The organism is Kitasatospora sp. NPDC005748 (assembly GCF_040630735.1).
GTDB lineage: Bacteria > Actinomycetota > Actinomycetes > Streptomycetales > Streptomycetaceae > Kitasatospora.
The window spans coordinates 226270-282799 of the sequence record NZ_JBEXYD010000003.1 but is presented as its reverse complement, the minus strand read 5'-3'; the positions used below and the strand labels follow the sequence as shown (position 1 = coordinate 282799).

The 56530-nt window shown below is 73.7% G+C and carries 50 protein-coding genes and 1 riboswitch (1 of these 51 cut by a window edge); of the genes, 33 read left to right on the top strand and 17 right to left on the bottom strand.

The genetic code is table 11. From position 1 onward, the window contains the following. The first annotated feature begins 147 nt into the window (after positions 1–147). The 3 genes from ABZ495_RS04385 to ABZ495_RS04375 all read left to right on the top strand — a co-directional run bounded on the left by ABZ495_RS04385 (position 148) and on the right by ABZ495_RS04375 (position 2500). Positions 148–486, top strand: a complete 339-nt coding sequence (locus ABZ495_RS04385; protein ID WP_359834354.1) for a DUF5304 family protein — start codon at positions 148–150, stop codon at positions 484–486. A 192-nt stretch (positions 487–678) separates the two neighbouring features. Beyond that, a complete protein-coding gene (locus ABZ495_RS04380; protein WP_359802613.1) occupies positions 679–1623 on the top strand; it encodes an ROK family glucokinase in 945 nt (314 codons plus the stop codon). A gap of 133 nt (positions 1624–1756) precedes the next feature. Then, a complete protein-coding gene (locus ABZ495_RS04375) occupies positions 1757–2500 on the top strand; it encodes an endonuclease/exonuclease/phosphatase family protein (RefSeq protein ID WP_359802610.1) in 744 nt (247 codons plus the stop codon). A gap of 48 nt (positions 2501–2548) precedes the next feature. Here ABZ495_RS04375 and ABZ495_RS04370 read toward each other — a convergent pair whose 3' ends face one another. Beyond that, positions 2549–3295, bottom strand: coding sequence for a hypothetical protein (locus ABZ495_RS04370; RefSeq protein ID WP_359834352.1), 747 nt, complete (start codon positions 3293–3295; stop codon positions 2549–2551). 10 nt (positions 3296–3305) lie between these two features. Then, entirely contained in the window at positions 3306–4100 is a 795-nt protein-coding gene (locus ABZ495_RS04365; RefSeq protein ID WP_352287078.1) for an alpha/beta fold hydrolase, read from the bottom strand. Positions 4101–4292: 192 nt separating this feature from the next. On the opposite strand from ABZ495_RS04365, the gene ABZ495_RS04360 reads away from it, so the two are divergent. From ABZ495_RS04360 to ABZ495_RS04350, 3 genes are read left to right on the top strand one after another with little or no spacing between them, the layout of a single operon-like run. Then, positions 4293–5111 carry a lysophospholipid acyltransferase family protein gene (locus tag ABZ495_RS04360; RefSeq protein WP_359802604.1) on the top strand — a complete coding sequence of 273 codons (819 nt, stop codon included), beginning with the start codon at positions 4293–4295 and terminating at the stop codon, positions 5109–5111. A gap of 41 nt (positions 5112–5152) precedes the next feature. Further along, complete coding sequence (locus tag ABZ495_RS04355) at positions 5153–6343, top strand: DUF5931 domain-containing protein (RefSeq protein WP_329487286.1); 1191 nt, start codon at positions 5153–5155, stop codon at positions 6341–6343. Positions 6344–6350: 7 nt separating this feature from the next. After that, positions 6351–7019: a response regulator transcription factor gene (locus tag ABZ495_RS04350; RefSeq protein ID WP_352287240.1), complete on the top strand. Its 669-nt coding sequence runs from the start codon at positions 6351–6353 to the stop codon at positions 7017–7019. A 51-nt stretch (positions 7020–7070) separates the two neighbouring features. Here the strand turns inward: ABZ495_RS04350 and ABZ495_RS04345 are convergent, their stop codons facing one another. Then, the gene (locus ABZ495_RS04345) at positions 7071–9005 is read right to left on the bottom strand and encodes an anthranilate synthase family protein (protein WP_359834350.1); all 1935 of its coding nucleotides are present in this window, start codon (positions 9003–9005) and stop codon (positions 7071–7073) included. Positions 9006–9307: 302 nt separating this feature from the next. Here ABZ495_RS04345 and ABZ495_RS04340 point away from each other — a divergent pair, with 302 nt between their 5' ends. Further along, entirely contained in the window at positions 9308–10645 is a 1338-nt protein-coding gene (locus ABZ495_RS04340; RefSeq protein ID WP_329487284.1) for a class II 3-deoxy-7-phosphoheptulonate synthase, read from the top strand. A 187-nt stretch (positions 10646–10832) separates the two neighbouring features. Then, positions 10833–11114, top strand: coding sequence for a (2Fe-2S)-binding protein (locus tag ABZ495_RS04335; RefSeq protein WP_359834348.1), 282 nt, complete (start codon positions 10833–10835; stop codon positions 11112–11114). A gap of 16 nt (positions 11115–11130) precedes the next feature. Here the strand turns inward: ABZ495_RS04335 and bfr are convergent, their stop codons facing one another. Next, positions 11131–11610, bottom strand: a complete 480-nt coding sequence (gene bfr / locus ABZ495_RS04330; protein ID WP_329487282.1) for a bacterioferritin — start codon at positions 11608–11610, stop codon at positions 11131–11133. Between the two features lie 218 nt (positions 11611–11828). Between bfr and ABZ495_RS04325 the strand changes: the two genes are divergently transcribed. Then, the gene (locus ABZ495_RS04325; protein ID WP_359834345.1) at positions 11829–12458 is read left to right on the top strand and encodes a molybdopterin-dependent oxidoreductase; all 630 of its coding nucleotides are present in this window, start codon (positions 11829–11831) and stop codon (positions 12456–12458) included. Between the two features lie 7 nt (positions 12459–12465). Here ABZ495_RS04325 and ABZ495_RS04320 read toward each other — a convergent pair whose 3' ends face one another. The 5 genes from ABZ495_RS04320 to thiO form a co-directional block, all read right to left on the bottom strand. Beyond that, positions 12466–13836, bottom strand: coding sequence for an FAD-binding oxidoreductase (locus tag ABZ495_RS04320; RefSeq protein WP_359834343.1), 1371 nt, complete (start codon positions 13834–13836; stop codon positions 12466–12468). Between the two features lie 141 nt (positions 13837–13977). Next, a complete protein-coding gene (gene pknB / locus ABZ495_RS04315; protein ID WP_359834398.1) occupies positions 13978–15747 on the bottom strand; it encodes a Stk1 family PASTA domain-containing Ser/Thr kinase in 1770 nt (589 codons plus the stop codon). 89 nt (positions 15748–15836) lie between these two features. Continuing rightward, positions 15837–16634: a thiazole synthase gene (locus tag ABZ495_RS04310; protein WP_352287088.1), complete on the bottom strand. Its 798-nt coding sequence runs from the start codon at positions 16632–16634 to the stop codon at positions 15837–15839. A gap of 2 nt (positions 16635–16636) precedes the next feature. Further along, entirely contained in the window at positions 16637–16846 is a 210-nt protein-coding gene (gene thiS / locus ABZ495_RS04305) for a sulfur carrier protein ThiS (RefSeq protein WP_329487278.1), read from the bottom strand. Next, entirely contained in the window at positions 16843–18003 is a 1161-nt protein-coding gene (thiO, locus tag ABZ495_RS04300) for a glycine oxidase ThiO (protein ID WP_352287089.1), read from the bottom strand. Before thiO ends, thiS begins: the two co-directional genes overlap by 4 nt. A gap of 3 nt (positions 18004–18006) precedes the next feature. Next, a riboswitch (TPP riboswitch) is annotated at positions 18007–18119 on the bottom strand. Positions 18120–18217: 98 nt separating this feature from the next. Here thiO and ABZ495_RS04295 point away from each other — a divergent pair. From ABZ495_RS04295 to thiE, 3 genes are read left to right on the top strand one after another with little or no spacing between them, the layout of a single operon-like run. Next, positions 18218–19423 carry an FAD-dependent oxidoreductase gene (locus ABZ495_RS04295; protein ID WP_359802585.1) on the top strand — a complete coding sequence of 402 codons (1206 nt, stop codon included), beginning with the start codon at positions 18218–18220 and terminating at the stop codon, positions 19421–19423. A 52-nt stretch (positions 19424–19475) separates the two neighbouring features. Next, positions 19476–19841: an Rv2175c family DNA-binding protein gene (locus tag ABZ495_RS04290; RefSeq protein ID WP_329487275.1), complete on the top strand. Its 366-nt coding sequence runs from the start codon at positions 19476–19478 to the stop codon at positions 19839–19841. Further along, a complete protein-coding gene (gene thiE, locus ABZ495_RS04285) occupies positions 19841–20491 on the top strand; it encodes a thiamine phosphate synthase (protein WP_359802582.1) in 651 nt (216 codons plus the stop codon). Before ABZ495_RS04290 ends, thiE begins: the two co-directional genes overlap by 1 nt. Positions 20492–20549: 58 nt before the next feature. Here the strand turns inward: thiE and ABZ495_RS04280 are convergent, their stop codons facing one another. Then, positions 20550–21656 carry a polyprenyl synthetase family protein gene (locus tag ABZ495_RS04280; RefSeq protein WP_359834342.1) on the bottom strand — a complete coding sequence of 369 codons (1107 nt, stop codon included), beginning with the start codon at positions 21654–21656 and terminating at the stop codon, positions 20550–20552. Between the two features lie 175 nt (positions 21657–21831). Between ABZ495_RS04280 and metF the strand changes: the two genes are divergently transcribed. Continuing rightward, positions 21832–22746 carry a methylenetetrahydrofolate reductase [NAD(P)H] gene (metF, locus tag ABZ495_RS04275; protein WP_329487272.1) on the top strand — a complete coding sequence of 305 codons (915 nt, stop codon included), beginning with the start codon at positions 21832–21834 and terminating at the stop codon, positions 22744–22746. Between the two features lie 133 nt (positions 22747–22879). Next, on the top strand, positions 22880–23779 hold the full coding sequence (locus ABZ495_RS04270) for a hypothetical protein (RefSeq protein ID WP_359834340.1): 900 nt from the start codon (positions 22880–22882) through the stop codon (positions 23777–23779). A gap of 31 nt (positions 23780–23810) precedes the next feature. Here ABZ495_RS04270 and ABZ495_RS04265 read toward each other — a convergent pair whose 3' ends face one another. After that, entirely contained in the window at positions 23811–25307 is a 1497-nt protein-coding gene (locus ABZ495_RS04265; RefSeq protein ID WP_359834339.1) for an FAD-dependent oxidoreductase, read from the bottom strand. 10 nt (positions 25308–25317) lie between these two features. Further along, positions 25318–25947, bottom strand: a complete 630-nt coding sequence (locus ABZ495_RS04260) for a DUF4126 domain-containing protein (protein WP_329487269.1) — start codon at positions 25945–25947, stop codon at positions 25318–25320. A 541-nt stretch (positions 25948–26488) separates the two neighbouring features. Between ABZ495_RS04260 and ABZ495_RS04255 the strand changes: the two genes are divergently transcribed. From ABZ495_RS04255 to ABZ495_RS04245, 3 genes are all read left to right on the top strand, one after another. After that, entirely contained in the window at positions 26489–27052 is a 564-nt protein-coding gene (locus tag ABZ495_RS04255) for an SAV_6107 family HEPN domain-containing protein (protein ID WP_359802571.1), read from the top strand. A 79-nt stretch (positions 27053–27131) separates the two neighbouring features. Then, positions 27132–27884, top strand: coding sequence for a methyltransferase domain-containing protein (locus tag ABZ495_RS04250; RefSeq protein WP_329487267.1), 753 nt, complete (start codon positions 27132–27134; stop codon positions 27882–27884). A gap of 366 nt (positions 27885–28250) precedes the next feature. Next, complete coding sequence (locus ABZ495_RS04245; protein ID WP_359802568.1) at positions 28251–28640, top strand: DUF3040 domain-containing protein; 390 nt, start codon at positions 28251–28253, stop codon at positions 28638–28640. 106 nt (positions 28641–28746) lie between these two features. Here ABZ495_RS04245 and ABZ495_RS04240 read toward each other — a convergent pair whose 3' ends face one another. The 4 genes from ABZ495_RS04240 to ABZ495_RS04225 form a co-directional block, all read right to left on the bottom strand. After that, complete coding sequence (locus ABZ495_RS04240) at positions 28747–31185, bottom strand: DUF3488 and transglutaminase-like domain-containing protein (protein ID WP_359834337.1); 2439 nt, start codon at positions 31183–31185, stop codon at positions 28747–28749. After that, the gene (locus ABZ495_RS04235) at positions 31182–32504 is read right to left on the bottom strand and encodes a DUF58 domain-containing protein (protein ID WP_352287109.1); all 1323 of its coding nucleotides are present in this window, start codon (positions 32502–32504) and stop codon (positions 31182–31184) included. Before ABZ495_RS04235 ends, ABZ495_RS04240 begins: the two co-directional genes overlap by 4 nt. Position 32505: 1 nt before the next feature. Next, positions 32506–33477 (bottom strand): MoxR family ATPase, encoded by a 972-nt coding sequence (locus ABZ495_RS04230; protein ID WP_329492080.1) that lies wholly within the window; start codon positions 33475–33477, stop codon positions 32506–32508. A 420-nt stretch (positions 33478–33897) separates the two neighbouring features. Beyond that, positions 33898–34440 (bottom strand): carbonic anhydrase, encoded by a 543-nt coding sequence (locus tag ABZ495_RS04225; RefSeq protein WP_329487263.1) that lies wholly within the window; start codon positions 34438–34440, stop codon positions 33898–33900. Positions 34441–35035: 595 nt separating this feature from the next. Between ABZ495_RS04225 and rsmH the strand changes: the two genes are divergently transcribed. The 16 genes from rsmH to ABZ495_RS04145 all read left to right on the top strand — a co-directional run bounded on the left by rsmH (position 35036) and on the right by ABZ495_RS04145 (position 53930). Next, a complete protein-coding gene (gene rsmH / locus ABZ495_RS04220; RefSeq protein WP_352287112.1) occupies positions 35036–36010 on the top strand; it encodes a 16S rRNA (cytosine(1402)-N(4))-methyltransferase RsmH in 975 nt (324 codons plus the stop codon). Between the two features lie 48 nt (positions 36011–36058). Further along, positions 36059–36652, top strand: coding sequence for a cell division protein FtsL (locus tag ABZ495_RS04215; RefSeq protein ID WP_359834335.1), 594 nt, complete (start codon positions 36059–36061; stop codon positions 36650–36652). Then, positions 36649–38946 (top strand): penicillin-binding transpeptidase domain-containing protein, encoded by a 2298-nt coding sequence (locus ABZ495_RS04210; RefSeq protein ID WP_359834334.1) that lies wholly within the window; start codon positions 36649–36651, stop codon positions 38944–38946. The genes ABZ495_RS04215 and ABZ495_RS04210 overlap by 4 nt, the downstream gene beginning before the upstream one ends. A 93-nt stretch (positions 38947–39039) precedes the next feature. After that, positions 39040–40605, top strand: a complete 1566-nt coding sequence (locus tag ABZ495_RS04205) for a UDP-N-acetylmuramoyl-L-alanyl-D-glutamate--2,6-diaminopimelate ligase (protein ID WP_359802552.1) — start codon at positions 39040–39042, stop codon at positions 40603–40605. Continuing rightward, a complete protein-coding gene (murF, locus tag ABZ495_RS04200; protein ID WP_329487258.1) occupies positions 40602–42005 on the top strand; it encodes a UDP-N-acetylmuramoyl-tripeptide--D-alanyl-D-alanine ligase in 1404 nt (467 codons plus the stop codon). Before ABZ495_RS04205 ends, murF begins: the two co-directional genes overlap by 4 nt. Beyond that, the gene (gene mraY / locus ABZ495_RS04195) at positions 42005–43066 is read left to right on the top strand and encodes a phospho-N-acetylmuramoyl-pentapeptide-transferase (RefSeq protein WP_329487257.1); all 1062 of its coding nucleotides are present in this window, start codon (positions 42005–42007) and stop codon (positions 43064–43066) included. Before murF ends, mraY begins: the two co-directional genes overlap by 1 nt. Further along, on the top strand, positions 43063–44496 hold the full coding sequence (murD, locus tag ABZ495_RS04190) for a UDP-N-acetylmuramoyl-L-alanine--D-glutamate ligase (RefSeq protein WP_359834332.1): 1434 nt from the start codon (positions 43063–43065) through the stop codon (positions 44494–44496). The genes mraY and murD overlap by 4 nt, the downstream gene beginning before the upstream one ends. Before the next feature lie 362 nt (positions 44497–44858). After that, positions 44859–46247 carry a putative lipid II flippase FtsW gene (ftsW, locus tag ABZ495_RS04185; RefSeq protein WP_352287125.1) on the top strand — a complete coding sequence of 463 codons (1389 nt, stop codon included), beginning with the start codon at positions 44859–44861 and terminating at the stop codon, positions 46245–46247. 6 nt (positions 46248–46253) lie between these two features. After that, complete coding sequence (gene murG, locus ABZ495_RS04180; RefSeq protein WP_329487255.1) at positions 46254–47360, top strand: undecaprenyldiphospho-muramoylpentapeptide beta-N-acetylglucosaminyltransferase; 1107 nt, start codon at positions 46254–46256, stop codon at positions 47358–47360. A gap of 55 nt (positions 47361–47415) precedes the next feature. Then, entirely contained in the window at positions 47416–48159 is a 744-nt protein-coding gene (locus tag ABZ495_RS04175) for an FtsQ-type POTRA domain-containing protein (protein WP_359834331.1), read from the top strand. Between the two features lie 364 nt (positions 48160–48523). Next, the gene (gene ftsZ, locus ABZ495_RS04170) at positions 48524–49735 is read left to right on the top strand and encodes a cell division protein FtsZ (protein WP_329487253.1); all 1212 of its coding nucleotides are present in this window, start codon (positions 48524–48526) and stop codon (positions 49733–49735) included. 3 nt (positions 49736–49738) lie between these two features. Continuing rightward, a complete protein-coding gene (gene pgeF, locus ABZ495_RS04165) occupies positions 49739–50473 on the top strand; it encodes a peptidoglycan editing factor PgeF (protein ID WP_329487252.1) in 735 nt (244 codons plus the stop codon). Then, entirely contained in the window at positions 50470–51258 is a 789-nt protein-coding gene (locus ABZ495_RS04160; RefSeq protein ID WP_329487251.1) for a YggS family pyridoxal phosphate-dependent enzyme, read from the top strand. The genes pgeF and ABZ495_RS04160 overlap by 4 nt, the downstream gene beginning before the upstream one ends. Before the next feature lie 303 nt (positions 51259–51561). Beyond that, positions 51562–52161 carry a cell division protein SepF gene (gene sepF / locus ABZ495_RS04155; RefSeq protein ID WP_329487250.1) on the top strand — a complete coding sequence of 200 codons (600 nt, stop codon included), beginning with the start codon at positions 51562–51564 and terminating at the stop codon, positions 52159–52161. 93 nt (positions 52162–52254) lie between these two features. Then, positions 52255–52536 carry a YggT family protein gene (locus ABZ495_RS04150; RefSeq protein ID WP_148645520.1) on the top strand — a complete coding sequence of 94 codons (282 nt, stop codon included), beginning with the start codon at positions 52255–52257 and terminating at the stop codon, positions 52534–52536. A gap of 59 nt (positions 52537–52595) precedes the next feature. Continuing rightward, on the top strand, positions 52596–53930 hold the full coding sequence (locus ABZ495_RS04145; protein ID WP_359802536.1) for a DivIVA domain-containing protein: 1335 nt from the start codon (positions 52596–52598) through the stop codon (positions 53928–53930). 221 nt (positions 53931–54151) lie between these two features. Here ABZ495_RS04145 and ileS read toward each other — a convergent pair whose 3' ends face one another. Continuing rightward, positions 54152–56530: the 3' portion of an isoleucine--tRNA ligase gene (ileS, locus tag ABZ495_RS04140; RefSeq protein ID WP_359834329.1), read on the bottom strand. 750 nt of this gene lie beyond the right edge of the window; 2379 of the gene's 3129 nt are visible here — the last part of the coding sequence; its start codon lies off the right edge, out of view; it ends in the stop codon at positions 54152–54154.

Here is a 56530-nt window from a genome sequence, read left to right as displayed (position 1 = left end):
GCCCGGTGACCGTGCGCCGGTTCGTCTCCCGCGCCGCCCGGTGACCGTGCGCCGGCCCCGATGGCGGGCCGTCGGGGCGGTCGGGCCCGTCCGGTAGCGTCGGGGTCAGGGGCCGCAGGCGCGGCCGGAGCTGAGGAGACGCCCGCGATGACCACTGCCGACGACCGCACCGAGCAGGCCGCCGAGCACCCGTTCGGCCCGGAGCTGGGCCCGCTGGTGGACGAGGTGCGCCGGTTCGCGTCCGTCGTCGGCCAGAAGGCCCAGGAGGCGAGCGCCGACACCCTGATCTCGCTGGCCGGCCTCGCCGAGCGCCTGCGCGAGAAGCAGCCCGAGGTGTACGGCCACCTGGCCGCCGCCGGCGGGGAGCTGATGGCCGCCTACCGGGCCGCCGTGGCCGGCCACGAGCACCGCTGGACCGCCGGGGACGCCGCGCGCAGCGAGCGGATCGACCTCGACACACCTGACGGGCCGTCCGACAAGCAGTGAAGCCCGGACTCCCGGGAAGTGACCGTGCGGACCCTTGCTGTGACGGAGCGGGGCGGAATGTACGACTTTTGAAGCTGCTCGGCGAGCTTGGTCGTGAATTGTCTTCGGTTAATGTAGGCGACGGTGTGTACGGGGGCAGGGTTGGACGGTACCGTTCCGTCCAGCGGGAACGAGTGAATAGCTGAGGGACACATGGCTCTGACCATCGGCGTCGACGTCGGCGGGACCAAGATCGCGGCAGGCGTGGTCAACGAGGCGGGCGAGATCCTGGCCCGGACCAGGGTGCCCACCCCGGCCGACCCGCAGTGGGCGGTCGATGCCATCGCGCAGGCCGTGCGCGAGCTCAAGGAGCAGTACCCCGACGTGGTCGCGGCCGGCGTCGGAGCCCCCGGCTTCGTCGACCGCGACCGCTCCACGGTGATCTTCGCCCCCAACATCGACTGGGAGGACGAGCCGCTGCGCGGCCGGATCGAGGAGCTCACCGGCCTGGACACCGTGGTCGAGAACGACGCCAACTGCGCCGCCTGGGCTGAGTTCCGCTTCGGCGCCGCCGCCGAGTACTCGGACATGGTGCTGATCACCGTCGGCACCGGCATCGGCGGCGGGATCGTCCTGGACGGCCGGCTGCACCGCGGCCGGTTCGGCGTGGCCGGCGAGATCGGCCACCTCAACATGGTCCCCGACGGCCTGCCCTGCGGCTGCGGCGGCAAGGGCTGCTGGGAGCAGTACGGCTCCGGCCGGGCGCTGCGCCGCTACGGCCGGGAGATGGCCGCCGCCGACCCCGTGCGCGGCCGACGGATGCTGGATCTCAACGACGGCGTCGCCGAGACCATCCGCGGCATCCACATCACCGAGGCGGCCGAGGCGGGCGACCCGCTCGCCCTGGACTGCTACAACGAGCTGGCCGACTGGCTGGGCCGCGGCATGGCCGACCTCGCCGCGCTCTTCGACCCGGCGGTCTTCGTGCTGGGCGGCGGTGTCTCCGACTCCGGCCGGCTGCTGCTCGACCCGGTCGCCAAGGCCTTCGAGCACTACCTGACCGGCGGGGTGCACCGCCCGCGCGCCGAGGTGGTGCTCGCCTCGATGGGCTCCGCCTCCGGCATCGCCGGCGCGGCGGACCTCGCCCGCACCGTCTGACCCACCCCGCACCCGCCGACGGCGGCGGCGCGACCGGAGCCCTCGTGGCCGGCCGCGCCGCCGCCGTCGTGTTCCGCCCCGGCCGCCCGGCCCCTGTCGTACGGTCGACACCGGACGAAAGGGGAGGGCCGCCTTGACCACCGGACCGACCGACCTGCCGCCGCCCGGGCCGCGGCGGCTGCGGCTGCTCAGCTACAACATCCGCTCGCTCCGCGACGACCGGCGCGCCCTCGTTCGGGTGATCCGGGCCTGTGAACCGGACGTGGTCTGCGTTCAGGAGTCGCCGCGTTACTGGCGCCCGCGGGGCCGAGCGGCCTGGCTGGCGCGGGCGACCGGCACCGAGGTGCTGGCCGGCGGCGGCCGGATCGCCGCGGGGCCGCTGCTGCTCGGCGGCCCGGGCGTGGAGCTGCTCGCGGTCCACGACCGGCTGCTGCCCAAGACCCGCGGGCTGCACGCGCGCGGCTTCGCGAGCGCGCTGGTCCGGATCGCCGGCTCGGCGCCGTTCGGCGTCACCAGCTGCCACCTGAGCCTGGACGCCGAGGAGCGCCGCGGCCAGTTCGAGCTGCTGCTGGACCAACTGAAGATCACCGAACTCGGCGTGGTGGCGGGGGACTTCAACGAACACCCGGACGGCGCCGGCTGGCAGCTGCTGGCCGGCCGGCTGCAGGACGGCCATGTCGCGGCGCCCTGGGGCGGCACCTTCACGTCCGTCCCGGAGAACCCCTACCAGCGGATCGACGCCGTCTTCGCGACCCCCGGCGTCCGGGTGCTCGCGTGCGGGGTGCCGCACGGCCTGCCCGGGGTCACCGAGGGCGATCTGCGGGCCGCCACCGACCACCTGCCGCTGCTCGCCGTCCTGGAGCTCCCGGCCGGCTGAACTCCGTGGCCGGGCCGGGGTGACCGGCCCGGCCACGGGCCGCCGGCCCTACACGACGGCGCCGCCGTGCGGGTCCTCCGGCTCGTCCTCGTCGCGCTCCTTCATTCGGACCACCAGGGTGACGAAGCCACCGAGGAACGCGGTCACGCCGACCCAGGCCGGCCAGCCGGACACCTCGCGCCAGACCACCGCGTCGAACAGCAGCAGGGCCGGGCCGCCGAGCACGGCGAGCCAGGCGAACTTGGCGGTGACGTCGGCGGCGGGCAGCGGCGGCGGCTCCGGCGGGACGAAGTGGCCCTCGTCCGTCTCCTCGGTCAGCTCGAAGTCGCGCGGGCCCGATCCGGCGGCCGGCATCACCGGGCGGGTGGAGCGGGGCCGCGGCTGCGGTGCCAGATCGGCGAGGTCGTCCGGGTCGGTGCCCTCCTTGAACCCGCCCTTGAGCTCGCCGCGCGCCCGGAGGTCCTCGACCTCCGGCCAGTCCGGGTTGTTGAGGTCGACGGGGTCGTCGAACTGGGCGACCAGCGCGGCGAAGATCTCGTCCTGCTCGGCCTGGCTGCGCTCGGGCGCCCGCCGCACCCGGGGCGCTTCGGGCGCCGGGGCGGCCTCACCCGAGGCGCCCTCGGTCTTCACGCCGTCGGTCTTCGCGCTCTCGGTCTTCGCGCTCTCGGCCTTGGCGGCCTCGGTCCTCACGCCGTCGGCCTTGGCGGCCTCGGCCTTCGAGGCGTCCGCCTCGGTGTTCTCCGCGTCCTCGCGGGGCGCCTCGTCCTCGCCGCCCGCCGTGCTGCTCTCGTGCACTTCCGGCCCTTCAGCCTTGGTGATCGTCGGATTCGATCCGGGTGACGCCCGCCGCGTGCGCGGGAGCCAGCCGTCGGATGAAGTCCTGGCCGGCCGCGAATATTTCCGCCGCGTCGTGGTCCAGCGTCGCGACGTGGTAGCTGCGCTGGCACAACCGCTCCGTCACGTCGGTCGAGGATATCCGGGCCAGCACCAGTTCCGAGTTGGCCGCCGAGACCACGTGGTCCTGCGGGCTGTGGAAGAGCAGGACCGGCTGGGTCACCTGCGGCAGCCGGCGCTGCACGTCCTTCCAGAGCCGGGCCAGCGACCAGGCGGCGTGCAGCGGCGTCCGGTCGTAGCCGACCTCGACGGAGCCCGGGCGGGCGATGTCGTTGGCGATCCCGGGCAGGCTCGGCACCACGTGGCGCAGCACCGGAAGCAGCACGCTCGCGGGGTTGTCGGAACGCACCGACGGGTTGACCAGCACCAGTCCGGAGACCACCGGGCCGTGCAGCGCGGCCAGCCGCAGCGCCAGCCCGCCGCCCATCGACAGCCCGAGGACGAAGACCCGCTCGCACTCGGCGGCCAGCGCCAGCAACTCCCGCTCGACCTCCGCGTACCAGTCCTCCCAGCGGGTCACCTGCATGTCCTGCCAGCGGCTGCCGTGGCCGGGCAGCAGCGGCAGCGAGACGGTGTACCCGGCCGCCGCCAGCTCCTCGGCCCACGGGCGCAGCGACTGCGGCGAGCCGGTGAACCCGTGGCAGAGAAGTACGCCCACCGGCCCGCCCCGGTGGCGGTACGGTTCGGCACCGGGCAGCAGCGGCATGACGGGCTCCTTCGCGGGCGGCGGCGCGTTGGGACGGGGGAGGGCGGAACGGCGGGCTGCGGAAACCGCATCGTCCCACGCGCCCGCACGCGTCGTACACCCCTGCCGGACACCCCGGCGGGGCGGGGCGGGGCGCGGGCGGTGGCCGCGGGGCATTAGGATCGACCGGTCCGCATAACAGGAGGCCCGGCGTTGTTCTACCGACTGATGAAGATGATCGTCGCGCCACTGCTTCGGATCTTCTTCCGGCCGTGGATCGAGGGTGAGGAGAACATCCCCGCCGAGGGTGCCGCGATCATCGCGAGCAACCACCTCTCCTTCTCGGACTCCTTCTTCTTCCCCGCGCTGATCAGGCGTCGGGTGACCTTCATCGCCAAGGCGGAGTACTTCAACACGCCGGGCCTGAAGGGCAAGCTGACGGCCGCCTTCTTCAAGGGCGTCGGCCAGCTGCCGGTGGACCGCTCCGGCGTGCGCGGCGCGGGCGAGGCGGCGATCCGCAGCGCGATCGCCGTGCTGGACCGCGGCGAGCTGTTCGGCGTCTACCCGGAGGGCACCCGTTCGCCCGACGGCAAGCTGTACCGCGGCAAGGTCGGCGGCCTGGCCCGCGTCGCGCTGGCCACCGGCGCGCCGGTGATCCCGGTCGCGATGATCGACACCGAGAAGGTGCAGCCGCCCGGCCAGGTCGTCCCCAACTTCGGCATCCGTCCGGGCATCCGGATCGGCCGGCCGCTGGACTTCTCCCGCTACCACGGCATGGAGAACGATCGCTTCATCCTCCGTTCGGTGACGGACGAGGTGATGTACGAGATCATGCGGCTCTCCGGCCAGGAGTACGTGGACGTCTACGCGACCGCCGCCAAGCGGCAGATCGCCGACGACAAGAAGCGTGCCGACGCCGAGCGCAAGGCCGTCCAGAAGGCCGAGCAGGCCGCCGCCAAGGCCGAGAAGGCGGAGGCGGAGAAGGCGCAGAAGGCCGCCGAGCAGGAGCAGAAGGACAGCGGGTCGGCCTAGGCCGGGAGGCCGGATCCGCCCGCAGGGGGAGGGGCACGGAGATGTCGGACGGCAACAGACCCGGAGCGGTCGGCGCGGCGGTGGCGGCCGGCGGCATGTCCGTCGAACTGCCGCTCTGGCGGGCCATCTCGTTCTTCCGGGTACTGGCGCTCTGCTACGCGGTGCTGCGCTACCTCGACTCGTACCTGGAGTTCCTGCACCCCGTCGCCGGCTGGATCTACCTCGGCGCGCTGACGCTCTGGACGCTCGCCAGCACCCGCGCCTTCGCCGGGCCGCTGCGCTGCACCTGGTACGTGCTCGGCACCGACCTCACCCTGGTCGTCACCGGCATCGTGATGAGCGGGATGACCGACGACCCGGCCCGGATCGCCCACGGCGCGCCCACGCTGCCCACCATCTGGGCGGCCGGCACCGTCCTGGGCTTCGCGGGCCGGGGCGGCTGGCGCTGGGCGGCGGCGGCCGGATCGGTGATCGGGGTGGCGAACATCCTCGGCCACGGCGGTCCGACCGGCGACAACATCCACAACATCGTGCTGCTGATGGTGGCCGGCTGCGCGATCGGCTACGTGATCGAACTGGCCCGCGCCAGCGAGGCGACGCTGACCCGGGCGCTCCAGGTCGAGGCCGCGAACCGGGAGCGCGAGCGGCTCTCCCGGGACATCCACGACGGGGTGCTCCAGGTGCTCGCCCTGGTCCAGCGCCGGGGCGGCGAGCAGGGCCCCGGCCGGGGCGCGGACTTCGCCGAACTCGGCCGGCTGGCCGGCGAGCAGGAGCGCGCGCTGCGGGCCCTGATGAGCGGCGGACCGCTGCCCGCGCAGCGCGCGCCGCTGGAGCCGCAGGACCTGCGCACCCTGCTCGGCCCCTACACGGACGAGCGGATCACCCTCTCCGCCCCCGGCACCCCGGTGCTGCTGCCCGGTCCGGCGGCCGGCGAGCTGGCGGCGGCCGTGGGCGCCGCGGTCGACAACGTCCGCCGGCACGCCGGGCCCGGGGCGCACGCCTGGATCCTGCTGGAGGACGAGCCGGAGGCCGTCACGGTCAGCGTCCGCGACGACGGTCCGGGCTTCGCGGCCGGGCGGCTCGGTGAGGCGGAACAGGCCGGCCGGCTGGGCGTCTCCCAGTCGATCCGCGGCCGGCTGCTGGACCTCGGCGGTACGGCCGAGCTGTACTCGGTGCCCGGGGAGGGCGTCGAGGTCGAACTGCGCGTCCCGAGGAGGGGTTCCGATGGCTGACCAGCCGATGACCGACCGGCCGCCGGTGCGGGTGATGGTCGTGGACGACCACCCGATGTGGCGCGACGCCGTGTCGCGCGACCTCGCCGAGGCGGGGCTGGACGTGGTGGCCACCGCCGGGGACGGCGAGGAGGCCGTCCGCCGGGCCCGTGCCTGCGCCCCGCAGGTGGTGGTGCTGGACCTCAACCTGCCCGGCCTGTCCGGCGCCGAGGCCTGCCGCCAGGTGGTCGCCCAGGATCCCTCGGTGCGCGTCCTGGTGCTCTCCGCCAGCGGTGAGCACGCGGACGTGCTGGAGGCGGTGAAGTCCGGGGCGACCGGCTACCTGGTGAAGTCGGCCGGCCGTGACGAGCTGCTGGACGCGGTGCGCCGCACCGCCGTCGGCGACGCGGTCTTCACCCCGGGCCTGGCCGGGCTGGTGCTCGGCGAGTTCCGCCGGCTGGCCGCCGAGCCGGCCGCCCCGACGGCCCCCGCCGCGCCGCAGCTGACGGCCCGGGAGACCGAGGTGCTGCGGCTGGTCGCGAAGGGCCTGTCGTACCGGCAGATCGCCGACCGGCTGGTGCTCTCCCACCGCACGGTGCAGAACCACGTCCAGAACACCCTCGGCAAGCTCCAGCTGCACAACCGGGTCGAGCTGGTCCGGTACGCGATCCAGCAGGGTCTGGACGACGAGGCCTGACGCCCCGGGGCGGGGGCGCGCCGGACGAACGGGCGCGCCCCGCCCGGGGTCTCAGCCGTGGACGGCGGCGGCCGACCGCAGCAGTTCGGCGACGATCCCGACGCCGTCCCGGGTGAGCACCGACTCCGGGTGGAACTGCAGCCCGGCGAACCCGGCGCCGCGCAGCGCGTGGACGTCGCCGGTCAGCCGGTCCCGGGAGACCTCGACGCCCTCGGCGGCGAGCCGGGCGGCGTCCTGGTCCGAGCAGCGCGCGGTGAAGGTGTTGTAGAAGCCCACCGTGCGCCGGGCGCCGAAGAGTTCGACCGTCTCCTGGGCGCCCTGGTGGGGCACGGCCTTGCGGGCCAGCGGCAGTCCGAGCCGCTCCGCGAGCAGCTGGTGGCTCAGGCAGACGGCGAGCAGGGGCGCGGTGCGGGCACCGGAGCGGACGGCGGCCAGCGCGTCGGCGACGATCGGGCGCAGGACGGCCATCTTGGGGTCGTCGGCGGCGGCCGGGTCGCCCGGGCCGGGGCCGAGCACCAGCGGGCCGGGGTGGGCGGCGACCCGCTCGCGCAGGCCGGCTTCGTCGAAGCGCGCCACGGTCACCCGGTGGCCGAGCGAGGTCAGCAGGTGGGCGAGCATCGAGGTGAAGGTGTCCTCGCCGTCCACCACCAGGGTCTCCTCGCTCCGGGTGACCGGGGCCGGCTCCTGCATCCGGAGCCAGAACGGCGCGAGGTCGGCCCGCCGGGCATCCAGCGCGGCCTGGACCCGGTGGTCCTCGGCGAGCCGCGGGCCGGACGGGTTGGGGAGCCGGGCGGGGGCCGGGCGGGCGCCGATCGCGGTGAGCACCCCGGCGGCCTTGGCGTGGGTCTCGGCGACCTCGGAGTCCGGGTCGGAGTGGCGGACCAGGGTCGCGCCGACCCGGACGACCAGCCGGCCGGTGGCCGGGTCGATGTCGGCGGTGCGGATGCAGATGGGGGAGTCCATCTGCTGGCCCCCGCTGGCCGAGCGGCCGATCAGGGCGAGCGCGCCGGCGTAGTAGCCGCGCCCGCCGCGCTCGTACCGGCTGATCACCCGGGTGGCGTTCTGGACCGGGCTGCCGGTGACGGTGGCGGCGAACATGGTCTCCTTCAGCACCTCGCGGACGTCCAGCGAGGTGCGCCCGCGCAGCTCGTACTCGGTGTGCGCGAGGTGGGACATCTCCTTGAGCCGGGGGCCGAGCACCTGGCCGCCGAGGTCGCCGACGGTGCACATCATCTTGAGTTCCTCGTCGACCACCATGGTCAGCTCCTCCAGCTCCTTGGGGTCGCGGAGGAAGGCGAGCAGCGAGTCGATGTCGGAGCCGCCCGCCGGATAGCGGTAGGTGCCGGAGATCGGGTTCATCACGACCGTGCCGCCGCTCTGGCGGACGTGCACCTCGGGGGAGGCGCCGACCAGGACCCGCTCCCCGGTGTGCACCAGGAAGGTCCAGTAGGCGCCGCGCTCCTGTTCGAGCAGCCGGCGGAAGAGCGTCAGCGCGAGCGCGGGGGAGTAGTCCTCCAGGGTGGCGGTGAAGTCCCGCCGGATGACGAAGTTGGCGCCCTCGCCCCGGCCGATCTCGTCCGCGATCACCCGGCGGACGATCCCGGCGTACTCCTGGTCGTCGATGTCGAAGGCGCCGCCGGTCAGGGCGACCGGCCGCCGGGGGAGCGCCGGGAGCAGCTCGGCCAGCGGGAGGGCGTACTGCTCGGTGACCGAGAGCGCCTGCAGCGGGGTGGCGTCGTCGACGGCCTCGAAGCCGCGCTCGCGGATCTGCCGGAACGGGACGAGGGCGAGCAGGTCGTGCACCGGGCCGTCGGCCGGGACGCCCGCGCGGACCGGCAGGTCGGCCAGCCGTTCGTAGCTGTCGACGGTGCCCAGCAGGACCTCGACGGTGTCCGGCGCGAGCCGGGGGGCGCGGCGGTGCAGCAGGGCGAACGCCGGGGCGTCGGGGCCGGTGAGGCGGGCGAGCAGGTCGGCTGCGAGGTTCACGGTGCGGCTTCCTTCCGGGAGGGCGGGTGCGGTGGTTCGGGGTTCCGCTCCCGGGAGGGCCGTCTGCGCCGAAACGCCGACGGCCGCCCCGAGGGGCGGCCGTCGTGTTCGTCTAGGAACGCGCGATCGGTGGGCCACCCGAGGGGTCGGCCCACCACCAGGAAAAGGTGTGCGGCGCGTTCATGCGTCGAGCGTAGCGGATCCGGCGGGCGCCGTGAGCCGCCTCACACGATTGTCCACCGGGTGTCTCACCCAGCGAGCGGCGGTCACAATTCGGTTGTCCCACCCCGTAGCCTTGCCGTGTGACCGTGACGAATCCCCACCCCTGGCAGTCCCTGCCCGCGGCGCAGCAGCCTGAATGGCCGGACCACGAGGCTCTGCGCAAGACCCTTGCGGAGCTCGCCTCCTATCCGCCGCTCGTCTTCGCGGGCGAGTGCGACCAGCTGCGCGCCCGGCTCGGTGCCGTGGCGCGTGGTGAGGCGTTCCTCCTGCAGGGCGGTGACTGCGCCGAGGCCTTCGACGGTGTCTCGGCCGAGCACATCCGGAACAAGCTGAAGACCCTGCTGCAGATGGCGGCCGTGCTGACGTACGCCGCCTCCGTCCCCGTGGTGAAGGTCGGCCGGATCGCCGGCCAGTACTCCAAGCCGCGCTCCAAGTCGACCGAGACCCGCGACGGCGTGACGCTGCCGGTCTACCGGGGCGACTCGGTGAACGGCTTCGACTTCACTCCCGAGTCCCGGAACCCGGACCCGGAGCGCCTGAAGCGGATGTACAACGCCTCCGCCGCGACGCTCAACCTGGTCCGCGCCTTCACCACCGGCGGGTACGCCGACCTGCGCCAGGTGCACGCCTGGAACCAGGACTTCGTGCGCAACTCGCCGGCCGGCCAGCGCTACGAGCAGCTCGCCCGCGAGATCGACAACGCGCTGGCGTTCATGAACGCCTGCGGCGTGGCGCCGGAGGAGTTCAAGACCGTCGAGTTCTACTCCTCGCACGAGGCGCTGATCCTCGACTACGAGACCGCGCTGACCCGCGTGGACTCGCGGACCGGCGAGCTGTACGACGTCTCCGGCCACATGGTCTGGATCGGCGAGCGCACCCGCCAGCTGGACCACGCGCACATCGAGTTCGCGTCCAGGATCCGCAACCCGATCGGGGTGAAGCTCGGCCCGACCACCTCGGTCGACGAGGCGCTCACCCTGATCGAGAAGCTGGACCCGGAGCGCGAGCCCGGCCGGCTCACCTTCATCACCCGGATGGGCGCGGGCAAGATCCGCGAGCACCTGCCCACCCTGGTGGAGAAGGTCACCGCCTCCGGCGCCCAGCCGGTCTGGATCTGCGACCCGATGCACGGCAACACCTTCGAGGCCTCCAGCGGCCACAAGACCCGCCGCTTCGACGACGTGCTGGACGAGGTCAAGGGCTTCTTCGAGGTGCACCGCGGCCTCGGCACCCACCCGGGCGGCATCCACGTGGAGCTGACCGGCGACGACGTCACCGAGTGCGTCGGCGGCGGCGACGAGGTCCTGGTGGACGACCTGCACCAGCGCTACGAGACGGCCTGCGACCCGCGGCTCAACCGCAGCCAGTCGCTGGACCTGGCCTTCCTGGTGGCCGAGATGTACCGCGGCGGCAACTGAGCCGTCGCCCCCGGGCGGGCCGTGCGGCCGGCCCCGATGTGACGAAAGCCCCTCCGGATTCGGGATTTCCGAACCCGGAGGGGCTTTTTCATGCCTGGATCCCCGGGTAAGGTGAGGCTTAGTGAACTAAGGCATGCCTTAGTCAAGATCGATTTTGAGCCAGTCGCCTTCGCAGGGAGAGACCGCGATGTACGTGTGCATGTGCCATGCGGTCACCGAGGCCCAGGTGAAGAAGGAGATCGACGCGGGTGCCAACACCCCGCGCCAGATAGCCCGGGGCTGCAAGGCCGGTACCGACTGCGGCTCCTGCGTCCGACGGATCCAGGCGCTGCTCGGTGAGCACGGCGCACGCCCCTGCCCGACCGCCCGGCTGGCGGCCAAGCTGGGGCTGGCCGACGACCAGGAGGCCGAACCGCGGGACGCCCAGGCGCCGGCCGTCCTGCCGGCCCGGCCGCTGCGCGCGGCCTGAGGGTACGGCCGGGGGTTCAGGACTCCGGCTGCTCGATCAGCTGGGCGAGGTAGAGCGCCTCCCCGAGCTTCTCCAGCAGTTCCAGCTGGGTGTCGAGGTAGTCGATGTGGTGCTCCTCGTCGGCCAGGATGTCCTCGAAGATGTTCGCCGAGGTGACGTCGTTCTTGGCCCGCATGACCACGATCCCGCGCTTCAGCCGGTCGATCGCCTCGACCTCGACCTGGCGGTCCGCCTCGAACATCTCCTTGACGGTCTGGCCGATCCGGACGTGGAAGAGCCGCTGGTAGTTGGGCAGCCCGTCCAGGAAGAGGATCCGGTCGGTGAGCACCTCGGCGTGCTTCATCTCGTCGAAGGACTCGTGCCGGGTGTACTTGGCGAGCTTCGTCCAGCCGTTGTTCTCCTGCATCTTCGCGTGCAGGAAGTACTGGTTGATGGCGGTCAGCTCGGCGGTGAGCTGCTCGTTGAGGAATTCGATGACCTCGGTGTCGCCCTTCATGGCGGTGCCTTCCTGCTTCGCGTCCGGGACTCACGGCCGTACCCTCCGGCTGCACGCATCCTGGCACCGCGCCGGGGCCGAATTCCAGTAAGTTCACACTCACTAGGACATGTGTCGGAATATCCGATTTGGTGGCCCAATGGGCCGTACGGGCGGGGCGCACGGCACCCGAAAGGGGCGCGCGCCAGGCGTTGTCCGCCGTCTGTCACCATGGAGCCATGGGTCAGTCCGAGCAAGAACCACCTCCGCCGTCTGACCCGAGACTCCCGCCGGGCCAGCGGACGCAACGCGGCTGGCCCGCCCTGCACTACGGCCCCGTACCCCGCTTCAAGCCGCTGACCTGGGACTTCCAGGTGTTCGGCGCCACCGCCTCGGCGGCGAAGCACCGCTGGGACTTCGCCGGCTTCAACGACCTGCCCCGGGCGACCGTCCGCGCCGACTTCCACTGCGTGACCAAGTTCTCCGTGCTCGGCAGCGAGTGGACCGGCGTGTCGGCCTCCGAAGTGCTGGCCCGGGTGCCTCCGGCGCCCGGTGTCACCCATGTGATGGTCTGGGCGGAGTACGGCTACAGCGCCAACCTCCGGCTGGCCGACTTCGCCGACCCCGGGACGCTCTTCGCCACCCACCGCAACGGCGAGCCGCTCACCGCCGAGCACGGCTTCCCCGTCCGGCTGGTCGTCCCGCACCTCTACGCCTGGAAGGGGCCCAAGTGGGTGCGGGCGGTGGAGTACATGCGGGCGGACCGGCGCGGCTTCTGGGAGGAGCGCGGGTACCACAACCTGGCCGACCCCTGGCGCGAGCAGCGCTACTCCTACCAGGAGGAGCCGGGCGACGGGCCGCTGCGGTAGTGGCCCCTCAGGGCCGGATGTTCTGGTTCAGCCGGAACAGGTTGCCCGGGTCGTACCGCCGCTTCAGTTCGGTCAGACGGGCGTAGTTGCCCCGGTAGTTGGCCTCGATCCGGTGCTGGTCGTCGTGGTCCATGAAGCCGATGTAGCCGCCCTCGTCGGAGTGCGGGGCGAGCGCGTCGTAGTAGCCGCGCACCCAGGCGGTGTCGGCCGCGTCGTCGGCCGGGTCGGTCCAGGCCGCGAGGATCACGGTGGCGAAGGTCGCCTCCCGGTGCGCGAAGGCCGTCGCGTCGGCGGGCACCCGGTGGCAGGCGCCGTTGATCGGGTAGATGTGCACCGCCGAGTGGACCGTGGGCACCCGCGGGCCGTGCTCGGTGTGCGCGGCGATCGCCGCGTCCGTCAGCTCGGTCGCGAAGGCGCCCTTCCAGTACTGCCGCAGGCCGGGCGGCAGCAGCGGGTCGAAGGCGGCGGCGAAGGCCGGGTACGGCACCGTGTCCACGCCCTCGGCGACCACCGGCGCGGCGTCCCGCAGCGGGGCCAGTACCGCCTCGGCCCGGTCCGGCGGCCCGGACCAGCACGGCACCAGCAGGATGAAGGAGTCGCCGACCCGGTCCTCGGGGAGGAACGGCAGCGGCGGCGCGACGTGGAAGCCGGGGAAGATGCCCAGCTCCTCGGGGGCCTCCCGGACGTACTCGCGGTAGAACCGCAGCACCTCGGCCGCGTGCTCCAGCTCGTAGACGAACGGCCCGGCGACCACGTCCTTGACCGGGCTCAGCCGGTACTCGAAGGACGTCACCACGCCGAAGTTGCCGCCACCGCCGCGGAGCGCCCAGAGGAGGTCCGGCTCCTGCTCCTCGCTCACCGTCCGGAACCGCCCGTCCGCGGTGACCACATCGGCCGAGACCAGGTTGTCGCAGCTCAGCCCCAGCCCCCGGGCGAGGTGGCCGAAGCCGCCGTTGAGGGTCAGCCCGGCGATGCCGGTGGTGGAGATGATCCCGCCGGTCACCCCGAGCCCGAAGGCGTACCCGGCGTCGTTGAGGTCGCCCCAGGTGACGCCGCCCTCGCAGCGCGCCGTCCGGCCCACCGGGTCGATCCGGACGCCGTGCCGGTCGGAGAAGTCGATCACCAGGCCGCCGTCGCAGGTCCCGTAGCCGGGCGCGCTGTGGGCGCCGCCGCGCACCGCGAGTTCCAGGCCGCTCTCCCGGGCGAAGTCGACGGCAGCCATCACGTCCCCGGCGTTGGCCACCCGGACGACCGCCGCCGGCCGGCGGTCCACCGTGCCGTTGTAGACCCGGCGGGCCTGCTCGTAGCCCTCGTCGTCGGGCGTGATCACCGCGCCCCGTACACGCTCCCTCAAGCCGTCGACGGCGGGTCCGCCCATGACGACCACATCCTCGGGTACCGGCCGCCGCGCAGCCCCGTCCGGAGATCCCGGCGCCGCAGCCCTCCTGGCCGTGGCAGGCGGGGCCGGGCAGGCCTGGTTCCACGCTACGTCGCGTGACCCCAAGTCTGGGCAAAATCCTTAGATGAACGGGAAGTTGACCGTGACCACGGTGCGCTGCGGGCGGCGCTCGCCCGGGGCCGGGGACTGGCTGGAGACCTTGCCGGTGCCGAACAGGTTGACCCCGCTGCTCTGCATGGCGAACCCGGCGGCCTGCAGTGCCTTGGCGGCGTCGTCCTTGGACATCCCGGTGACGTCCGGGACGGCCACCATGCCCTTGCTGACCACCAGCGAGACCGGGGTGTTCTCCGGCACCTGCTGGCCGGCCACCGGCGAGCTGCTGATCACCGAGCCCTCCGGCACGGTGTCGTTGTACGTCTCGGTGACGCCGCCGCGCGCCAGCTGCACGCCGCTCAGGGCGGCGGCGGCCTGCTCGGCGGGCCGGCCGACCAGCTCGGGCACGGCGATCCGCTTCGGCCCCCGGGAGACGGTGACCCCGACCGCGTCGCTCTTGCGCGCCCGCGCCCCGACGCCGGGGTCGGTGGAGATCACCTGACCGGCCGGGACGCTCTCGCTGTACACCTCGGTGAACCGCCCGTGCATCCCGGCGCCGTCCAGGATCCGCTGCGCCTCGCCGCGGTCCTTGCCGATCACGCCCGGCACCGTCGTGTACAGCGCGCCGGAGAGCGCGTACGTGGTGCCGCCGACCAGCAGCACCAGCGCGGCCAGGACGGAGGTCCAGATCAGCGGCTTGCGCGGGAGCCGGCGCCACGGGCCGGGGCGGCGCCGGGTGCGCACCGGCGCGGGCTCGTCGTACGGGCGCGGTTCGGTGAGCAGCTGCTCCATCACCTCCGGCGGCACGTCCAGCACGCTGGTGCGCTCGACCGGGGGCGCGACCAGGGCCGGCCGGATCACCGAGGTCGGCTCGTTGGTCGGGTACCGCGGGCTGGGCCGGGTGGAGGCCGGGGGCTCGGCGTCGAGCTGGGCGGGGGTGAGCGCGCGGCGGACCCGTTGCAGGGCGGCCAGCAGCTCGACCGCGTCGTACGGGCGGTCCCGCGGGTCGCGCGCGCAGGCCGCGGCGACTATCGCGTCCAGCTCGGGAACGACCCCCGGCACGGTCAGCGAGGGCGCCGGGACGTCCTCGTGCAGGTGGCGGTACATGACCTGGACGGGGTTCTCGCCGGTGTGCGGACGGTGGCCGGTGAGCAGCTCGTAGAGCAGGATGCCGGCCGCGTAGACGTCCACCCGCTGGTCGGTCCCGGCGCCGGGTCGGATCTGTTCGGGGGCCAGGTAGGAGACGGTGCCGAGGACGGTGCCGGTGGTCGCGGTGCCGGAGCTCGCCGCGCCGTCGGCGGCGTTCAGCAGCCGGACCAGGCCGAAGTCGGCGACCTTCACCAGGCCGCCGTCGGTGATCAGCACGTTCTCGGGCTTGACGTCGCGGTGGACGAGACCGGCCCGGTGGGCGGCGCCGAGCGCGGCGAGCACCGGCTCCAGGACGTCCAGGGCGGCCCGGATGGAGAGCGCGCCCCGGTCGCGGAGCAGGTCGCGCAAGGTCCGGCCGGGCACGTACTCCATCGCGAGGAACACATGGGCGCCGTCCGCGCCCTGGTCGAAGACGTTGACGACGTTGGGGTGCGCGAGCCGGGCGACCGCCTTGGCCTCGCGGATGAACCGGCCGGTGAAGTCCTCGTCGCCGGCGAGCGAGGGGTGCATCACCTTGACCGCCACGACCCGGTCGAGCCGGGTGTCGGTGCCCCGGTAGACGGTGGACATCCCGCCGGCCGCGATGCGCTGCTCGACCCGGTACCGGCCGTCGAGCAGGGTACCGATCAGCGGGTCGTCCAGTGCCATGTCCACCCGGCGAGTGTAGTGGGGGCGCCCGGCACCGGCCCCGGGAGACACCGCTCCCGGGGCGCTCTGTGCCCGGCTTGTGACACCGCCTAGAACGCCGGGCGCTCGCGGGTGTCCAGCGCGGCCCGGCCGGCCATCGCCGAGGAGGCCTCGGCGTGGAAGCGGCGCGGGATCCGGCCCGCCCGGTGGGCGAGCCGGCCGGCCTCCACGGCGTGCCGCATCGCGTCGGCCATCAGCACTGGCTCCTGGGCCCGGGTCACCGCCGAGGCGAGCATCACCGCGGCGCAGCCCAGCTCCATCGCCAGGGCCACGTCCGAGGCGGTGCCGGCGCCCGCGTCCAGGATCACCGGGACGGTCGCGCTCTCCACGATCAGCTGGAAGTTGTGCGGGTTGCGGATGCCCAGGCCGGAGCCGATCGGCGAGCCCAGCGGCATGATCGCCGCACACCCGACGTCCTCCAGCTTCCGGGCCAGCACCGGGTCGTCGTTGGTGTAGGGCAGTACGGTGAAACCGTCGTCGACCAGTGTCTCGGCCGCGTCCAGCAGCTCGATCGGGTCGGGCAGCAGGGTCCGCTCGTCGGCGATCACCTCCAGCTTCACCCAGTCGGTACCGAGCGCCTCACGGGCCAGCCGGGCCGTCAGCACGGCCTCACCGGCGGTGAAGCAGCCGGCGGTGTTGGGCAGCACGCGGATGCCGTTGCGGGTCAGCACGTCCAGGACGGAGCCCTGGGTGGTGGCGTCGACCCGGCGCATCGCCACGGTGGTCAGCTCGGTGCCGGAGACCCGCAGTGCCTGTTCCAGGACGTCCAGGCTGGGGGCGCCGCCGGTGCCCATGATCAGGCGTGAGCCGAAGGCCGTCCCGGCGATGGTGAACACGTCGTCGGCCATGGTCAGCCTCCCTGGACGGCGGTGAGGATCTCGACCCGGTCGCCCGCGGCCAGCCGCGTCAGCGGCCACGAGCCGCGCGGCACCACGGCCTCGTTGAGGGCGGCGGCGACGCCGGAGTTGGCCCGGCTGAGGGTGGTCACCACCTCGGCCAGGGTGGTGGCGGCGGGCACCCGGCGGGGCTCGCCGTTGACGGTGAGTTCGATCTCGCTCATGCGGGGACCTTCGTGGTGAAGCGGGTGGGGGAGAACGGCTCGGCGAGCGCGGGCGTCGTGCCGGTGACCAGGTACTCGGCGAGTAGGTCGGCCGTCACCGGGGTGAGCAGCACGCCGTTGCGGTAGTGGCCGGTGGCGGCGACCAGACCGGGCAGGGCGGTCGGCCCGAGCAGCGGCGCGTTGTCCGGCGAGCCCGGCCGCAGCCCGGCGGAGGTCTCCACCAGCGGCAGCTCGGTGATGCCGGGGACCAGCTCGTGGGCGTCGCGCAGCAGCTCGTACACCCCGCCGGCGGTGACGGTGGTGTCGTAGCCCTGCTCCTCGCTGGTGGCGCCGATCACCAGCTCGCCGTCCTCGCGCGGCACCAGGTAGAGGTGTTGGCCGCGCACCACCGCGCGGACGTTGCGGGAGAGGAACGGCCGGTAGGCCGGGGGGATCCGCAGCCGCAGGATCTGGCCCTTCACCGGGCGGATCGCCGGCAGCACACCGGCGGGCAGGCCGGGCAGCAGATGGCTGCGGGAGCCGGCGGCGAGCACCACCCGGTCGGCGGTCAGGGTCTCCCCGGTGCCGAGCCGGACGCCGACGGCCCGGTCGCCCTCGACCAGCAGCTCGGTGGCCTCGGTGCGGTGCAGCCGCACGTCGGCCCGCTCGCAGGCGAGGACCAGCGCCGCGGCCAGCCGGCGGCCGTCCACCTGGTGGTCGTCGGTGACGTGCAGGCCGCCGCGGACGCCGGGGGCGAGCATCGGCTCCAGCTTGCGGGCCTCCCGGCCGGTCAGCCACTGCGAGTCGAGGCCGAGCCGCCCGTGGAAGGCGTGCAGCTCGCGCAGCTCCTCGCGGTCGTCGGAGTCGAGGGCGACGGCGACGGTGCCGCACCGGCGGTAGCCGGTGTCCCGGCCGCCCGAAGCCTCGGTGAGCTCGTCGGCGAAGGCCGCGTACCGCTCGTTGGAGGCCATCCCGAGGCGCAGCAACGGCTCCTCGCCGTACTGGAGTTCGGTGACGGGGGCCAGCATGCCCGCGGCCACCCGGGCGGCCCCGCCGCCCGGGTCGGGGTCGACCACCGCGATGTCCGTCAGTCCGCGCCGGGCCGCCCGCCAGGCGACGGCGAGGCCGATGATGCCGCCGCCGACGACCAGCACGTGGGCATGGGTACCTGCTGCCATGCGTGTCAAAGTCGCTGCTCTCCCTTCGCCGGTATGACCCGGATCAGGTTCGGACGGTCGCAGGCCGTGCAAGCCCGCCTCTCAGCCCGGTCCGCCGGGCTCCCGTGATGGTGCCCCCACCATAACTCCGGGGGTCGCCGCCACCGAAGGCGAGTACGAGGGGCGGACGCGGGGCGCCCGAGGCCCTCTGGCGCCCCGTGCGCCCGCCAGTACAGTGACGGGCGTGGCAGAGCTGAGCGGGACGGATCAGGTGGTCGTGGTGGGGGCCGGGCTGGCCGGGGCGCACTGCGCCGCGGGCCTGCGGCAGGGCGGCTGGCGGGGGCGGATCGTGGTGGTCGGCGAGGAGCCGCACACCCCGTACGACCGGCCGCCGCTCTCCAAGGAGGTGCTGCTCGGCAAGGCCGACGCCACCCCGCTCGACCTCGACCTCGCGCAGCTCGGCGTCGAACTGCTCACCGGCCGCCGCGCCACCGGCCTCACCCCCGGCGTGCTGCGCACCGACGGCGGCGACCTGCCGTACGACGCCCTGGTGATCGCCACCGGCGCCGCCCCGCGCGCCCTGCCCGGCGCCGAGCGCGCCCACCTGCTGCACACCCTGGACGACGCGCTGGCGCTGCGCGCCCTGCTCCGGCCCGGCCTGCGCCTGGTCCTGGTGGGCGCGGGCTGGATCGGCGCCGAGGTGGCCACCGCCGCCCGGGCGGCCGGCTGCGAGGTCACCGTCGTCGAGGCCGGCCCGGCGCCTGTGCCCGGCGCGCTGCCGGCCGTGATCGGCGGGGCGATGGCGGCCTGGTACGCCGAGGCCGGGGTGGAGCTGCGCTGCGGGGTGGGCGTCGCGGCGGTCGAGCCCGGCGCGGTGCTGCTGGCGGACGGCTCGCACCTGCCCGCCGACGAGGTGGTGGTCGGCATCGGCGCCCGCCCGGCGACCGGCTGGCTGGCCGGCTCCGGGGTCGCGCTGGACGCCGCCGGCGCGATCCTGGTCGACGAGCGGCTGCGCACCACGCTGCCGGGCGTCCACGCGGCCGGCGACTGCGTGAGCTACCCGTCGGCCCGCGCCGGCGCCCGGCTGACCGTCCAGCACTGGGACCACGCGCTGCAGTCCGGTGCGGCGGCGGCCGCCGCCGTGCTCGGCGCGGAGGTGGCGTACGACCCGGTGCCCTACTTCTGGTCGGAGCAGTTCGGCCGGACGGTGCAGTACGCCGGGCGGCACGGCGAGGGTGACGAACTGCTCTGGCGCGGCTCCCCGCAGGACCCGTCCTGGGCGGTGCTCTGGCTGCGGGACGGCGTGCTGCGGGCCCTGCTGACGGTGGACCGCCCGCGCGATCTCACCCAGGGCCGCCGGCTGGTCGAGCGCGCCGCGGTGCTCGATCCGGTGCGCGCGGCGGACCCGGCGGTGGCCCTGAAGTCGGCCGTCGCGGGGTAGTCCGCGGGGCCGGTTGGTGCGCGGCGGGCCCTGGAGGTGGCAGTCTGGTGACGTGAGTGAGATCGAAAGCAAGATTGAATCCCTGGTCACCGACTGGATGTACCTGCCCGACATCTCGGAGCAGTGGGGGGTCCGGGTCACCGAGGTGCGCGACCTGGTCAAGAACGGCGGGCTGATCGCCGTCCGCCGAGGCCCGAACAGGTCGCTCCAGGTGCCGGCCGCCTTCATCGACGGCCCGGGCCTGGTCAAGCACCTGTCCGGCACCCTGACGGTGCTGCGCGACTGCGGGTACAACGACGCGGAGATCCTGGAGTGGCTCTTCACCGAGGACCCGTCGCTGCCCGGCAGCCCGATCCAGGCGCTGCAGGAGAACCGCGGCACCGAGGTGAAGCGCCGCGCCCAGGCGATGCTGATCTGATGGCGGCGGACACACCGCGCCGGCGCCTCGCCGACGCCCGGCTCTACCTCTGCACCGACGCGCGCCGCGAGCAGGGCGACCTCGCCGCGTTCCTGGACGCGGCGCTGGGCGGCGGGGTGGACATCGTCCAGCTCCGCGACAAGGGCCTGGAGGCCAAGCAGGAACTGGCGGCCCTGGAGGTCCTCGCCGACGCCTGCCGCCGCCACGGCAAGCTGCTCGCCGTCAACGACCGCGCCGACGTCGCGCACGCGGCCCGGCCCGACGTGCTGCACCTCGGGCAGGACGACCTGCCGGTGCCCGCCGCCCGGGCGATCCTCGGCGAGGACGTACTGATCGGCCGGTCCTGCCACGCCGAGTCCGAGGTGGACGCGGCGGTCGTCGAGCCCGGCGTCGACTACTTCTGCACCGGCCCGGTCTGGCCCACCCCGACCAAGCCGGGCCGCCACGCGCCCGGCCTCGGCCTGGTCTCGTACGCGGCGAAGCAGAGCACCGACCGGCCGTGGTTCGCGATCGGCGGCATCGACCTCGGCAACCTGGACGAGGTGCTGGCGGCCGGGGCGAGCCGGGTCGTGGTGGTCCGCGCGATCACCGCCGCGGACGACCCGCGGGCGGCGGCCGCCGCGTTCGCCCGGCGGCTGCGCGCGGTCTGACCCGGACGGCTGCCGCCGTTCCCGGTGCGTCCGGGTGCCCGTTTTTCGGACACCCGGCTCAGTACTTGCGGACGGTGGCGGCCTCGGCCAGTGCCAGTAGCACCTCGCGGGCCCGCCGGTCGGCCAGCGGGGCCGCCTCCAGCGCGGCCAGCGACTGCCGCATCAGCTCCTCGATCCGCCGCTCCACCAGCTCGGGCGCGCCGCTGCGCCCGACCAGCTCGCGCAGCCGGGACACCTCCTCGGGCGCCAGGTCCGGCGCGCCGAGCCGGTCGTCCAGGTGGCGGGCGTCGGCGGCGGGCAGCCCCCGCATGGCGTGCGCGACCAGCAGCGTCCGCTTGCCCTCGCGCAGGTCGTCACCGGCCGGCTTGCCGGTGACCGCCGGGTCCCCGAAGACGCCGAGCAGGTCGTCACGGAGCTGGAAGGCCTCGCCCAGCGGCAGGCCGAACGCGCCGTACGCCTCGACCAGCTCCGGCCCGGCGCCCGCCAGCAGTGCGCCGACCTGCAGCGGCCGCTCGATCGTGTACTTGGCCGACTTGTAGTGCAGCACGGTCTGTGCCCGGTCCAGCGCGCCCTCGTCGGTGGAGTCCCCGGCGACCGGCTCCAGGACGTCCAGGTACTGGCCGACCATGACCTCGGTGCGCATCAGGTCGAACACCGGCTTGGCGGCCAGCACCGCGGCCGGGTCCAGGCCCGAGCGCAGGAACAGCTCGTCGCACCAGATCAGCAGCAGGTCGCCGAGGAGCACGGCCGCCGAGGCGCCGAACTGCTCGCGGTCGCCCCGCCAGCCGCTCGCGCGGTGCAGCGCCTCGAAGCGGCGGTGCACGGAGGGCAGGCCGCGCCGGGTGTCGCTGCGGTCCATCAGGTCGTCGTGGACCAGCGCGCTGGCCTGCAGCAGCTCCAGGGCGGCCGCGGCGTGCGCGATGGCCTCGCCGGCGGCCGGGCCGCCGGCGCCGCGCCAGCCCCAGTAGCAGAACGCCGGGCGCAGCCGCTTGCCGCCGTCCAGCAGGAAGTCGCGCAGGGCCTCGACGGCGGGCGCCAGCTGCGGGGAGATCTTCCCGAGCAGGGCCGACTGGCCGTCCATGAACCCGGCGAGCGCGGCGTTGACGCGCTCGCGCACGTCCTCCACGTCGATCGGGTTGGCCGGCCGGTTGCTGGACGAGGTCACGATGAGGCTCCGGAGGGTTCGCTGGGGGTCCGGCAAGCCTAGCCGGACGGCCGCGAACGGCCGTCGGGCAGGGCCGTGCACCCGTTCGGACGGAAAGCGGACGGTCGTCCACCAGTTGTCTCAATACCTGGAACCGGGTTGTCCGTGTCCTTCGGCCGACGGTTAACCTGCCCCCATGGCACTCGGCATCGCTTCCACCAGAACAGACCGCGCTTCGACGGTCCGCGAGCTTCTGGCGGCCGGCAAGCGGTCCTTCTCCTTCGAGTTCATGCCCCCGCGGACCGAGGTCGGTGAGCAGCGCCTCTGGGACGCCATCCGCCGCCTCGAACCGCTCGACCCCAACTTCGTCTGCATGACGTACGGAGCCGGCGGCTCCTCGCGCGAGCGCACGGTCAACATGGTCGGGCGGATCGCCACCGAGACCACCCTCACCCCGGTGGCCCACCTGACCGCGGTGGACCACTCGGTCGCCGAGCTGCGCAACATCATCGGCCAGTACGCCGACCAGGGCGTGCGCAACGTCCTCGCGGTGCGCGGCGACCCGCCCGGCGACCCGACGGGCGAGTGGGTCAGCCACCCGGACGGCGTCACCTACGCCTACGAGCTGGTGGAGCTGATCAAGGGGATCGGCGACTTCTGCGTGGGCGTCGCGGCCTCGCCGAACATGCACCCGCGCTCGACCGACTGGGACGAGGACATCCGGCACTTCGTGGCGAAGATCCGCTCCGGGGCCGACTACGCGATCACCCAGATGTTCTTCGAGGTCGACGACTACCTGCGGCTGCGCGACCGGGTCGCGGCGGCGGGCTGCGAGGCGCCGATCATCCCGGAGATCATGCCGGTCACCAACGCCAAGCAGCTGGAGCGCTTCCCCCAGCTGAGCGGCTCGGCCTTCCCGCCCGACCTGGAGGAGCGGCTGCGCGCCGCGATCGACGACCCGGCCGCGCTGCGCGCGATCGGTATGGAGCACGCCACCGCGATGTCCGAGCGGCTGCTGGCGGAGGGCGCCCCCGGGCTGCACTTCATCACGCTCAACCACTCGACCGCGACGCTGGAGATCTACCAGAACCTCGGCCTGCACCAGCGCTGAGCGGGCCGCCGTTCCCGGCCGGCCGGGCCCGCCGTTCCGGCCGGGAACGCAATGCGGTACCCGGACCGTTCAACCGGTACAGTCGCCGAACACGCGCGGCGCGCGCGGGCACGCGACTGGAGGTAGCGGGCGGATGGGCATCGGATACCTGCTGCTGTACGGCGCGTTGGCGGTCGTGGCGCTCTGGCTGCTGGCCGAGCTGCTGCTGCAGAACCGCGCGCCGGTGCACTGGCGCGCCCTCGCCCTGACCGGCTTCCTCGGCGTGCCGGCCGGGATGGCTGCCGGTTCGGTCCCGCTGATCGGCGCGGGCGCGGCCCTCTTCGCGGTCGGCCAGACCCTCGTCACCCTCTCCGTGAAACGCGGCTACGCGGCCGGCTGGTCGCTGCGCCGGGCCGACGGCGGACTGCCCGGCCCGCTGGCCAGGGTGCCCCTGCTGGGCGCGCTGACCGGTGGCGCGGTGGTGGCCACCGCGGTGGCGGCCGACCGGATCGGCACGGTCAGCGCGGTCGAGGAGAGCCCGGCCCCGGCCCCGGTGGCCGAGGACGTCCCGGCCGTCGAGCAGACCGCCGCCTTCGAGATGCAGGAGATCGCCGCCGACGGCGTCTACACCCCCGGCTACTACGAGCAGCAGCAGCCCGCGCCACAGGCCCAGCCCGACCCGTACGCCGAGGCCTACCAGGCCGGCTACGACACCTCGCAGCAGCAGCCCGGCTGGGACGCGAACGGCCAGCAGCAGTGGCAGGCCCAGCAGCAGCCGGCCTTCGCCTACGACCAGGGCTATGGCACCTACCAGCAGCAGCCGGACCCGTACGCGGGCTACCAGCAGCAGCCGCAGGTGGACGCGTACGGCGGTTACCAGCAGCAGCCCGACCAGTACGGCTACGACCAGGCGCAGCAGGCCCAGCAGCAGCAGTGGCAGCAGCAGGCCGACCAGCAGCACCAGCTCTACCCGCAGCAGCAGGGCATCCCCCAGCAGCCGCAGTACGACCAGTACGGCTACCAGCAGCAGCCGACCTGGCAGCAGCAGGGCTGAGCCCCCGCCCGCCGGGCCGGCCCGGAGCGGCTCAGGCCGGGCCGATGAGGTTGGCCGCGATGCAGGCCGACATGCCGACCCGGGCCAGCCCGCCGCCGGGGTGGGCGGCGCCGCCCACCAGGTAGAAGCCGGGCGCCTCCTCGGTCGGCGCCTGGAGGTAGGCGCCGCGCGCGCCCGCCAGGGCGGGCAGCGGGACGGAGCCGAGGAAGGAACCGGTCTCCCGCGCGGTGTCCGCCGGGGTCCGCACCACCCGCCAGAGCACCCGCTCACCGAGGCCCAGACCGGCCGCGTCCGCCTGCGCGACCATCCGGTCGGCGAAGCGCTCGGCGACGCCCGGTCCGGTCCAGTCGAAACCCATCGCCGGCGTGGTCGCGGTGAGCACCACGGCCTCGTGGCCGGCGGGGTGCAGCGAGGCGTCGTCCGGGCGCAGCACCTGGACGGTCGGCCGCTGGGCGAGCGGGGCGCCGGCGCGGAAGATCCCGTCCAGTTCGGCGGCGCGGTCGGCGGCGTGCACCACCGTCCGGTGCGCCGTCCCGGCGGGGCGCTCCCCGCGCAGGGCGAGCAGCACCACGACGCGGCCGGGCGCGTCGTGCAGCCGTTCCATCGACGACGGCCAGTCGTCCTGGGAGCCGGCCGTGCCGAGGTACTCCGAGAAGACCACCCGGGCGTCCATCGCGGAGACCACCACGTCGGCGTCGATCCGGCCGGCCGCGGTGTCGACGCCGCAGGCCCGGCCGTCCTTCTCCAGCACCTCGTCGACCCGGGTGTCGAAGCGGAACTCCACCCCGCGCCGCTCGCACCGCCGGTACACCGCGTCGGCCAGCGCCCGGATGCCGCCCCGGACGTACCAGACGCCGAAGGACTGCTCCATGTACGGCAGCACGGTGGCCCCGGCCGGCGCGGTGCGCGGGTCGAGGCCGAAGCGCAGGGCGTGCTCGTGCAGCAGGGCGGTCAGCCCGTCGTGGCCCCCGAGTCCACGGGCGGCCACGTCGGCGAGGGTCCACGCCCTGGCGCCGAACAGGCGGGCGAGGCGACCGGGCCGCGGCGCCGGGTACGGATCGGTGCGCAGCGGCGCGGTGTCGGCCGGCAGCGGCTCCTCCAGCAGCGGGCGGCGGGTGGCCTCCCAGACCGTGCGGCCGTGGTTCATCACCTCGGCCCAGCGGGCGCCCGAGCCGGTGCCGAACGCCGTGTCCAGCGCCTGGATCACCCCGCCGCGGGAGGCGTTGGGCAGCAGCAGGTCGGTGCCGTCGGGGAGCAGGTGCCGGCTCTCGGGATCCACCGGCGCCAGCTCGACCAGCTGCTCCAGCGGCTCCCGGCCGGTCTTCAGCGCGAGGTCGCGGTAGACGGCCGGGAGGGTGAGCAGCCCGGGGCCGGTGTCGAAGGCGAAGCCGTCCCGCTCGTAGCGGCCGACCATGCCGCCGTACGTCCCGGTCGCCTCGCAGACCGTCACCCGGTGGCCGAGGGTCGCCAGCCGGGAGGCCGTCGCGAGCCCGCTCATTCCTGCGCCGATGATGACGATCCGTGCCATGGACCGCATCCTACGGCCGGGGGACGGGTACCTCCCGCGCCGGTCGCACGCCCGCCGCACGGGCGGCCCGGCGCTCGCGGCGGCGGTCCCGGAAGCGGCGGATCCGGCTGATCGCGAACCAGACCAGCAGCAGGCCGACGGCCAGCAGCACGGCGGAGATCGAGGCGGCCACCCACGGGTGGAAGATCGCCAGCGTGACCAGACCGGCGACCGAGAGGTCCTCGGCCAGGCTCACCACGATGTTGCTGGCCGGCTCGGGCGAGGTGTTGACCGCCATCCGCAGCGAGGCCTTCACCAGGTGGCTGACCAGCGCCGTGGTCCCGCCCATCGCCCCCGCCGCGACCTCGCCCAGGGAGCCCGGGTCGGCACTGGCCAGCAGCGCGCCGACGGTGGCGCCCGCGATCGGGCGGATCACGGTGTGGACGCCGTCCCAGACGCTGTCCACGTACGGGATCTTGTCGGCCACCGCCTCCAGCAGGAACAGCACCGCGGCGGCGGCCAGCACATCGGTGCGCTCCAGCGCGGCCGGCACCGACTCGGCGCCGCCGAACCGGCCGAGCAGCCCGAGCAGCAGCACCACCGCGTACGCGTTGATCCCGCTCGCCAGCCCGCTGGTGAAGATCAGCGGAACGATCGTCATCCGTTCCTCCTCGTGGCGCCCGCCGGATCCGCCCGGCTCGCCGTACCGTACCGGGACGCCGGCCGGGCGGCCCGCGGTTCCCGCCCCGGACGGACTGAGTACGGATACTCAGAAACCCGGTTGAGTACCTGAACGGATGGCCCCCGACCTGCGGAGACGGGACAGTAGGGGCACCGGGACGACGGCGCGTCGGGCGCTGAGGTCCCGGGACGGCGGACAGGTGCCGTCCAGCGGGCACGGGGGCCGCGGACGTCACCGGAAGGTCCGTACGGGAGCCGGTCGCAGGCCGCGCACCGCCGACACGGGGCGGCGGAGCGCGGTCAGGGGGGAACCGGTGACCCGGAGGGGGCTCCGGAGCGGCGACCGTGGGGGGCGGCGCTCCGGCGGGGTGCGGGGCGGTGGGGCGCGGGGCCGACGGGGGCGGCCGGCGGGCCGCCGCCCGCACGCGGATCCGCCGCGCGGCCGCGTTGTCAGTGGCCCCGGTCACGATGGAGGAGCACGGACCACCCGGTCCGCGCGCTGCCTCGGACCGGGGGAGACCATGACCATCAGCCGTCCTGAGCCCGTCACCACCCGCCTCCACTCCGCCGCCCACCGCCCGGACGCCCACCGCCCCGCCACCGGGGACGTCCACCCGGTGGTGCGCCGGATCGCCGCTCCGCCCGCCGCCCTCGACCTGCTCGCCGACGCGCACCGCACCCTCGCCGGAGCCCGCGCCCGGGAGGACCCGCTGGAGCGGTACGCCGCCGCCCACCTCGCCGCGCTGCGCACCGTCGCCGCGGTGCTCGCCGCGCGCGGCCGGCCGGAGAAGAACGCCCGGCGCCGCCAGGCCATCCGCAGCGCCTGGGAGGTGCTGCCCGAGATCGCCCCGGAGCTCGCCGAATGGGCGGTGTACTACGCGGCCGGCGCCCGCCGCCGGGCCGCGGCCGAGGCCGGGATCCGGGGCGCCGCCTCGGCCCGCGAGGCCGACGACCTGATCCGCAACTCCGCGCTCTTCCTGCGGCTGGTCGAACGGCTGCTCGGCCTGCACCCGGTGCCGCCCGCCCCGCGGCTGCCCCTGGACGACGGCCCGGGCGACGGCCGCGACCCGGGGCCGCGGCGGTGACCGGCGGAACGGTCCGGCTCCCGGCCCGGTCTAAGGTGGAGGCATCCTGATCCATCTGCACGTGCCAAGGAGCCCGACCTTGTACCCGACGCGTCCCCGCAGCGCCCTGCGTACCGCCGTGGTGTGGGAGGTGGTGCGGGCAGCCCTGGAGAAGCGGGCGGCCGAGCTGGACCAGCCCGTGCTCGACGTGGTCGACACCGGCGGCGGCACCGGCAACTTCGCGGTGCCGGTCGCCCGGCTCGGCCACCGGGTCACCGTGGTCGACCCGAGCCCCGACGCGCTGTTCGCGCTGGAGCGCCGGGCCGCCGAGGCCGGGGTCACCGACCTCGTCCGCGCCGTCCAGGGCGACACCCAGACGCTGCCCGAGCTGGTCGCCCCCGGCACCGTCGACGCGGTGCTCTGCCACGGGGTGCTGGAGGTCGTGGACGACCCGGCCGAGGCGCTCGGCAGCCTGGCCGCCGCCCTGCGCCGCGGCGGCTTCGTCAGCCTGCTCGCCGCCAACCGCAACGGCGCGGTGCTGGCCCGCGCCCTGGCCGGCCACTTCACCGACGCCCGTACCGTCCTGGAGGCCGACGACGGCCGCTGGGGCGCGAGCGACCCGATGCCGCGCCGCTTCAGCGGCGAGGAGCTCGGCCGGCTGGCCGCCGGCGCCGGCCTGCGGGTGGACTCGGTGCACGGCGTCCGGGTCTTCGCCGACCTGGTGCCCGGCGTCCTGGTGGACACCGAGCCGGGCGCGCTGGAGGCGCTGCTCAAGCTGGAGGAGGCCGCCGCCGAGCAGCCGGCCTTCCACGCCGTGGCGACCCAGCTCCACCTGCTGGCCACGCTGGCCTGACCCCGGTTCCTCCCGCCGTTCTCCGGCGGGTCTCCTCGCGATCCGCGCGGGAGCTCCCCAGGTCCCGGCCGATTCCACGCCGTCGGGCACTTGTCCGGTGTCGGCCGCGTTGAGCCCTGTGCGGCCGGGTACGGCCCGGTACGGCCCGGCCCACGCGTGGCCGACCGCCCCGCAACGAGCCCGTGGACCGTATGATCTGGGTAAAGCCGGAAAGCATGACAGCCGGATGCATGGGGCATATGGACGACACGGGCCTGGGCCCCCGTACAGGCGTCCGACCGCGTGTTCTGAAGGCTGATTGGACTTTGCCTCCCCGACCGGGGCGGCGGACCGGTCGCACCGGCGACCGACGAGTAGGAGGACTCCGTGCCGCTCTCGGAGCACGAGCAGCGACTGCTCGACCAGATGGAGCGAGCGCTGTATGCCGAAGATCCCAAATTCGCGACGGCGCTTGAGGGAACCGGGCTGCGCGCCTACACCCGTCGGCGGGTCTACCTGGCTGTCGGCGGCTTCGTCGTGGGCATCGGGCTGCTGATGGGCGGCATGGTCGTGCCGGACCAGATCTGGGTCAGCGTGGTCGGGTTCCTGGTGATGCTGGGGTGCGCCGTCTTCGCCGTCACCGGCTGGCGGCGCGGGCCCGCGGGACAGGCTTCCGGCCCGCGGCCGGCCGCGGCACCGCGCCGCAAGGCGGGGGTGATGGACCGGGTGGAGCAGCGCTGGCAGCGCCGCCGGGACGAACAGACCGGCGGCTTCTGAACCACCGGCCGAACCGTAACGCCACGAGGGCGGGCAGTCGATCCGACTGCCCGCCCTCGGCGTTCCCCTCGTGTGCCCGGTGTCGGCGTTCCGTGTGCGTCCGGTGTCAGGACGGCGTCCGGTCGCCCCCGCCGCGGCGGCGCAGCCGGCCCAGCACCCGCCGCGACGGCGCGGCCGCCCGGGAGGCCAGGCCGCGCGTCGCGAGCCGGGCGGCCACGACCGCGTCCGAGAACCGCCACCAGAGCGTGGCGGCGGACGGCGGCAGCAGCGCCGCCTTCGTCCGGCCGACCCTGCCGACGCCGGCCCGCAGGCCGTCCCGGGCGGTCCGGACGTCCGCCGCCAGGGGCTCGGACACCTCGGCGGAGCGGGCGTAGAGCACCCGTTCGGTGGCCAGCGCCACCCGCCCGGCGGCGGCCGCCGAGGCCTCGTCCAGCTCGGCGGCCTCGGCGATCCGGCGGGCGGCGGCGCGCGGGGTCTGCGAATCGACCGGCGGGATGCCGAGGTCCCAGGCGGAGTCGATCAGCTCGTCCCAGGCGGCGAGCACCTGGGCGTCGGTCGGCCCGGCCGGGCCGTCCTCGCCGGGCCGGCGCCGTCCGCCCGTGCCGAGCCGGCGGCGGCGCAGCCGCTCCCGCCAGATCATCGGGGTGAACAGCAGGGCGAGCAGCGCCAGCACGGCGGCCAGGGTGGTCAGCACCTGCCAGGACAGCAGCCAGGAGTCCTGGTGGGCGCCGGCCGCGGCCTTGCCGTCGTTCCCGCACTCGCCCATCCGGCGCAGCTTGGGGTCGCAGTCGCTGCTGCTGGAGGGCGCCGCGACCGGCGCGGTGCTCTGCGCGGTGGCGGTCGGCTGCTGGGTCGGCGCGGTGGCGGGTGCGGCGACCGGCGCGGTGTAGCGGGGCTGCACGCCGCGGGTCGGCGTGGGCTCGAAGCGCAGCCAGCCGAAGCCCTGGAAGTAGAGCTCGGGCCAGGCGTGGTACATCAGCCCGTTCACCGAGTACCGGTCGTTGCCCTTGGCGTCGCCCGGGGTGAAGCCGACCGCGACCCGGGCGGGGATGCCCAGGGTGCGGGACATCGCCGCCATCGTGGAGGCGAAGTGCACGCAGAAGCCCTTGCGGTCGCGCAGGAAGGTCTCGATCGCGGTGCTGCCGGTACCGGCCTTGATCTTGGTGCTGTAGGTGAACTCGGAGCTGGTGAACCAGTCCTGCAGCGCGAGCGCGCGGTCGTACGCGGTGGACGCGTTCCGGGTGACCTCCTGCGCCTTCTCCCGGACCGACGCCGGCAGGTCCTTGGGCAGCTGGGTGTAGTGGTCGGAGATCTTCGGCGGTACCGGTCCCACGCTGCGCAGCTCGGCCGCGGTGGGCCGGATGTCGAGTGCGGTGGCCTGGTAGCGCAGGCCCTTGATGGCCTTGTCCCGGTCCGGGAGCACGGTGCCGGTGAGGGTGTCCACCCGCCAGTCGCCGGGGTTGGGGACGCTGACGCCGGCGGCCGGGTACGGCAGCGGCAGCCAGCCCGACTCCAGCTTGTCGGAGGCCTGGAAGTCGCCCGACTCCGACGGGACGTTGGTGCTCGCCAGGCCTTCCGGCGGGGCGAAGGTGGTCTTGAGCTCGGTCACCCCGGGGTTGCTGAGCTTCCACGCGGTGCCGTCGAACTCGTCCAGCGAGCCGGTGCGCAGGTAGGCGGTGTCGGCGAGGCTGCTGTCCATCCGGTAGGTGAGCAGCTCGACGTTGCTGGGGGTGGCCAGGGCCGCCTCCAGGGTCACCAGCGGGTCGAGGGTGGTGATGCCGCCGCCGGCGCCGCCGGCGGCCGTGCCGCCGGACGGACCGGTGTGGATCAGTCCGCCCTCCCAGCGCGGCAGGAAGGCCGGGACCAGCAGGGCCACCGCGAGGGCCAGGACGCCGATCCGGCGGCCGCCCTGGCTGAGCGCGCCGGAGCCCTCGCCCTGGCGCGAGGTGCCGCGGAAGATCCGGCCCCAGCGGGAGACCCGGTCCTGGCCCTCCGCGAAGAGCAGCACCAGGTAGCCGGCGGCGGCGAGGCCGAACCAGGCCCAGCTGCCGCCGTCGCCGGCCAGGCCGTTGCCCACCGAGTAGAGCGCCAGCAGCGGCAGCCCGGCCAGTGCGGAGCGGCGGTAGGTGACCGCGACGGTGTCCACCGCGATGGCGATCAGACCGACGGAGGCGACCAGGATCAGCCGCAGGCCCGGGTTGGGCGGCGCGGGGATGCTGTACTCCCGGATGTCGTCCAGCCCCTGGCCGAGGACCTGCGCCAGGGTCTGCACCGACTGGGTGCCGGGCAGCACGCCGCCCCAGAGCGCGGTCGAGCTGGCGAAGCCGACCAGCAGCAGGACGGTCAGCACGAGCAGCTGCCCGAGCGGCACCGTCCAGCGGTAGAACGGGGTCCGGCGCAGGCCCGCGCCGGCCGCCGCGACCACGGTGACGACCAGGTAGGCGTGGGTGATCCAGCCCTTGGTGGTGAGCAGCGGGAGCAGGCAGAGCGAGGCCAGGGCGGTGGCCAGCGCCGAGTAGACGGTCAGTTTGGCCCGGGTGGTCACGCGCCGGCCTCATCTCGGTAGGGGGAGGGCGACTCGGTCCGGTCGGCGGCCTGCCAGAGCTCCGGCGCGGAGTCCCCGGCGCGGACCGGCAGGACGGTCCAGCCGGCCTCGCGCAGCTGCCGCACCCGGGCACGGAACTCGTCCCCGCCGGTGTCGGGCGCGAGCATCCGCAGGCCGGACCAGGTGCCGGTGTCGAGCAGGAAGACGACGGCGCCGCCGGTCCGGCCCCGCAACCGGGCCAGCCGGGCGGTCTGGGCCTCGTCCAGCTCGCCGAGCACGGCGACCAGCAGGCCCTCGCCGGAGCTGCGCAGGGGCTCCTCGGCCCGGGAGAGCCCGCCGCCGTCGGAGAGGTCGACCACCGCGAGCGCGTCCAGGATCAGGCCGGAGGCGTCGGCGGCGGTGTTGCCGCCGCCGGCGTCCGGGCCGGGCACGCAGTGGCCGGTGTCGGTGAGCAGCCGGGTCTGGTAGCCGCGCTCCAGCAGGTGCGCGGCGACCGAGGCCGCGCAGCCGACCGCCCATTCGAAGGAGGACGCCGGGCCGCTGCCCCGGTGGCCGGACTCCCGGGTGTCCAGCAGGACGGTGGCCCGGGCCTTCTTCGGCTGCTCCTCGCGGCGGACCATCAGCTCGCCGTACCGGGCGGTGGACTTCCAGTGCACCCGGCGCAGGTCGTCGCCGTGCCGGTACTCGCGCAGGATGACGTCGTCGTCACCGGCCAGCGCCAGGGTGCGGGTACGGCTCTCGCCCTGGCCGACCCACTCGCCGCTGAGCCGCACCTGCGGCAGCTGCTGCACCTGCGGCACGACGGTGAGGACGTCCGAGGCGGTGAAGGAACGATTGACCTCGCACATCCCGAACGGGTCGGAGAGCCGCAGCTGGAGCGGGCCGAGCGGGTAGCGGCCGCGCAGGTCGGAGCGGACCCGGTAGGACACCTCGCGGTGGCCGTGCGGCTCGACCCGGTCCAGGACGAAGCGCGGGCGCGGCCCGAGCACGTACGGGACCTTGTCCTCCAGCAGCAGCAGGCCGGTGGGCACCCGGGAGACGTTGTCCACCCGCAGGTGGACGCGGGCCTCGTGGCCGGCGACGGCCCGGCGCGGGTTGAGCCGGCGTCCGCTGGCCACCCGGTAGCGGGTGTTGGCCAGCAGCAGCGCGGCGGCCAGCGGCAGTGCCGCGAGCAGGACGCCGACGCGCAGCAGCGCGTCCTGGTCGAGCACGTAGGCGCAGACCACCGAGGTGGCCCCGGCGGCGAGGAAGGAGCGACCCCGGGTGGTGAGGCCGTTCAGGCCGGCGCGCAGGCCCGACGGTGCGTCGGACGGTCCCACCTCAGCCCCTCCGCAGGGCCGGGCCGGCCTGGCCCTGCGGGCGCGGCAGCGGCAGCCGGGCGACCAGGTCGGTCACGATCTGCTCGGCGGTGCGCCGGCTCAGCTGGGTCTCGGCGGTCGGCATCAGGCGGTGCGCGAGCACCGGGACGGCCAGGCGCTGGATGTCGTCCGGGGTGACGTAGTCGCGCCCGTCCAGCGCGGCGGCGGCGCGGGCGGCCCGCACCAGGTGCAGGGTGGCGCGCGGCGAGGCGCCGAGCCGCAGCTCGTGGCTGTTCCGGGTGGCGCCGACCAGGTCGACGGCGTAGCGGCGGACCGGGTCGGCGACGTGCACGGTGCGCACCAGGTCGATCAGCTTGAGGATGTCGGCGGCGTGTGCGACCGGCTGGAGGTCGTCCAGCGGGCTGGCGCCGCCGTGCACGTCGAGCATCGCGAACTCGGCCTCGGGGCTCGGGTAGCCGATCGAGATCCGGGCCATGAAGCGGTCCCGCTGGGCCTCCGGGAGGGGGTAGGTACCCTCCATCTCGACCGGGTTCTGGGTGGCGACCACCATGAACGGCGACGGCAGCTCGTAGCTGGTGCCGTCGATGGTGACCTGGCGCTCCTCCATCGACTCCAGCAGCGCGGACTGGGTCTTCGGCGAGGCCCGGTTGATCTCGTCGCCGACCACGATCTGCGCGAAGATCGCGCCCGGGCGGAACTCGAAGTCGCGCTGGTGCTGGTCGAAGATGTTGGTGCCGGTGACGTCGGAGGGCAGCAGGTCCGGCGTGAACTGGATGCGGCGCACCGTGCAGTCGACGGACCGGGCGAGTGCCTTGGCCAGCATGGTCTTGCCGACGCCGGGCACGTCCTCCAGCAGCAGGTGGCCCTCGGCGAGCAGCACCGTCAGCGCGATCCGGACGGCCTCCGGCTTGCCCTCGATCACGCTCTCGATGTTGGCCCGGACCCGTTCCACCACGGCGGCGAGCTCGGGCAGGCCGACCGGGTGGTACCCCTTCGTCCCCCGGTCGCCCCCCGGACGACCTTCGAGACCGGCCTGATCGTTGTAGCTCGTCACCCGTACGCTCCCTGGCACACTGCGCCCGCCTCACCCCGAGGCGGGCCCCCACCCCATGCTGGACGCGGCTCCTCGGGAAGCGGTTCCGTGGCGGGAGCCGGTGCCGTCGTGGGGGCCTGCGGCCGGCCGCCCCAGGTGGTTCGGGGTCCGACCGGCAGGCGCATTCTCCCCCGGGTGGTGACCAGAAGTCACCACCCGGCCGAAAGCGCCCGGGAAGCCGCGGGGAGGTGGGGCGCCCGCGCGGGGGCGGCGGGACGGGTACGGAGGCCGTCGGCGGGGGTGCCGGCGGGGGCCCGGACGACGTTGGCCGGGCCGGAGACGGCCGGTGGACGGGGTGGGTCAGTCGATCTCGCGGAGCAGACCGGTGTGGACGTCGAAGACGAAGCCCCGGACGTCGTCGGTGTGCAACAGGAAGGGCGAGGTGCGGACCCGCTGCATGGACTGCCGGACGTCGCCGTCGAGGTCGATGAAGGACTCCACCGCCCACTGCGGGCGCTGGCCGACCTCCAGCTCCAGCTCGCGCCGGAAGTCCTCGGTGAGGCCGAGCAGACCGCAGCCGGTGTGGTGGATCAGCGCGACCGAGCGCGTGCCGAGGGCACGCTGGCTGATGGTGAGCGAGCGGATGGTGTCGTCGGTGACGACACCGCCCGCGTTGCGGATGACGTGGGCGTCGCCCAGTTCGAGGCCGAGTGCGGCGAACAGGTCGAGTCGGGCGTCCATGCACGCCACCACGGCGATGCGCTGGACGGGGCGGGCGTCCATGCCGCCGTCGCGGAAGGTCACCGCGTACTCGCGGTTGGCCGCCACGAAGCGGTCGATGATCTTCGGTTCGGTGGTGTCGGCAGCGGCTGTCGGCGTGGGCCGGTCGGGGGTCACTGTCATGGTGAAGACGTTAGTGCGAATCCGGCTTCCGTGGTGGGGCGGAGGGCTACAGACCGGGCGGCTGTGACCGAGTGCATATCGACAACCGGGTGGAGCGGCGTGCCGGTGGCCGAGGTGTTCCGAGCGGGTTTGTCCGGCCTCGTCGGGGTCGGGGCGCGCGGCCGTGCCGCGCGACCCCCGGACGGTGCCCCCGGCAGCCCGCCGGACGGCCGCGACCTGCGGTGATCCGTACCGCCGCCCGGGTGGTGCGCCGGAGCGGACCGTTGACTGACGGGGTGTCCGCGATAGAGTTGCGGCGCAGTGGAGAAGAAGTAGAAGCACACCCGCCGGCGCCCGTCAACCGGGCGGTTCCGGCCGGTGCGGCGGCCGACGCGGCCGGTGGCCTCCACCCGCTCCCGTGCCACCTGGCGCACCTTCCCCGGCGCCGGGCGGTCACGATCTTCCCCCTGAGCGGGCGGGGACCACGGGCCGCGTTCCGGCCGCCGGCGGCTGCCACCCGCCGCCCCACGCGGCGACTCCGGCGCACAGTGGGCCAAAATAGGTCGGAGCTCCCGGACGTCGGGCTGCTCCGCACCGAAGAAGGGCGCCACCGCGCATGAGCACCAACGATCCGGCCCCCAAGCACGTCCCCGTGATGCTGCAGCGGTGCATGGACGCGCTGGCCCCGGCGATCTCGCAGCCCGGCGCGGTGGTGGTGGACGCCACCCTCGGCCTGGGCGGGCACAGCGAGGCCCTGCTGACCCAGTTCCCGGAGGTCCGGCTGGTCGCGGTGGACCGTGACCCGGCGGCCCTGAAGCTCTCCGCGGAGCGGCTCGCCCCGTTCGGCGACCGGGCCACCCTGGTGCACGCCGTCTATGACGAGATCCCCGAGGTGCTGGAGCGCCTGGAGATCCCCCGGGTGCAGGGCGTCCTGTTCGACCTCGGGGTCTCCTCGATGCAGCTGGACGAGGCCGAGCGCGGTTTCGCCTACTCCCAGGACGCCCCGCTGGACATGCGAATGGACCAGACCCGGGGCCTCAGCGCGGCCGAGGTGCTCAACACCTACACCCACGGGCAGCTGGCCCGGATCCTCAAGGTGTACGGCGAGGAGCGGTTCGCCGGGAAGATCGCCTCGGTGATCCTGCGCGAGCGGGAGAAGGAACCGTTCACCAACAGCGCGCGTCTGGTCGATCTGGTGCGCAACGCCATTCCGGCCGCGACCCGCCGCACCGGCGGGAACCCGGCCAAGCGCACCTTCCAGGCGCTGCGGATCGAGGTCAACGGCGAGCTGGAGGTGCTGGACCGGGCGATCCCGGGCGCCCTGGACGCGCTGGCGCTGGGCGGGCGGATCGTGGTGATGTCCTACCAGTCGCTGGAGGACCGCCTGGTCAAGCAGTACCTGGCGGCGGGCGCGACCACCACCGCCCCGCCCGGGCTGCCGTTCGTCCCGGAGGAGCACCAGCCCTGGCTGAAGCTGATCACCCGCGGTGCCGAGCTGGCCACCGAGCAGGAGATCGAGGAGAACCGGCGCGCCGCGCCCGTGCGGCTGCGGGTGGCGGAGAGGATCAGGGACCGAAGCACCCGGGGCTGACCAGGTTCACGGGGCGGTCCGAAGGGCGGAGGGAACAGCGTGGGGCCGGTGGCCGGAGGCGGGGCGGGGAGCGCGGTGCTCCCCGGGCAGGGCGGCAGGGCGCGGATCACGGTGCGGCCCGGGCGGCGCCCGGTACGGGGGAGGACACCGTTCGCGGTCCTGGTCGTGGTGCTGCTCGCGGCCGGGCTGCTCGGCCTGCTGGCGTTGAACACCGCCCTCAACGAGGGCTCCTTCGAGCTGTCCAGACTGCAGCGGCAGACCACCGTGCTCACCGACGAGCAGCAGGGCCTGCAGCACCAGATCGACCAGAACTCCGCACCGGACGCGCTCGCCCGCCGGGCCACCGAGCTGGGCATGGTGCCCGCCGGGGGGATGGCCTTCCTGGACGTCCCGAACGGCGGCAAGGTGCTCGGCACGCCCGGACCGGCCCAGGACAGCCCCCCGGTGAAACGGTCCACCGCCGAGCCGTGGCCCGGGAAGCAGCCGTCGCCGAGTGCCCAGCCGGGTGCGCCGGCCGCGCCGGCGCCCGGCGGTGACACCACCGTCCAGATCAACCCGGCCGCTCCGGCCGCCCCCGCCCCCGCCGGTTCGCCGGCCGCGCCCCAGCCGGCGTCGACCGCGACCGGAGGTGCGGGCCGATGAGCACGCCCCGACAGCCCACCGGCGGGACCGGCGGCGCCGGTGGCCGCCGATTCGTCGCCAAGGGCGCCGCTCCGCGGCAGACCCCGCGCGGCCAGGCCGGCCGGGCCGAGCCCGGCAAGGCGCAGCCCGCGAAGGCGCAGCCGGCCAAGCCGCAGCCCGCCCGGGCGAAGCAGCCCCCGAAGGGCCAGCCCCCGAAGGCCCAGCCGCCGAAGGCGGCAGCACCCCGGAAGGCCCAGTCCGTCAAGGCCCAGTCGGCCATGCCGCGGCCCCCGCGGGCGCAGTCGGCCGGGACCGGCGACCCCAAGGCCGCCCGCCGACCGCTCCGCACCCCGGGCCAGCGCCGCCCGGAGGGCCGGCTGCCCGGCCGCCCGCGCCCGAAGTCCCGCCCGCCGCAGCGCCCCCAGGCCAGGGCGATCCGGCTGGCCGACCCGCGCCGCCGGCTGCGGGTGGTCACCGTCGCGCTGTTCCTGGTGTTCTCGGTCTTCGCCGGCCGCCTCGTCCAGCTCCAACTGCTGGACTCCGACGCGCTGGCCGCCGACGCCAACACCAACCGCTACCTGAGCATCCCGATCACCGCCGAGCGCGGCTCGATAACGTCCGCCGACGGCGTCGCCCTCGCCACCACCGTCGACGCCTACGACATCACCGCGGACCCGGCCATGTTCACCCCGGAGGCCGCGGGCGTCCCGGACGCCCCCGAGCAGGCGGCCGCGCTGCTCGCGCCGATCCTCGGCCTGTCCAAGGAGAAGCTCGCCGCAGACCTGCACACCCCCAAGACCCGCTACAAGCGGCTCGCCGCCCAGCAGAGCCCGGACGTCAAGAACCAGATCAGCGACCTCAAGTCGGGTCTGGAGAAGCAGGCGAACTCCAAGGCCTGCCTGGCCCAGAAGCGCCTGCTGACCAAGTCGGCCGAGGAGGGCGGCCGGACCAGGGTGGACAACGAGTGCGCCAACCCGCTGGCCGGCGTCTTCAACCGGGACACCCAGAAGCGCGTCTACCCCTCGGACGGGCTGGCCTCCAACCTGGTCGGCTTCGTCAACGCCGAGGGCGAGGGCGCCGGCGGCCTGGAGCAGCAGTACCAGAAGCAGCTCGCCGGCAAGGACGGCCACAGCAGCTACGCCCAGGCGGGCGGCCGGCTGGTGCCCACCGCCGGGGGTTCGCTGGACCAGGCCGTGCCCGGCACCGACCTGCGGCTGACCGTCAACCGGGACATCCAGTGGGCCGCCCAGCGCGCCATCACCGACCAGGTCGCCAACGCCGGGGCGGAGAAGGGCTACGTCGTCGTCCAGGACGTGAAGACCGGTCAGGTCCTGGCGATGGCCACCTCGCCCGGCTTCAACCCCAACGACCTGAGCACGGCCAAGTCCTCCCAGCTCGGCAACCCGGCCCTGCAGGACTCCTACGAGCCGGGCAGCACGGCGAAGCTGATGACGATGGCCGCGGTGCTGGACAGCGGCAAGGCCACCTGGGACACCAAGGTGACGGTGCCCGGGCGGCTCCAGCGGGCCGACGTCAACTTCCAGGACGACGTCGACCACGGCACCTGGTACCTGACCCTGGCCGGGGTGCTGGCCAAGTCCTCCAACATCGGCACCATCGAGGCCTTCGAGACGCTCGGCGCCGACCAGCCGGAGGCCAACCGGGTGCTCGACGGCTACCTGCGCAAGTTCGGGGTGGCGCAGCCCACCGGGCTGGGCTTCCCGGGCGAGGCCGCCGGGAAGCTGAAGAAGCCGGAGGACCTCGTGGCCTCGGAGAAGTACAACATCACCTTCGGGCAGGGCCCGATGACCCTCAGCGCCCTCCAGGCCACCTCGGTCTACTCCACGATCGCCAACGGGGGCGTGCGCGTGGCGCCGAGCGTGGTCCAAGGCACCACCTCGCCGGACGGCAGGTACACCCCGGCCGCGCCGGGGGCCCAGACCCGGGTGGTCAGCGAGCAGACCGCGAAGACGCTCACCGAGATGCTGGAGTCGGTCGTCACCGACGAGCAGGGCACCGGCGGCAAGGCCGCCGTCCCCGGCTACCGGGTGGCCGGCAAGACCGGCACCGCCAACCGGGTGGACCCGAAGACCGGCGGATACCGCGGGTACACCGCCTCGTTCATCGGCTTCGCGCCGGCCGACGCGCCCCGGGTCACCGTCTCCTGCGTGATCCAGGACCCGGTCAACGGCCACTTCGGCGGCCAGCTCTGCGGTCCGGTGTTCAAGCAGGTGATGGAGTTCACCCTGAAGACCCTGCAGGTGCCGCCGAGCGGCAGCGAGGCACCCAACCTGCCCGTCGAGTGGAAGCCGTGATCGACCATGAGCAACGAGCGGGCCGGGCGGGACGACGGCACGGCGAGGGCCCGGTTTGGCCCTGGACGCCCTTCGGCGGATAGCCTGCCCGCCGTGCCGAAACCCGATCAAATCACCGTGAGCCCGCCCCGCCCCGCCGGGGTGAAGGCCCTGCCGCTCGCCGAGCTGGCCCGTCTGCTCGGCCTCGCGCCGGTCGAGGGGGGCCCGGTCACCGGCGTCACCCACGACTCCCGCGCGGTGCGCCCCGGCGACGTCTACGTGGCCTTCCCGGGCGCCAACCACCACGGCGCGGCCTTCGCGGCCCAGGCCGCGGCCGCCGGCGCGGTGGCGCTGCTCACCGACCCGGCCGGTGCCGAACAGGCGGCCGGCAGCGGTCTGCCGTCGCTGGTGGTCGACCGGCCGCGGGCCCGGATGGGCGAACTGGCCGCCGCGGTCTACGGCCGCCCCGCCGACCGGCTGCTGATGATCGGGCTGACCGGTACCAACGGCAAGACCACCACCTCCTACCTGGTCGAGGGCGGTCTGCGCGGCGCCGGGCACAGCCCCGGCGTGATCGGCACCGTCGAGATGCGGGTCGGCGACGAGCGGATCAAGAGCGAGCGCACCACCCCCGAGGCCACCGACCTGCACGCGATCCTCGGCGTGATGGGGGAGCGCGGCGCGGACGCGGTGACCATGGAGGTCTCCAGCCACGCGCTGGTCTTCGGCCGGACCGACGGCGTCGTCTACGACGTCGCGCTGTTCAACAACCTCACGCCGGAGCACCTCGACTTCCACCCGGACATGGAGGACTACTTCCAGGCGAAGGCCCGGCTCTTCCAGCCCGGCAAGTCCCGGCTCGGCGTGGCCAACCTGGACGACGCCTACGGGCGCCGGCTGGTCGCCGAGGCGAAGATCCCGGTCACCTCGTTCTCCGCGACCGGTGCGGCCGAGGCCGACTGGCGCGCGGTGGACGTCCAGCTCGGCCCGATCGGCTCGACCTTCCGGGTGCTCGGACCGGACGGCGCCGAGGCCGACGCGTCCGTCCCGCTGCCGGGCCCGTTCAACGTCGCCAACGCGCTGGCCGCGATCACCGTGCTGGTGACCGCCGGGCTGCCGCTGGAGCAGGTCGTCGCCGGGATCGCCGAGGTGCCCGGCGTGCCGGGCCGGCTGGAGCGGGTGGACGCCGGGCAGCCGTTCGTCGCGGTGGTCGACTACGCCCACAAGCCGGACGCCCTGCGCGCCGTCCTCGCCTCGCTGCGCGAGGTCACCAAGGGCCGGCTGCACGTCGTGGTGGGCTGCGGCGGCGACCGCGACCCGCACAAGCGCGCCCCGATGGGCGCCATCGCCGCCGAGCTCGCCGACACCGCCCTGCTGACCAGCGACAACCCGCGCAGCGAGGACCCGTTGGCGATCCTCGCCACCATGCTCACGGGCGCCGCCTCGGTGCCCGAGGCCGAGCGCGGCGCCGTCCTGGTCGTGCCAGACCGGGCCGAGGCGGTCCACCTCGCGGTGGCCCGCGCCCAGGCCGGTGACACCGTGCTGGTGGCCGGCAAGGGCCATGAGCTCGGCCAGTACGTAAGAGACGAGATCCGCCCCTTCGACGACCGGGAGGTACTGCGGGACTCGATCACGCGGACCACGGCCGCCCGGGGCACCGGAGGAGTAGAGCAGCCGTGATCGCACTGACCCTCGCCGAGGTGGCCGCAGCCGTCGGAGGCACCCTGGACGGCGCCGACCCCGACACCCCGGTCACCGGCCCGGTCGAGGTCGACTCCCGCAAGGTGCGCCCCGGCTGCCTGTTCGCGGCCTTCGCCGGCGAACACGTGGACGGCCACGACTATGCCGAGAAGGCGGTCGCCGCCGGCGCCGTCGCGGTGCTGGCCGCCCGCCCGGTCGGGGTGCCCGCCGTCCTGGTCGACAGCGTGGTGGACGCACTCGGCAAGCTGGCCCGGGCGGTGGTGGCCCGCGCCGAATCCACCACCGTGGTCGCGCTGACCGGCTCGGCCGGCAAGACCAGCACCAAGGACCTGATCGCCCAGCTGCTCCAGCGGCTCGGCGACACCGTCTACCCGCCCGGCTCGCTCAACAACGAGATCGGGCACCCGATGACGGCGCTGCGGGTCGAGGCCGGCACCCGGCACCTGGTGATGGAGATGGGCGCCCGGCACAAGGGCGACATCGAGTACCTCACCTCGATCACCCCGCCCCGGATCGGCCTGGTGCTGAACGTCGGCACCGCCCACGTCGGCGAGTTCGGCTCCCAGCAGGCGATCGCCGAGGCGAAGGGCGAGCTGGTCGAGGCGCTGCCGGCGGACGGTGCGGCGATCCTCAACGCCGACGACCCGCTGGTGCGCGCGATGGCCTCCCGCACCAGGGCCCGGGTGGTGTACTTCGGGGAGTCCCGCGAGGCGCACGTCCGGGCACAGGATGTTCGCCTGGACTCCACCGGACGGCCATCGTTCACGCTGACCACCCCGGCCGGTTCCGCACCCGTGCAGCTGCGCCTGTACGGTGAGCACCACGTCTCGAACGCCCTCGCCGCCGCAGCGGTGGCGGTGGAGCTCGGGATGTCCGTCGATGACACCGCCGAAGCGCTGAGCGAGGCGGGTGCGCTGTCCCGCTGGCGCATGGAGGTCGTCGACCGGGCCGATGGTCTCACCGTCGTGAACGACGCCTACAACGCGAACCCCGACTCGATGCGGGCCGCGCTGCGGGCGCTGGTCTCGATCGGAGGGCGCGGCCCGGAGCGCCGCCGCACCTGGGCGGTGCTCGGCGAGATGCGGGAGCTCGGCGAGGACAGCCTGGCCGAGCACGACGCCATCGGGCGGCTCGCGGTACGGCTGGACGTCACCAAGCTGGTGGCGGTCGGCGGACGCGAGGCGGCCTGCATGGAACTGGGCGCTAGGAACGAAGGTTCGTGGGGTGAGGAGTCGGTGCTGGTGTCCGACGCGGACGCGGCGGTCGAACTGCTGCGCAGTCAGCTTCGGCCGGGGGATGTGGTCCTGGTGAAGGCTTCCCGTTCGGTGGGGCTCGAGAAGGTGGCCGAGGCACTGCTCGCGGACGGTGCGGCCGAGTAATGAAGCAGATCCTCTTCTCCGGCATGATCGGCCTCGTCCTCTCGCTGCTCGGGACCCCGGCCCTGATCAAGCTGCTCGCCAAGCGCGGCTACGGCCAGTACATCCGCGACGACGGCCCCAAGGCGCACCACAGCAAGAAGGGCACGCCCACCATGGGCGGCATCGCCTTCATCCTGGCGACGCTGATCGCCTACTTCGCGACCAAGGCGATAACGGGCGACTCGCCGACCGCCTCCGGTCTGCTGGTGCTGTTCCTGACGGTCGGTCTGGGCCTGGTCGGCTTCCTGGACGACTACATCAAGGTCGTCAAGCGCCGTTCGCTCGGCCTTCGGGCCAAGGCCAAGCTCTTCGGCCAGTCGTTCGTGGGCCTCGCCTTCGCGATCCTCGCGCTGCAGTTCAGCGACGACCGCGGGCTCTCCCCGGCCTCCCAGCACCTCTCCTTCGTCCGGGACTTCGGCTGGTCGATCGGCCCGGTGCTGTTCGTCATCTTCGCGTACTTCATGATCGCCGCGATGTCGAACGGCGTGAACCTGACGGACGGTCTCGACGGCCTGGCCACCGGCGCCTCGGTGATGGTCTTCGGCGCCTACACCTTCATCGGCGTCTGGGAGTACGGCCAGAGCTGCGCCTACGCGATCTCGGCCACCTCCAGCTGCTACGACGTCCGCGACCCGCTGGACCTCGCGGTGGTCGCCGCCGCCCTGATGGGCTCCTGCTTCGGCTTCCTCTGGTGGAACACCTCGCCCGCCAAGATCTTCATGGGTGACACCGGCTCGCTCGCCCTCGGCGGCGCCCTGGCCGGTCTGGCGATCTGCTCGCGCACCGAGCTGCTGCTCGCGCTGCTCGGCGGCCTCTACGTGATCATCACCCTCTCGGTGATCATCCAGGTCGGCTCCTTCCGGATGACCGGCAAGCGGGTCTTCAAGATGGCCCCGCTGCAGCACCACTTCGAACTCAAGGGCTGGACCGAAGTCCTGATCGTGGTCCGGTTCTGGATCATCCAGGGCCTCTGCGTGGCCGTCGGTCTCGGCCTCTTCTACGCGGGATGGGTGACGGGATGACCGGACCGGTGTGGACCGGACTGCCGGTCGCCGTCGCCGGCCTGGGCGTCTCCGGCATCAGCGCCGCCCGGGTGCTGCACGGCCTCGGCGCGCTGGTCACGGTCGTGGACGGCGGCTCCGGCCCGGGCCTGGAGGCCCGCGCCGCCGAGCTGCGGGCACTGGGCGTCACCGTCCGCCTCGGCGACGGCGACAGCCTGCCCGAGGGCACCCGGCTGGTCGTCACCTCGCCGGGCTGGCCGCCCAGCAGCCCGCTGTTCGCCGCCGCCGAGGCGGCCGGCGTCGAGGTCTGGGGCGACGTCGAACTGGCCTGGCGCCTGCGCGCGCCGCTGGCGTCCACCGGCGAGCCGGCCCCCTGGCTGGCCGTCACCGGCACCAACGGCAAGACCACCACCGTCCAGATGCTCGCCTCGATCCTCACCGCCGCCGGCCGGCGCACCGCCGCAGTCGGCAACGTCGGGGTCTCGGTGCTGGACGCGGTGCTCGCCGAGGAGCCGTACGACGTGCTCGCCGTCGAGCTCTCCAGCTACCAGCTGCACTGGGCGCCCTCGCTGCGCCCGTACGCGGCGGCCGTGCTCAACCTGGCACCCGACCACCTCGACTGGCACGGCTCGATGGAGGCGTACGCCGCCGACAAGGGCCGGATCTACGAGGGCAACGTCGTCGCCTGCGTGTACAACCTGGCCGACCCGGCCACCGAGGCGCTGGTCCGCGAGGCCGACGTCGAGGAGGGCTGCCGGGCGATCGGATTCGGCCTCGGCTCGCCCGGCCTGTCGAACCTCGGTGTCGTCGACGGCCTGCTGGTGGACCGCGCCTTCGTGCCGGACCGGGACAAGAACGCCGCCGAGCTGGGCTCGGTCGCCGACGTCCACCCGCCGGCCCCGCACAACATCGCCAACGCACTCGCCGCCGCCGCCCTCGCCCGGGCGTACGGGGTGGACGCCGCGGCCGTCCGGGAGGGGCTGCGGGCCTTCCGCCCGGACGCCCACCGGATCGCCGAGGTCGGCGTGGTCGCCGGGGTCACGTACATCGACGACTCCAAGGCCACCAACACCCATGCCGCCGCGGCCTCGCTGGCCGCGTACCGGCCGGTGGTCTGGATCGCCGGCGGGCTGGCCAAGGGCGCCGCGTTCGACGACCTGGTCCAGGGCGCGGCCGAGCGGCTGCGCGCCGTGGTGCTGATCGGCGAGGACCGCGGGGTGATCCGGGACGCGCTGGCGCGACACGCGCCGGATGTCCCGGTGATCGAGGCGGCCGAGGGCCAGACTGGCGCGGTGGCGATGACCGAGGTGGTCCGTACGGCCGCGTCACTCGCCCGATCGGGTGACACGGTGCTGCTGGCCCCGGCCTGCGCCTCGATGGACATGTTCACCAACTACGGCGAGCGCGGCGACCTCTTCGCCGCGGCGGTCCGGGAGCTAGCGGACAGCTGACGGCACGGCCGGCCGGCCCGTTCGCCCGGACGTCCGACTCGGCTTATCCGCCCGTGCACGCGCGGCTCGTCCCGTTCGCACGGACGTCCGGCTCGGCCCGCCGACCGGTGCACGGGCGAGCGAGCCGAAGGGGCGTGCCGGTGCCGAAAGGGAGAAGCGAGGACGCCCCGAGGAACGAGGGGTGTTGGAGCGCCGACCGTCGGCGCCGGGTCGAAGCGCCCCGGAGGCGAGCGGGCGAGGACACTGGGCGCCGACCGTCGGCGCCGGGTCGAGCGGCCCGGAGGCGAGCGGGCGAGGACACTGGGCGCCGACCGTCGGCGCCGGGTCGAGCGGCCCGGAGGCGAGCCGAGCCTCGATAAGGAATGAGGGGCAGCGTGGTGGCGGGGCAGGGCAGGGAGGGCGGTTCCGGTACGCCGGGAAAGGGCTCCGGCGATCCGTGGCGGGTGCTCTCGGCGACCACGACCGCCTACAAGTCGGCCGGCCCGTTGGCCCGTCTGCAGGCCTTCCGGGCCCGTCTGCGGTACACCCTGGACCGGCCGCTCACGCCCTATCTGCTGATCATCGGCGCGACGCTGCTGCTCGTGGTGCTCGGCCTGATGATGGTCTTCTCGGCCTCGCAGATCCTCGCGCTGGGCCAGCACCGGTCCACCCAGTTCTACTTCTTCAAGCAGCTGGTCGCGGTACTGCTCGGCTTCTCGCTGCTGGTCGGCTTCGCGCTGGTCCCGGTGGCGGTGCTCCGGGTGATCGTCTACCCCGTGATGTTCGGCGTGATCGGTGCGCTCGCGCTGGTCGCGATCCCCGGGGTCGGGGTGGAGGTCAACGGCAACCGGAACTGGCTGGATCTGGGCTTCTTCCAGTTCCAGCCGTCCGAGTTCGCCAAGCTCGCGCTGGTGCTCTGGGGGGCCGACCTGCTCGCCCGCAAGCAGCGGACCGGCACCCTCGACCAGTGGAAGCACCTGCTGGTCCCGCTGGTGCCGGGCGCGCTGCTGCTGCTCGCGATGATCATGCTCGGCGGCGACATGGGCACCTCGATGATCCTGGTCGCCATGCTGTTCGGCCTGCTCTGGATGGTCGGCGCCCCGATGCGGCTGTTCGTCGCCACCCTCGGCGTCGCCGTCGTGGTCTGCACCGCCCTGGTGGTCACCGTCCCGCACCGGGCCGAACGGCTCTCCTGCATCGGGGTGACCAAGCTCGACCCGGCCGGCGCGTGCTTCCAGGCGCTGCACGGGGTGTACTCGTTCGGACTGGGCGGTCTGTTCGGTTCCGGCCTCGGCGCCGGCGTCGAGAAATGGGGCCAGCTCCCGGAGGCGCACACCGACTTCATCTTCGCCACGACGGGCGAGGAACTCGGTCTGGTGGGGACGCTGTCGGTGATCGGTCTCTTCGCGGCACTAGGCTACGCGGGTATCCGTGTGGCCATCGGTACGAAGGACCCCTTCGTCAGGTACGCCGCGGGGGCCGCCACCACGTGGATCATGGCGCAGGCCGTGATCAACCTGGGGTCGGCACTGGGACTGCTGCCCATCGCGGGCGTCCCGCTCCCGCTGTTCTCCTACGGCGGTTCCGCCATGCTGTCGGCCATGTCCGTGATCGGTGTGCTGCTGTGCCTCGCGCGCAGCACCTCGGGCGCGAAGGCGGCCCTGGCCGCCCGGAGCAAGAACTCCCGGATCAGGAGACGACTGGCCCGGGTGCTGCCACGACGACGAACCACAGCGCGCCCGGCCCCGGTGCCGGCACGCAGGGAGCGGTGAATTTCGGTGCATGTCGTACTCGCCGGCGGGGGGACCGCCGGTCACATCGAGCCGGCCCTCGCCCTCGCGGACGCCCTCCGCAGGCACGACCCGTCCATCGGGATCACCGCCCTGGGCACCGAGCGCGGCCTGGAGACCCGGCTGGTGCCCGAGCGGGGCTACCACCTGGAGCTGATCCCGGCCGTTCCGCTGCCCCGCAAGCCCACCCCCGAGCTGATCACCGTCCCGGGCCGGCTGCGCGGCACCGTCCGGGCCGCCCAGGAGATCATCGAGCGGGTCAAGGCGGATGTCGTGGTCGGCTTCGGCGGCTACGTCGCGATGCCGGCCTACCTGGCCGCCAAGCGGGCCGGGGTGCCGATCGTGGTCCACGAGGCCAACGCCCGGCCCGGCCTCGCCAACAAGATCGGTGCCCGGTACAGCGACTTCGTCGCCGTCTCCACGCCGGACAGCAAGCTGCGCGACTCCCGGTACATCGGCATCCCGCTGCGCCGGACCATCGCCACCCTGGACCGCAACGCGGCCCGGCCGGAGGCCCGGCACTACTTCGGCCTCGACCAGCGGCTGCCCACGCTGCTGGTCTCCGGCGGCTCGCAGGGCGCCCGCCGGCTCAACGAGACCGTCACCGCCATCGCGCCCCGGCTCCAGCAGTACGGCGTGCAGATCCTGCACGCGGTCGGGCCGAAGAACGAGCTGCCGCAGGTGGACGACATCCCCGGGATGCCGCCCTACCGCGCCGTGCCGTACGTGGACCGGATGGACCTCGCGTACGCCGCCGCCGACCTGATGCTCTGCCGGGCCGGCGCCATGACGGTGGCCGAGCTGGCGGCGGTGGGCCTGCCGGCCGCCTTCGTCCCGCTGCCGATCGGCAACGGCGAGCAGCGGCTGAACGCCCAGCCGATGGTCAAGGCCGGCGGCGGGCTGCTGGTCGACGACGCGGAACTGACCCCGGAGTGGGTCCTGCAGAACGTCCTGCCGGTGCTCACCGACCCGCAGCGGCTCTGGGACATGAGCAGGGCCGCCGCCGAGTTCGGCCGCCGGGACGCCGACGACCTGCTGGTCGGCATGGTCTACGAAGCGATCGAGGCCGCCAGGGGTGGCCGCCGCCGTGGCTGACGGTCGGCCCGCCGATCAACCCCCGGCCTCCGGCCGGGGGTACCCGCGGGAGGAGGTGGAGTTCGGGGACGAGGAGTACTCGCCCCGGCTCCGGCTCTCCCGGCGGGGCATCGCGGTGCTGGCCGCGCTCGGCGCCTCGGTGCTGGGCGGGCTGGCCTGGCTGGTCTTCCTCTCCTCGGCCCTGGACGTGCGCAGCGTCGCGGTGCAGGGGGCGCAGGACGACCGGCTGACGGTCGACCAGGTCCGCGCGGCGATCGGCACGGTCGGCGCCGGCCCGCTGGCCCGGGTTGACCTGGACGCCGCCACCCGGCGGGTGGAGGCGATCCCGCGGGTGGCCCGGGCCGAGGTCTGGCGGGGCTGGCCGCACACCCTGCGGGTGAAGATCACCCAGCGCACCGCGGTGGCCGCCGTCAAGGGGGACGACGGCAGATTCACCCAGGTGGACGCAGGTGGCGTGAGCTTCGCCACCGAGGACGCCGCCCCGGCCGGAGTGCCGGTGGTCGAACTGCGGCTCAGTCAGCAGGCGAACGACGCGGCCGGGGTGATTTCCCGTCCGCAGTTGGTCCAGGGGGCGGTGGCGGTCGCCGCCGGGCTGCCCGCCGAGGTCCGACAACGGGCCGGGGCGGTGCTGGTGCACTCCTACGACGACATCCAGCTGCAGCTCGGCGGGGGTGCCACGGTCCGCTGGGGGAGTCCGGACCAGATCGATCGAAAAGCCCGGGTGCTGGTGGCACTGATGAGTCAGAAGGGTACGAACTTCGACGTCAGTGCGCCGGACGCGCCGGCGGTGTCGGGATGATCCGGTAGGTTCTCTCCCTGGGGGAGGGGTTGACGCCTTTCGGTGACGGCCCGACCCTTGGTGGTCACCCCGGTTTCATAAGCTGGTTGATGATCACATAGGCTCAAAAGAAAAAGGGAAGCTCGGCGTGTTCGTTGAAACACGTGCCCGGGGCCACCTAGTGTCCTGTGTCACCAGACTGTGCTTCCTGGTGATGTGACGGAGGCACAGCACTAACCCTAAACGTCAAGTTTAGGGTTGGGGTCGGCGGTCGGCATTTCGGACATTCAGTCAGAAACCAGGCTCCCTACCCATCGACATCCGTCGGTACGGCACCCCACAGGGGGCCGGCCGACCCGGAAATTCGAGGCGAGAGGCCTTCGACGTGGCAGCACCGCAGAACTACCTCGCAGTCATCAAGGTTGTCGGCATCGGCGGCGGTGGTGTCAACGCCATCAACCGGATGATCGAGGTCGGTCTCAAGGGCGTCGAGTTCATCGCGATCAACACCGATGCGCAGGCCCTCCTGATGAGCGACGCCGACGTCAAGCTCGATGTGGGCCGTGAACTCACCCGGGGCCTCGGCGCCGGCGCCAACCCCGAGGTCGGCCGCAAGGCCGCCGAGGACCACCGCGAGGAGATCGAGGAGGTCCTCAAGGGGGCCGACATGGTCTTCGTGACCGCGGGCGAGGGCGGTGGTACCGGCACGGGCGGCGCGCCGGTCGTCGCCAACATCGCCCGCTCGCTCGGCGCGCTGACCATCGGCGTGGTCACCCGCCCCTTCACCTTCGAGGGCCGTCGCCGCGCGAACCAGGCCGAGGACGGCATCGCCGGCCTGCGCGAAGAGGTCGACACCCTCATCGTGATCCCCAACGACCGCCTGCTGTCCATCTCGGACCGCCAGGTCAGCGTGCTGGACGCGTTCCGCTCCGCCGACCAGGTGCTGCTCTCCGGCGTCCAGGGCATCACCGACCTGATCACCACCCCCGGTCTGATCAACCTCGACTTCGCGGACGTCAAGTCCGTCATGTCGGAGGCCGGTTCGGCGCTCATGGGCATCGGTTCGGCCCGGGGCGAGGACCGCGCCAAGGCGGCCGCCGTGATGGCGATCTCCTCGCCGCTGCTGGAAGCCTCGATCGACGGCGCCCGCGGCGTGCTGCTCTCCATCTCCGGCGGCTCCGACCTCGGCCTGTTCGAGATCAACGAGTCCGCCCAGCTGGTCAGCGAGGCCGCGCACCCCGAGGCCAACATCATCTTCGGTGCGGTGATCGACGACGCGCTCGGCGACGAGGTGCGGGTCACCGTGATCGCGGCCGGCTTCGACGGCGGCCAGCCCCCGGCGATCGTCCGCGACCCGGTGGTCAAGGCCACCCCGGCCACGCCGCCGCCGGCCGCCCCCGAGCGTCCGGCGACCCGGCCCTCGTACGGGAGCATCGGGTCGGTGACGGCCCGCTCCGAGGGCGACGCCCCGGCGCGTTCGACGGAGAGCCCGGCCACCACGACCGCCGCTCCGGTGCCGCCGCAGGTGCAGCCGGCCCGCCAGCCGTACGTGGAGAGCCCCGCCGAGGAGCTCGACGTGCCGGACTTCCTGAAGTAAGCAGTGGTCGATCACGCAGTACGCAACGGTGCTCACTTCGCCTTCACCGACCGGTGGGGCGGGGTGAGCACTTCGCCGTACGGGGAGCTGAACCTCGGCGGCGCGGTGGGGGACGACCCGGCCGCCGTCCGGCGCAACCGGGCGATCGCGGCCGGCGCGCTGGGCCTCGACCCGGCGGACGTGGTCTGGATGAACCAGGTCCACGGCGCGGAGGTGGCCGTGGTGACGCGGCGCCAGTCCGCGGGGGAGGCGCCGACCGTCGACGCGGTGGTCACCGACCGGCCGCTGGCGCTGGCGGTGCTGACCGCGGACTGCACGCCCGTCCTGCTGGCCGATCCGGTGGCGGGCGTGGTGGGCGCGGCCCACGCGGGCCGGCCCGGGCTCGCGGCCGGGGTGGTGCCGGCGGCGGTCCGGGCGATGGTGGAGCTGGGCGCCGAGCCGGGGCGGATCACCGCCGCGACCGGGCCCGCGGTCTGCGGCCGCTGCTACGAGGTGCCGGCGGAACTGCGTGCGGAGGTGGCCCGGCTGGTGCCGGCCGCGCACGCCGAGACCTCCTGGGGCACCCCGGCCCTGGACGTGCCGGAGGGAGTGGCGGCGCAGCTGACCGCTGCGGGCGTCACCGAGTTGGTGCGATCATCGGTCTGCACCCTCGAATCCGCCGATCACTACTCCTATCGCCGCGAGCGGCGCACGGGCCGGCTCGCGAGCTACGTCTGGTTGGGCTCTGATCACTCATGACGAACGACATCTACGGACCGTTCCCGGGCGGTGCGGATTTCCTCGCCGCCCTGACGCCGGGCCAGCGGGCCCGGTACGAGGAACTCGGGACCAACCTCGACGTGGTCGAACGCCGGATCGCCGACGCCTGCGCGGCCGCGGGGCGGGCGCGTGACGAGGTGCGGCTGATCGTCGTCACCAAGACCTACCCGGCTCAGGACAGCGCACTGCTGGCCGCACTGGGCGTCACCGACGTCGCGGAGAACCGCGACCAGGACGCGGCGCCCAAGGCGGAGCAGTGCAGAAACCTTCCGCTGGACTGGCACTTCGTCGGCCAGCTGCAGACCAACAAGGTCCGCTCGGTGGTCCGGTACGCGAACCACGTGCACTCGGTGGACCGGCCGCGGCTGGTGGAGTCGCTCTCCGCCGCGGTGCTCAAGGCCGAGCGGCCCGAGCTGGGCTGCCTGGTGCAGGTCGCGCTGGAGAAGGAGCACGGCGAGGGCGAGGGCCGGGCCGGGGCGACCCCGTCGGAGGTCGAGGCGCTGGCCGACGCGATCGCCGACGCGCCCGGGCTGCGACTGGACGGTGTGATGACCGTCGCTCCGCTCTCCGGTCCGCTCGCCGGCGATCCGGCCCGGGCCTTCGAGCGGTTGACGGAAATCGCAACCGCCGTACGGGCGGCCCATCCTGCTGCCACCATGGTTTCCGCAGGAATGAGCGGTGACCTGGAGCAGGCCGTTGCCGCCGGGGCGACACACGTGCGCGTCGGAACGGCGGTACTCGGAGTGCGGTCACCCCTCGGGTAACGTCACCGGGTAGTAGATCAGACTGCAGGACAAAATAGGACAGAAGCTAGCAGCTTTCCAGAGCGCTGGCGAACCGTGGATCGTAGCTCCGCGGCCCCCACCCACGAGTTCTGACCGGCCGTCGGCCCGTCGGCTCGTCGTGGGCGGACCGCGGAATCCGCAGCCGGGGCCGGACGGCCCGGCCGTCGGTACGGAGCCGGTCCACCACGGAGCGGGCAGGGCGAGCGACCATCGAGAGGCGCGCGTTCGCGAAGCGACCACCGCGCGGACAGCGAGGTGGGCATGAGCGGAGGAGACAGGAGCATGGCCGGCGCAATGCGCAAGATGGCGGTCTACCTCGGCCTCGTGGAGGACGAGACGTACGACGGCCAGGGGTACGACCCCGACGACGACTACGACGCGGACCCCGAGCCGATCCGAACGGGGCGGACGGAGGACATCCCCCGGCCCGCCGCGGCACCCGCCCCGGTCTCCTCGATCACGCCGCAGCCGGTCCCGGCCGCGGTCCCGATCCGCCAGGAGACCCCGAGGATGGCCCCAGTGTCGTCCATCACACCCGAACGCCGCCACAACCTGGAGAAGAGCGCCCCGGTGATCATGCCCAAGGTAGTGAACGAACGAGAGCCCTACCGCATCACCACGCTGCACCCCCGGACCTACAACGAGGCCCGTACGATCGGGGAACAGTTCCGTGGCGGGACCCCGGTGATCATGAATCTCACCGAGATGGACGACACCGATGCCAAGCGGCTCGTAGACTTCGCCGCTGGACTCGTCTTCGGTCTGCACGGCAGTATCGAGCGCGTGACACAGAAGGTGTTCCTGCTGTCGCCTGCTAACGTCGATGTCACGGCGGAGGACAAGGCTCGGATCGCCGAGGGTGGGTTCTTCAACCAGAGCTGACCCGGCCACGACTTTACGTGTGGATCTGATCGACAGTGAGTTAGTGACAGGCGGCACGGCCGAAGGGCCGAGAACCGGGGAGAGGGAAGCGCGATGGGGATCGTGTGGGCGGTGCTCTATTACGCGCTGACCGTCTTCCTGGTGTTCCTGCTTGTGCGGCTGGTGATGGACTGGGTCTTCCAGTTCGCACGTTCGTGGCGGCCCGGCAAGGCCATGGTCCTGGTCCTGGAGGCCACGTACACTGTCACGGATCCGCCGCTCAAGCTTCTTCGGCGGTTCATTCCGCCGTTGCGTCTCGGGGGCGTGGCGCTCGACCTGTCCTTCTTCGTACTGATGATCATTGTGTATGTCCTGATCTCGCTTGTGCGGCCCTAGTCGTAGGTGAGCGATGCGACAGGATGCCGGTGTGCCGACGATCACGTTGAGGTGAAGAGATGCCATTGACCCCCGAGGACGTTCGGAACAAGCAGTTCACGACCGTCCGCCTGCGCGAAGGCTATGACGAGGACGAGGTCGATGCCTTCCTCGACGAGGTCGAGGCGGAGCTGACCCGCCTCCTCCGCGAGAACGAGGACCTGCGCGCCAAGCTGGCCGCCGCGACCCGTGCCGCCGCGCAGAACCAGGCCAACATGCGCAAGGAGCCGCCGCAGGACTCGCGTCCCGGCGCCCCGGTGCCGGCCGCCATATCCGGCCCGCCGGTGCCCGGGCAGCAGCAGGGCCCCGGCCCGCAGCAGATGGGCGGCCCGGGCGGTCCGCAGCAGATGGGCGGCCCGCAGCAGCAGCAGCAGATGGGCAACCAGCCCCTCGGCCTGCCGTCCGGTGCCCCGCAGCTCCCGTCCGGCCAAGGCGGCCCGATGGGCGGCCAGCAGCAGCAGATGAACCAGACCATGGGCGGCCAGCAGCAGCTGGTGCAGCCGATGGGCGGTCAGATGCTCCAGCCCATGGGCGGTCCGGGTGGCCCGCAGCAGATGGGCAACCCGATGGGCCAGGGCATGGGCCAGCAGCAGATGCAGCAGATGGGCGGCCCGATGGGCCAGCCGCAGCAGATGGGCGGCCCGATGGGCGCTCCGATGCAGCAGCAGCAGGGCCCCGGCGGCGACAGCGCGGCCCGCGTGCTGGCGCTCGCCCAGCAGACCGCGGACCAGGCGATCTCGGAGGCCCGTTCCGAAGCCAACAAGATCGTCGGCGAGGCGCGCAGCCGGGCCGAGGGTCTGGAGCGCGACGCCCGTGCCAAGGCCGACGCCCTGGAGCGGGACGCGCAGGAGAAGCACCGCGTCGCGATGGGCTCCCTGGAGTCCGCGCGGGCCACGCTGGAGCGCAAGGTCGAGGACCTGCGGGCGTTCGAGCGTGAGTACCGCACGCGTCTGAAGTCCTACCTGGAGACCCAGCTGCGCCAGCTGGAGTCGCAGGCGGACGACTCGCTCGCTCCGCCGCGCATCCCGGCCACCGCATCGCTGCCGCCGGCCGCGTCGTCGATGGCTCCGGCCGGTGCGTCCGCGATGAGCGGGGGTGCTCCGGGCTTCGGTGGCAACCAGCCGTCCTTCGGCGGGAACCAGCCCTCGTTCGGCGGCCAGAGCTCCTTCGGCGGCAACAACGGTGCGCCGAGCTTCGGCGGGCAGTCCTCCGGTGGCAACTCCGGTGCCCCGCAGATGCAGCCGGCCGGGATGACGCAGCCGATGGCCGCCGTCCGCCCGCAGCCGCCGCAGCCGATGCAGCAGGCGCCGGCGCCGATGCGCGGTTTCCTGATCGACGAGGACGGCGACAACTGAGGTTGTAGCCAGGCATTTCGAGGGCGCCCCTGCCGTGACTTCCGGGTCATGACGGGGGCGCCCTCGTCGGTGTGCCCGCCCGGGTGAGCGCCGGTGCGACCGGGCGCCGGGGCGCGGGCTCCGGAGACGGCGAAGCCGCCGCCACCCCGGGTGGGGCGGCGGCGGCTTCGCCGTGCGGGTCGGGCCCGACGGGTCGGGCCGTGCGGGTCAGGCCGCGCGGGTCAGGCCTTGCGGAGCCGGAAGGTCAGGCCGAGGCCCTCGTCCGAGAAGGTCTCGGACTCCCAGTCGGCGGCGCCCGCCGCGAAGTCGGCGGCCAGTACCTCCTCGGCGACCAGCGGGCCGTGCTCGGTGATCGCCTCGGTGGTCTCGTCGGAGGCGGCCTGCCAGCGCAGCACGATCCGGTCGGAGACCTCCAGGCCGGAGTTCTTCCGGGCCTCCTGGATCTGCCGGATCGCGTCGCGGGCGATGCCGAGGCGCTTGAGCTCCGGGGTGATGGCCAGGTCGAGGGCGACGGTGGCACCGGACTCGTTGGCGACCGCCCAGCCCTCGCGCGGGGTCTCGGTGATGATCACCTCGTCCGGGCCCAGCTCGATCCGCTCGCCGTTCAGCTCCACCCCGGTGCTGCCGGTGGCGCGCAGCTCGGCGGCGAGCACCGCGGCGTCGGCGGCCGCGACCACCTTGGCCACGTCCTGCACGCCCTTGCCGAAGCGCTTGCCGAGCGCCCGGAAGTTCGCCTTGGCGGTGGTGTCGACCAGCGAGCCGCCGACCTCGGCCAGCGACTCCAGGGTGGAGACGTTGAGCTCCTCGGCGATCTGCGCGCGCAGGTCGGCCGGCAGCTCCTCCCAGCCCTGGGCGGCGATCAGCGCGCGGGAGAGCGGCTGACGGGTCTTCACGCCGGACTCGGCGCGGGTGGCCCGGCCCAGCTCGACCAGCCGGCGCACCAGCGCCATGTGCCGCGAGAGGTCGGCGTCGATCAGCGCCTCGTCCGCCTCCGGCCAGCCCGCCAGGTGCACCGAGGCCGGGGCCTGCGGGGCGACCGGGACGACGAGGTCCTGCCAGACCCGCTCGGTGATGAACGGCGTCAGCGGGGCCATCAGCCGGGTGACCGTCTCCAGCGCCTCGTGCAGGGTGGCGAGCGCGGCGGCGTCGCCCTGCCAGAAGCGGCGGCGGCCGCGGCGGACGTACCAGTTGGAGAGGTCGTCGACGAAGCCGGAGAGCAGCTTGCCGGCGCGCTGGGTGTCGTACGCCTCGAAGGCCGCGTCGACCTCGCGGACCAGGGTGTTCAGCTCGGAGAGCACCCAGCGGTCCAGCTGCGGCCGCGCCGCCGGGGCCGGGTCGCTCGCGGACGGCGCCCAGCCGGAGGTGCGGGCGTACAGGGCCTGGAAGGCGACGGTGTTCCAGTAGGTGAGGAGGGTCTTGCGGACCACCTCCTGGATGGTGCCGTGGCCGACCCGGCGGGCCGACCAGGGCGAACCGCCGGCCGCCATGAACCAGCGCACCGCGTCCGCGCCGTGCTGGTCCATGAGCGGGATCGGCTGCAGGATGTTGCCCAGGTGCTTGGACATCTTGCGGCCGTCCTCGGCCAGGATGTGGCCCAGGCAGACGACGTTCTGGTAGCTGCTCCTGTCGAACACCAGGGTGCCGACGGCCATCAGCGTGTAGAACCAGCCGCGGGTCTGGTCGATCGCCTCCGAGATGAACTGCGCCGGGTAGCGCTTCTCGAAGAGCTCCTTGTTCTGGTACGGGTAGCCGTACTGGGCGAAGGGCATCGAGCCGGAGTCGTACCAGGCGTCGATCACCTCGGGCACCCGGGTGGCAGTGCCGGAGCACTCGCGGCAGGCGAAGGTGACGTCGTCGATGTACGGGCGGTGCGGGTCCAGGCCGCTCTGGTCGGTGCCGGTGAGCTCGGAGAGCTCGGCCAGTGAGCCGACGCAGGTGAGGTGGCTCTCCTCGCAGCGCCAGATCGGCAGCGGGGTGCCCCAGTAGCGGTTGCGGCTGAGCGCCCAGTCGATGTTGTTGTTCAGCCAGTCGCCGAAGCGGCCGTGCTTGACCGTCTCCGGGTACCAGTTGGTGGCCTCGTTCTCGCGGATCATCGCGTCCTTGACGGCGGTGGTCCGGATGTACCAGGACGGCTGCGCGTAGTAGAGCAGCGCGGTGTGGCAGCGCCAGCAGTGCGGGTAGCTGTGCTCGTACGGCAGGTGGCGGAAGAGCAGGCCGCGCTCCTGGAGGTCCGCGACCAGGGCCTCGTCGGCCTTCTTGAAGAACTGGCCGCCGACCAGCGGGACCTCGGGCGCGAAGGTGCCGTCGGCGAGCACCGGGTTGACCACCGGCAGGCCGTAGCGGCGGCAGGTCGCGAGGTCGTCCGCGCCGAAGGCGGGCGACTGGTGGACGATGCCGGTGCCGTCCTCGGTGGTGACGTAGTCGGCGTTGAGGACGTAGTGCGCGTCCTCGATCTCGACCAGGTCGAAGGGGCGGCGGTACGCCCAGCGCTCCATCTCGGCGCCGGTGAAGGACTCGCCGGTGGCCTCCCAGCCCTCGCCGAGCGCCTTGGCCAGCAGCGGCTCCGCGACGACCAGCCGCTCGGTGCCGTCGGTGGCCAC

Bases quoted from the DNA above. Each gene is read 5' to 3' on its own strand.
- ABZ495_RS04255 (WP_359802571.1), top strand. From the start codon at position 26,489: ATGACCATCAGCCGTCCTGAGCCCGTCACCACCCGCCTCCACTCCGCC.
- sepF (WP_329487250.1), top strand. From the start codon at position 51,562: ATGGCCGGCGCAATGCGCAAGATGGCGGTCTACCTCGGCCTCGTGGAG.
- thiE (WP_359802582.1), top strand. From the start codon at position 19,841: ATGGCGGCGGACACACCGCGCCGGCGCCTCGCCGACGCCCGGCTCTAC.
- pknB (WP_359834398.1), bottom strand. From the start codon at position 15,747: ATGGCACTGGACGACCCGCTGATCGGTACCCTGCTCGACGGCCGGTAC.
- ABZ495_RS04365 (WP_352287078.1), bottom strand. From the start codon at position 4,100: ATGCCGCTGCTGCCCGGTGCCGAACCGTACCGCCACCGGGGCGGGCCG.
- bfr (WP_329487282.1), bottom strand. From the start codon at position 11,610: ATGAAGGGCGACACCGAGGTCATCGAATTCCTCAACGAGCAGCTCACC.
- ABZ495_RS04385 (WP_359834354.1), top strand. From the start codon at position 148: ATGACCACTGCCGACGACCGCACCGAGCAGGCCGCCGAGCACCCGTTC.
- ABZ495_RS04145 (WP_359802536.1), top strand. From the start codon at position 52,596: ATGCCATTGACCCCCGAGGACGTTCGGAACAAGCAGTTCACGACCGTC.
- ABZ495_RS04260 (WP_329487269.1), bottom strand. From the start codon at position 25,947: ATGACGATCGTTCCGCTGATCTTCACCAGCGGGCTGGCGAGCGGGATC.
- ABZ495_RS04310 (WP_352287088.1), bottom strand. From the start codon at position 16,634: ATGGCCGACGACGTGTTCACCATCGCCGGGACGGCCTTCGGCTCACGC.
- murD (WP_359834332.1), top strand. From the start codon at position 43,063: ATGACCGGACCGGTGTGGACCGGACTGCCGGTCGCCGTCGCCGGCCTG.
- rsmH (WP_352287112.1), top strand. From the start codon at position 35,036: ATGAGCACCAACGATCCGGCCCCCAAGCACGTCCCCGTGATGCTGCAG.
- ABZ495_RS04210 (WP_359834334.1), top strand. From the start codon at position 36,649: ATGAGCACGCCCCGACAGCCCACCGGCGGGACCGGCGGCGCCGGTGGC.
- ABZ495_RS04380 (WP_359802613.1), top strand. From the start codon at position 679: ATGGCTCTGACCATCGGCGTCGACGTCGGCGGGACCAAGATCGCGGCA.
- ABZ495_RS04335 (WP_359834348.1), top strand. From the start codon at position 10,833: ATGTACGTGTGCATGTGCCATGCGGTCACCGAGGCCCAGGTGAAGAAG.
- thiS (WP_329487278.1), bottom strand. From the start codon at position 16,846: ATGAGCGAGATCGAACTCACCGTCAACGGCGAGCCCCGCCGGGTGCCC.
- ABZ495_RS04350 (WP_352287240.1), top strand. From the start codon at position 6,351: ATGACCGACCGGCCGCCGGTGCGGGTGATGGTCGTGGACGACCACCCG.
- ABZ495_RS04225 (WP_329487263.1), bottom strand. From the start codon at position 34,440: ATGACAGTGACCCCCGACCGGCCCACGCCGACAGCCGCTGCCGACACC.
- ABZ495_RS04160 (WP_329487251.1), top strand. From the start codon at position 50,470: ATGACGAACGACATCTACGGACCGTTCCCGGGCGGTGCGGATTTCCTC.
- ftsW (WP_352287125.1), top strand. From the start codon at position 44,859: ATGAGGGGCAGCGTGGTGGCGGGGCAGGGCAGGGAGGGCGGTTCCGGT.
- ABZ495_RS04320 (WP_359834343.1), bottom strand. From the start codon at position 13,836: ATGGGCGGACCCGCCGTCGACGGCTTGAGGGAGCGTGTACGGGGCGCG.
- ABZ495_RS04265 (WP_359834339.1), bottom strand. From the start codon at position 25,307: ATGGCACGGATCGTCATCATCGGCGCAGGAATGAGCGGGCTCGCGACG.
- metF (WP_329487272.1), top strand. From the start codon at position 21,832: ATGGCACTCGGCATCGCTTCCACCAGAACAGACCGCGCTTCGACGGTC.
- ABZ495_RS04355 (WP_329487286.1), top strand. From the start codon at position 5,153: ATGTCGGACGGCAACAGACCCGGAGCGGTCGGCGCGGCGGTGGCGGCC.
- mraY (WP_329487257.1), top strand. From the start codon at position 42,005: ATGAAGCAGATCCTCTTCTCCGGCATGATCGGCCTCGTCCTCTCGCTG.
- ABZ495_RS04325 (WP_359834345.1), top strand. From the start codon at position 11,829: ATGGGTCAGTCCGAGCAAGAACCACCTCCGCCGTCTGACCCGAGACTC.
- ABZ495_RS04150 (WP_148645520.1), top strand. From the start codon at position 52,255: ATGGGGATCGTGTGGGCGGTGCTCTATTACGCGCTGACCGTCTTCCTG.
- thiO (WP_352287089.1), bottom strand. From the start codon at position 18,003: ATGGCAGCAGGTACCCATGCCCACGTGCTGGTCGTCGGCGGCGGCATC.
- ABZ495_RS04270 (WP_359834340.1), top strand. From the start codon at position 22,880: ATGGGCATCGGATACCTGCTGCTGTACGGCGCGTTGGCGGTCGTGGCG.